The organism is Pseudomonas sp. P135, assembly GCF_020312125.1.
GTDB classification, from domain to species: domain Bacteria; phylum Pseudomonadota; class Gammaproteobacteria; order Pseudomonadales; family Pseudomonadaceae; genus Aquipseudomonas; species Aquipseudomonas fragariae.
In genome coordinates, this window is record NZ_JAGPYR010000004.1 from 225,354 (window position 1) to 282,669 (window position 57,316).

At 59.7% G+C, this 57,316-nt stretch carries 51 protein-coding genes (2 of these 51 only partly in view); 19 read left to right on the forward strand and 32 right to left on the reverse strand.

What is annotated here, in order from left to right; genetic code table 11:
* The 7 genes from algG to yaaA form a co-directional block, all read right to left on the reverse strand.
* Positions 1-368 carry the start of a mannuronan 5-epimerase AlgG gene (gene algG, locus KBY08_RS07970; RefSeq protein WP_024661230.1) on the reverse strand. The gene continues 1,243 nt to the left of window position 1, outside the view, so 368 of the gene's 1,611 nt are visible here — the first part of the coding sequence; it begins with the start codon at positions 366-368; the stop codon falls past the left edge of the window.
* A 26-nt stretch (positions 369-394) separates the two neighbouring features.
* The gene (locus KBY08_RS07975; protein ID WP_011266797.1) at positions 395-1,879 is read right to left on the reverse strand and encodes an alginate export family protein; all 1,485 of its coding nucleotides are present in this window, start codon (positions 1,877-1,879) and stop codon (positions 395-397) included.
* Positions 1,876-3,288 carry an alginate biosynthesis TPR repeat lipoprotein AlgK gene (algK, locus tag KBY08_RS07980; RefSeq protein WP_011266798.1) on the reverse strand — a complete coding sequence of 471 codons (1,413 nt, stop codon included), beginning with the start codon at positions 3,286-3,288 and terminating at the stop codon, positions 1,876-1,878. The genes KBY08_RS07975 and algK overlap by 4 nt, the downstream gene beginning before the upstream one ends.
* 2 nt (positions 3,289-3,290) lie before the next feature.
* Positions 3,291-4,463, reverse strand: coding sequence for an alginate biosynthesis protein Alg44 (locus KBY08_RS07985; protein ID WP_011266799.1), 1,173 nt, complete (start codon positions 4,461-4,463; stop codon positions 3,291-3,293).
* A 40-nt stretch (positions 4,464-4,503) separates the two neighbouring features.
* Positions 4,504-5,985 (reverse strand): mannuronan synthase, encoded by a 1,482-nt coding sequence (gene alg8, locus KBY08_RS07990; RefSeq protein ID WP_002552255.1) that lies wholly within the window; start codon positions 5,983-5,985, stop codon positions 4,504-4,506.
* A 100-nt stretch (positions 5,986-6,085) separates the two neighbouring features.
* On the reverse strand, positions 6,086-7,402 hold the full coding sequence (locus KBY08_RS07995; protein WP_054092520.1) for a nucleotide sugar dehydrogenase: 1,317 nt from the start codon (positions 7,400-7,402) through the stop codon (positions 6,086-6,088).
* A gap of 815 nt (positions 7,403-8,217) precedes the next feature.
* Positions 8,218-8,997 carry a peroxide stress protein YaaA gene (yaaA, locus tag KBY08_RS08000; protein ID WP_057458090.1) on the reverse strand — a complete coding sequence of 260 codons (780 nt, stop codon included), beginning with the start codon at positions 8,995-8,997 and terminating at the stop codon, positions 8,218-8,220.
* A 202-nt stretch (positions 8,998-9,199) separates the two neighbouring features.
* Here yaaA and KBY08_RS08005 point away from each other — a divergent pair, with 202 nt between their 5' ends.
* The 5 genes from KBY08_RS08005 (at position 9,200) to moaE (ending at position 13,436) form a co-directional block, all read left to right on the forward strand.
* The gene (locus tag KBY08_RS08005; RefSeq protein WP_058822489.1) at positions 9,200-10,378 is read left to right on the forward strand and encodes a polysaccharide deacetylase family protein; all 1,179 of its coding nucleotides are present in this window, start codon (positions 9,200-9,202) and stop codon (positions 10,376-10,378) included.
* A gap of 294 nt (positions 10,379-10,672) precedes the next feature.
* Complete coding sequence (locus KBY08_RS08010) at positions 10,673-12,067, forward strand: PhoH family protein (RefSeq protein ID WP_004406748.1); 1,395 nt, start codon at positions 10,673-10,675, stop codon at positions 12,065-12,067.
* A gap of 189 nt (positions 12,068-12,256) precedes the next feature.
* On the forward strand, positions 12,257-12,742 hold the full coding sequence (gene moaC / locus KBY08_RS08015; RefSeq protein ID WP_003341741.1) for a cyclic pyranopterin monophosphate synthase MoaC: 486 nt from the start codon (positions 12,257-12,259) through the stop codon (positions 12,740-12,742).
* Complete coding sequence (moaD, locus tag KBY08_RS08020; RefSeq protein ID WP_004406746.1) at positions 12,739-12,984, forward strand: molybdopterin converting factor subunit 1; 246 nt, start codon at positions 12,739-12,741, stop codon at positions 12,982-12,984. Before moaC ends, moaD begins: the two co-directional genes overlap by 4 nt.
* A 2-nt stretch (positions 12,985-12,986) precedes the next feature.
* A complete protein-coding gene (gene moaE, locus KBY08_RS08025) occupies positions 12,987-13,436 on the forward strand; it encodes a molybdopterin synthase catalytic subunit MoaE (RefSeq protein WP_032656267.1) in 450 nt (149 codons plus the stop codon).
* 3 nt (positions 13,437-13,439) lie between these two features.
* Here the strand turns inward: moaE and rhlB are convergent, their stop codons facing one another.
* Both rhlB and KBY08_RS08035 read right to left on the reverse strand, forming a co-directional pair.
* Positions 13,440-14,897: an ATP-dependent RNA helicase RhlB gene (rhlB, locus tag KBY08_RS08030; protein ID WP_161632431.1), complete on the reverse strand. Its 1,458-nt coding sequence runs from the start codon at positions 14,895-14,897 to the stop codon at positions 13,440-13,442.
* Positions 14,898-15,012: 115 nt separating this feature from the next.
* Complete coding sequence (locus KBY08_RS08035; protein ID WP_032656269.1) at positions 15,013-15,672, reverse strand: alpha/beta hydrolase; 660 nt, start codon at positions 15,670-15,672, stop codon at positions 15,013-15,015.
* A gap of 485 nt (positions 15,673-16,157) precedes the next feature.
* Here KBY08_RS08035 and KBY08_RS08040 point away from each other — a divergent pair, with 485 nt between their 5' ends.
* From KBY08_RS08040 to KBY08_RS08060, 5 genes are all read left to right on the forward strand, one after another.
* Positions 16,158-17,186 (forward strand): amino acid ABC transporter substrate-binding protein, encoded by a 1,029-nt coding sequence (locus KBY08_RS08040; RefSeq protein ID WP_024639989.1) that lies wholly within the window; start codon positions 16,158-16,160, stop codon positions 17,184-17,186.
* A gap of 70 nt (positions 17,187-17,256) precedes the next feature.
* The gene (locus KBY08_RS08045; RefSeq protein ID WP_011266807.1) at positions 17,257-18,438 is read left to right on the forward strand and encodes an amino acid ABC transporter permease; all 1,182 of its coding nucleotides are present in this window, start codon (positions 17,257-17,259) and stop codon (positions 18,436-18,438) included.
* A gap of 10 nt (positions 18,439-18,448) precedes the next feature.
* A complete protein-coding gene (locus KBY08_RS08050; RefSeq protein ID WP_011266808.1) occupies positions 18,449-19,546 on the forward strand; it encodes an amino acid ABC transporter permease in 1,098 nt (365 codons plus the stop codon).
* A gap of 10 nt (positions 19,547-19,556) precedes the next feature.
* Positions 19,557-20,321, forward strand: a complete 765-nt coding sequence (locus tag KBY08_RS08055) for an amino acid ABC transporter ATP-binding protein (protein WP_003408905.1) — start codon at positions 19,557-19,559, stop codon at positions 20,319-20,321.
* A gap of 167 nt (positions 20,322-20,488) precedes the next feature.
* Complete coding sequence (locus KBY08_RS08060; RefSeq protein ID WP_225651119.1) at positions 20,489-21,718, forward strand: CynX/NimT family MFS transporter; 1,230 nt, start codon at positions 20,489-20,491, stop codon at positions 21,716-21,718.
* A 42-nt stretch (positions 21,719-21,760) separates the two neighbouring features.
* Here KBY08_RS08060 and KBY08_RS08065 read toward each other — a convergent pair whose 3' ends face one another.
* Complete coding sequence (locus KBY08_RS08065; RefSeq protein ID WP_110393140.1) at positions 21,761-22,699, reverse strand: aromatic alcohol reductase; 939 nt, start codon at positions 22,697-22,699, stop codon at positions 21,761-21,763.
* A 48-nt stretch (positions 22,700-22,747) separates the two neighbouring features.
* Here KBY08_RS08065 and KBY08_RS08070 point away from each other — a divergent pair, with 48 nt between their 5' ends.
* From KBY08_RS08070 to KBY08_RS08085, 4 genes are all read left to right on the forward strand, one after another.
* On the forward strand, positions 22,748-23,191 hold the full coding sequence (locus KBY08_RS08070; RefSeq protein ID WP_011266811.1) for a winged helix-turn-helix transcriptional regulator: 444 nt from the start codon (positions 22,748-22,750) through the stop codon (positions 23,189-23,191).
* A gap of 88 nt (positions 23,192-23,279) precedes the next feature.
* Positions 23,280-23,771 carry a nuclear transport factor 2 family protein gene (locus KBY08_RS08075; RefSeq protein ID WP_024641549.1) on the forward strand — a complete coding sequence of 164 codons (492 nt, stop codon included), beginning with the start codon at positions 23,280-23,282 and terminating at the stop codon, positions 23,769-23,771.
* The gene (locus KBY08_RS08080; RefSeq protein ID WP_024641550.1) at positions 23,764-24,105 is read left to right on the forward strand and encodes a GIY-YIG nuclease family protein; all 342 of its coding nucleotides are present in this window, start codon (positions 23,764-23,766) and stop codon (positions 24,103-24,105) included. Before KBY08_RS08075 ends, KBY08_RS08080 begins: the two co-directional genes overlap by 8 nt.
* Positions 24,106-24,169: 64 nt before the next feature.
* Positions 24,170-25,102 carry a glutathione S-transferase family protein gene (locus KBY08_RS08085; RefSeq protein WP_024641551.1) on the forward strand — a complete coding sequence of 311 codons (933 nt, stop codon included), beginning with the start codon at positions 24,170-24,172 and terminating at the stop codon, positions 25,100-25,102.
* A gap of 61 nt (positions 25,103-25,163) precedes the next feature.
* Here KBY08_RS08085 and KBY08_RS08090 read toward each other — a convergent pair whose 3' ends face one another.
* Positions 25,164-25,514, reverse strand: coding sequence for a glutaredoxin family protein (locus KBY08_RS08090; RefSeq protein WP_004406715.1), 351 nt, complete (start codon positions 25,512-25,514; stop codon positions 25,164-25,166).
* Positions 25,515-25,519: 5 nt separating this feature from the next.
* Positions 25,520-26,521, reverse strand: coding sequence for a nucleoid-associated protein YejK (gene yejK, locus KBY08_RS08095; protein ID WP_004406712.1), 1,002 nt, complete (start codon positions 26,519-26,521; stop codon positions 25,520-25,522).
* A 393-nt stretch (positions 26,522-26,914) separates the two neighbouring features.
* Between yejK and KBY08_RS08100 the strand changes: the two genes are divergently transcribed.
* Complete coding sequence (locus KBY08_RS08100; RefSeq protein WP_004406710.1) at positions 26,915-27,196, forward strand: HU family DNA-binding protein; 282 nt, start codon at positions 26,915-26,917, stop codon at positions 27,194-27,196.
* Between the two features lie 541 nt (positions 27,197-27,737).
* On the opposite strand, the gene rlmF is transcribed toward KBY08_RS08100, so the two are convergent.
* A complete protein-coding gene (rlmF, locus tag KBY08_RS08105; protein ID WP_024660492.1) occupies positions 27,738-28,724 on the reverse strand; it encodes a 23S rRNA (adenine(1618)-N(6))-methyltransferase RlmF in 987 nt (328 codons plus the stop codon).
* A 156-nt stretch (positions 28,725-28,880) separates the two neighbouring features.
* The gene (locus tag KBY08_RS08110) at positions 28,881-31,727 is read right to left on the reverse strand and encodes a valine--tRNA ligase (protein WP_024660493.1); all 2,847 of its coding nucleotides are present in this window, start codon (positions 31,725-31,727) and stop codon (positions 28,881-28,883) included.
* Between the two features lie 187 nt (positions 31,728-31,914).
* On the opposite strand from KBY08_RS08110, the gene KBY08_RS08115 reads away from it, so the two are divergent.
* Positions 31,915-33,009, forward strand: coding sequence for an RHS repeat-associated core domain-containing protein (locus tag KBY08_RS08115; RefSeq protein WP_024660494.1), 1,095 nt, complete (start codon positions 31,915-31,917; stop codon positions 33,007-33,009).
* A gap of 43 nt (positions 33,010-33,052) precedes the next feature.
* Here KBY08_RS08115 and KBY08_RS08120 read toward each other — a convergent pair whose 3' ends face one another.
* The 3 genes from KBY08_RS08120 to KBY08_RS08130 are packed head-to-tail and all read right to left on the reverse strand — an operon-like array spanning position 33,053 to position 35,472.
* On the reverse strand, positions 33,053-33,487 hold the full coding sequence (locus KBY08_RS08120) for a hypothetical protein (protein WP_024660495.1): 435 nt from the start codon (positions 33,485-33,487) through the stop codon (positions 33,053-33,055).
* 7 nt (positions 33,488-33,494) lie between these two features.
* Positions 33,495-33,923: a DNA polymerase III subunit chi gene (locus KBY08_RS08125; protein ID WP_002552284.1), complete on the reverse strand. Its 429-nt coding sequence runs from the start codon at positions 33,921-33,923 to the stop codon at positions 33,495-33,497.
* Between the two features lie 58 nt (positions 33,924-33,981).
* Positions 33,982-35,472 (reverse strand): leucyl aminopeptidase, encoded by a 1,491-nt coding sequence (locus KBY08_RS08130; RefSeq protein ID WP_011266820.1) that lies wholly within the window; start codon positions 35,470-35,472, stop codon positions 33,982-33,984.
* A 319-nt stretch (positions 35,473-35,791) separates the two neighbouring features.
* Here KBY08_RS08130 and lptF point away from each other — a divergent pair, with 319 nt between their 5' ends.
* Entirely contained in the window at positions 35,792-36,919 is a 1,128-nt protein-coding gene (lptF, locus tag KBY08_RS08135; RefSeq protein WP_003316899.1) for an LPS export ABC transporter permease LptF, read from the forward strand.
* On the forward strand, positions 36,906-37,967 hold the full coding sequence (lptG, locus tag KBY08_RS08140) for an LPS export ABC transporter permease LptG (RefSeq protein WP_004406700.1): 1,062 nt from the start codon (positions 36,906-36,908) through the stop codon (positions 37,965-37,967). Before lptF ends, lptG begins: the two co-directional genes overlap by 14 nt.
* A gap of 128 nt (positions 37,968-38,095) precedes the next feature.
* Here the strand turns inward: lptG and KBY08_RS08145 are convergent, their stop codons facing one another.
* The 15 genes from KBY08_RS08145 to gap all read right to left on the reverse strand — a co-directional run bounded on the left by KBY08_RS08145 (position 38,096) and on the right by gap (position 56,804).
* A complete protein-coding gene (locus tag KBY08_RS08145) occupies positions 38,096-38,308 on the reverse strand; it encodes a cold-shock protein (protein WP_003365337.1) in 213 nt (70 codons plus the stop codon).
* 411 nt (positions 38,309-38,719) lie between these two features.
* The gene (gene gcvT, locus KBY08_RS08150; protein ID WP_024660496.1) at positions 38,720-39,844 is read right to left on the reverse strand and encodes a glycine cleavage system aminomethyltransferase GcvT; all 1,125 of its coding nucleotides are present in this window, start codon (positions 39,842-39,844) and stop codon (positions 38,720-38,722) included.
* Positions 39,845-39,925: 81 nt separating this feature from the next.
* Positions 39,926-42,790 carry an aminomethyl-transferring glycine dehydrogenase gene (gene gcvP / locus KBY08_RS08155; protein WP_024660497.1) on the reverse strand — a complete coding sequence of 955 codons (2,865 nt, stop codon included), beginning with the start codon at positions 42,788-42,790 and terminating at the stop codon, positions 39,926-39,928.
* A 10-nt stretch (positions 42,791-42,800) separates the two neighbouring features.
* Positions 42,801-43,184, reverse strand: a complete 384-nt coding sequence (gene gcvH, locus KBY08_RS08160; RefSeq protein ID WP_011266823.1) for a glycine cleavage system protein GcvH — start codon at positions 43,182-43,184, stop codon at positions 42,801-42,803.
* A gap of 325 nt (positions 43,185-43,509) precedes the next feature.
* Positions 43,510-45,627 (reverse strand): putative bifunctional diguanylate cyclase/phosphodiesterase, encoded by a 2,118-nt coding sequence (locus tag KBY08_RS08165; RefSeq protein ID WP_004406686.1) that lies wholly within the window; start codon positions 45,625-45,627, stop codon positions 43,510-43,512.
* 9 nt (positions 45,628-45,636) lie between these two features.
* A complete protein-coding gene (locus tag KBY08_RS08170; protein ID WP_004406684.1) occupies positions 45,637-46,026 on the reverse strand; it encodes a response regulator in 390 nt (129 codons plus the stop codon).
* Positions 46,011-47,741 (reverse strand): PAS domain-containing sensor histidine kinase, encoded by a 1,731-nt coding sequence (locus KBY08_RS08175; RefSeq protein ID WP_004406681.1) that lies wholly within the window; start codon positions 47,739-47,741, stop codon positions 46,011-46,013. Before KBY08_RS08175 ends, KBY08_RS08170 begins: the two co-directional genes overlap by 16 nt.
* A 170-nt stretch (positions 47,742-47,911) precedes the next feature.
* On the reverse strand, positions 47,912-49,420 hold the full coding sequence (locus tag KBY08_RS08180) for a sigma-54-dependent transcriptional regulator (RefSeq protein WP_004406678.1): 1,509 nt from the start codon (positions 49,418-49,420) through the stop codon (positions 47,912-47,914).
* Positions 49,421-49,735: 315 nt separating this feature from the next.
* Complete coding sequence (locus KBY08_RS08185) at positions 49,736-50,092, reverse strand: DUF5064 family protein (protein WP_002552307.1); 357 nt, start codon at positions 50,090-50,092, stop codon at positions 49,736-49,738.
* A 98-nt stretch (positions 50,093-50,190) separates the two neighbouring features.
* Positions 50,191-50,649 carry a YbaN family protein gene (locus tag KBY08_RS08190; RefSeq protein ID WP_004406667.1) on the reverse strand — a complete coding sequence of 153 codons (459 nt, stop codon included), beginning with the start codon at positions 50,647-50,649 and terminating at the stop codon, positions 50,191-50,193.
* Positions 50,646-51,260, reverse strand: a complete 615-nt coding sequence (locus tag KBY08_RS08195; protein WP_024660498.1) for a biliverdin-producing heme oxygenase — start codon at positions 51,258-51,260, stop codon at positions 50,646-50,648. Before KBY08_RS08195 ends, KBY08_RS08190 begins: the two co-directional genes overlap by 4 nt.
* Before the next feature lie 115 nt (positions 51,261-51,375).
* On the reverse strand, positions 51,376-53,955 hold the full coding sequence (locus KBY08_RS08200; protein ID WP_111522058.1) for a TonB-dependent receptor: 2,580 nt from the start codon (positions 53,953-53,955) through the stop codon (positions 51,376-51,378).
* Positions 53,956-54,076: 121 nt separating this feature from the next.
* Entirely contained in the window at positions 54,077-55,042 is a 966-nt protein-coding gene (locus tag KBY08_RS08205; protein ID WP_024640387.1) for a FecR family protein, read from the reverse strand.
* A 59-nt stretch (positions 55,043-55,101) separates the two neighbouring features.
* Entirely contained in the window at positions 55,102-55,620 is a 519-nt protein-coding gene (locus KBY08_RS08210; RefSeq protein ID WP_003415260.1) for an RNA polymerase sigma factor, read from the reverse strand.
* A gap of 182 nt (positions 55,621-55,802) precedes the next feature.
* Positions 55,803-56,804 (reverse strand): type I glyceraldehyde-3-phosphate dehydrogenase, encoded by a 1,002-nt coding sequence (gap, locus tag KBY08_RS08215; RefSeq protein WP_024643214.1) that lies wholly within the window; start codon positions 56,802-56,804, stop codon positions 55,803-55,805.
* 219 nt (positions 56,805-57,023) lie between these two features.
* On the opposite strand from gap, the gene edd reads away from it, so the two are divergent.
* Positions 57,024-57,316, forward strand: the 5' portion of a protein-coding gene (gene edd / locus KBY08_RS08220; protein WP_004406660.1) for a phosphogluconate dehydratase. The gene runs 1,534 nt beyond the window's last position; 293 of the gene's 1,827 nt are visible here — the first part of the coding sequence; the start codon lies at positions 57,024-57,026; its stop codon lies beyond the right edge, outside the window.

Genomic DNA, 57,316 nt, shown 5'->3' on the forward strand with positions numbered 1-57,316 from the left:
ACCCATTCGGCCATCTTGTTGTCACCGCCGATGAATTCCTTCAGGCCGGTTTCTTCCATCATCCGCGAAACAGTGACCTTGCCCGGCTTGTTGCGCACGATCTTTTTCAAGGCGGCTTCGGCGGTGTAGCCCTTGAGGTCGGGCAACACCGGCTTGGCCATTTCCAGCGGCGCGGTCGGCGGGCTGGTGATGGTGTAGGTCTTGGCCTGGTGCAATTCTTTGACCACCGCCTTCTGTGCGTCGGGTACGACAGGCGCGTTGGCCAGCGCCACACCGCTGGCCAGCAGCAGGGCGCTGGTCAGCAGTGCGCTTTCGAGCAGGGCGTGCGGCCAGTGCCGGCTGCGCCCGTTGCTTGTATGACTGTTCATCTCTGGCACTCCTTTGGCGGTTCGCATCAGAAGCGCCAGATGACGTCGACAACAGCGCGGTGCATGTAGCTGTCCACGTTGTTCTGATACGCGTCGCCTGGCTTGAAGACACCTGCGCGCAGGCGCACCAGTGCCGAAGGTTCATCGAACGACTGGCTCAGCGAAGCCGGCAACAGGCCTTGCTTGAAGTACTTGGTCACGACCAGGTCCATTTCCTGACCCAGGTCCTTGCTGCCGTCTTCCAGTGGCAGCGAGCTGAACGTACCGTCCTGGTTGTCGTTCACCGCGTTGATGCCCGAGCCGCCGATACCGGTGTTGCCGTCCACGCGACGGAACTTGTGGTAGATCAGCGATGCGTCGTATTCCTCGTTCATCTGCCACGAAGCGAACAGCGAGCCGGTTTCCACGTTGGCCATTTCGCCCTGGAAGGCCTCGCCGAAGCGATGGATGCGCGAACGCGTGCCGGTCCAGTTGGAGCGGTTACTTTCCAGACCGTTCTGGACGTAGTCCTTGCTGGCGCGCGAGTAGGCGGCGCCGACTTGCCATTGCGGGTCCAGGCGCAGGCGCAGGCCCAGGTCGGTGGCCCAGCCATTCATGTCACGGCTGTTCTTTTCGCCGGCGATGAACTGGTCGTTGGGAGCAGAGGTCACGCCGATTTCGTCGCGCGTTCCGTTCAGCCAGGTCAGGCTGCCCCAGTAGTTGAGCTGATTGGTGTTGCTGCGATAGTTGTAGGCATCGCTGTCAGCCTGCAGGCCGACCCAGGTCAGATCGCCATTGGACGTCTTGTCCAGATCATCCAGCACCTGGCCCTGCGACTTGAGTTTGCCGTCGTCAGCACTGTGGTGAGCGCGGATACCGGCCCAGTTGCCTGGTGTCCACTGATAGCTGACCGAGCCGAACAGGTGCTTGCGATCTTCATCGTCAGGTGCCAGTTCGGTCAGGTCGGTGCGGTATTCGCTGAAACGCTGGGCAGCACCCAGTTCAGCGCGCAACAGTGTGGTATCGAACGACCAGTTGATGGCCTCGATGTTGGTGTCGTGCCATTGACCGTCGTCATTGCGCAGACGCTGACGACCGATTTTCAGGATCTCGCCAGGGTAGGGCGTGAAACCGCTGTAGCCGATCCAGAACTCACGCAGTGCCGCGTAGGTTTTGTCGGCTTCGCGCTCGCTGGCGGTGCCACGCGAAGTCTGGGTGCCGCTGCCGTCGCTGTTGCTCTGCTCCAGCGGGTCGGTCTGAATGATGTCGGTGGCGGTGACCACCTGGCCCATCGCGTAACCGCTCCAGTCGCCGCGCTCGCCATAGACCCAGGGACGCAGGTCCAGGCCCACACCGTTGACGTCGCCGCCCGAACGGGTGCCCAGATCGCGATCATCCTCGGCCTGCGCCGTGGCTTTGATTTCGATACCGAAATTCTGCGGTTGTTCGGTCAGCGCTGCCAGCGTCGGGCAGGCCCACAACAGGGTGAAGCCAAGGCCCATGCCGGCGGCCATCAGGGGATTCAACTTCATAATGCTTCCTCACCGTCTTTTTCTTCTTGCAGGGCCTGCAATGCCATCGCGTTCTGAGTGGCGGTAGCGCCCCGGACTTTTTGCTCGCGTGCCAACAGGTCTTTGGCGGTGGCGAGCTTTTCAGGCGGCAGTTGTGTATTGAGGGCCTCGGCAAGCTCGGTCGCTTGCGGGGTCTGACTGGCCAGCGCCAGTTGCGCGAACACCCAGGCGTTGACCGGGTCGGGCATAGTGCCCTTGCCCTGCGAGAACAGCTGCGCAAGGGCGAAGTCGGCGCTGTTCTGGCCACCACGGGCGGCGGTCAGCAGCTCGTCCACGGCTTTTTGCGAGTAGACCTGGCCCAGGTAGCCGCGACGGTAGATCTGACCCAGGTAGTAATGGGCAGAGATTTCCGTTGCGGTGGCTTTCTTCAGGTGCTCCTCGGCCTTGACGGCATCGGGCGTGACCCATTTACCCTCGTAGTACAGGCGTCCGAGCAGCAGCTCGGCGCGTGGCTGATCCGCCGCGCGGCCGTTGTTCAGGTATTCCATCATCTTGTTGACGTCGCCCAGTTCGGGGAAGTCGTAAAGCAGTTTGGCCAGCGTGACCCATGAGATCGGGTAGCCCGGCGCAACGCTTTCCAGCAATTGCTGAGCGGTCTTTTCGTCCGGCGTACCGATGGTGGAGTCACCCAGTACGCGCGCCACGCTGTCCACTCGTTGGGCATTGACGCGGCCAGCGGCGTATTCGCTCTTGAGCTTTTCGATCAAGGCCGTGCGTTGCTCGGCCTGGCCGCGTGTCTGGTAGACAGTGGCCAGTTCGACGTAGCAGATATCCGTGGCCGACAGCGCCTGTTTGCAAATGCTCTCGACCTCGTCGAGGTGTTGAGCATAAGTGCCCTGGGTGCGATACAGCAGCACCTGAGCCAGACCTGCTTCCGGATAACCGGCGGCGCGCCACTCGCTGATCTTCTGCTGCGCATTCACTTCAGGGAAGGTGTGCGGGTACTGCAGATACAGCATGGCCAGCGGGATCAGCGTGCCGGATTCGCCATTGGCGAAGGCCTTCTTCAGCAGGCCTTCGGCTTCGCGGTGTTCGGCTTCTGTGGCATCGGGCTTGGCCGCCAGCAGACGGCCCAGGCGCGACTGCGCACGAGGCGACGTCTCTGCTGCAGCACGATAAGTGGCCTCGGCCTGCTTGAGCTGAGCGGGGTCGCGAGTCGCGACCTGAATATCGGCCAGGCCGACTTGCGCGTCGCTATAGCCCAGGTCCGCCAGCTGCCGATAGTTCTGCTCCGCCAATGCCGTGTCGCCGTTTTTCAGGGCTTCATTGGCAAGGCGTTGATCAGGCAGGCCGGCACAGCCGCTCAGGCCGAGCGCGACGGCGAGGCTCAATAGCGTGGGGGTCGACAGGCGTCGTAGTGGGCTGTTCATGGTTACAGACCCGCAGCCATGGCTTTATCGATCAGCCAGTTCACGGACGGGCCGCGATCGCTGACCACTTCGACAGGGCGACCGGCAAGCGAGCTGCTCAGGCTTTCGTCAGGCTTGATCTGCACGCGGATGTCGGTAGACAGGTCGGCGTCGCTCAGGTTGGTGCTGCTGACGATCTGGCCGGTGCGCAGTTTGTCTTCGCCAGCGATCTGGAAGCTGACACGTGTGCCTGGCTTGACGTCGTTGAACTGGCGATAGGTGAAGCGTGCTTCAACCGTGGCCGGCGCGTTGCGTGGCACCAGTTGGAAGATCACCTGACCCTTGGACGCGAACTGACCGTCGGCCACCAGTTGGCGAGCCACGACGCAATCGCACGGGCTGGTCATGGTGCCGCTCATCTGCTTGCCATACAGCTCTTCGATCTTGGCTGGCTGCAGGTCTTCACCGGTCAGGCTGCCCTTGAGCATTTCCAGCATGCTGGTGTTGAAGGACGCCAGTGGTGCGCCTTTGGCGGCTTCGCCGTTCGGGGCGACCAGGCTTTGCACGGTACCTTCACGCGGCATGGTCACGTCCATGCTTGGAATGGTGACCAGGCCGGCCGATGCATGGCTGACGAAGTACAGGCCATAGATTGTCTTGAAGATGAAGCCGAAAGCGGCCAGACCGACAATGAACACGCCCAGGCTGAACGTTACGGCGCGCAGGCGACCCATGGCGCTCATGCCGCCGTCCTTGCCCTTGACCTTGCGTGCCTTGGTGAAGTTGTCGCGCTGCAGCGTGGCCAGCACTTCGCCCAGGGTGACGACTTCGCCGGACAGGTGCGAGGTGATCAGGTGGCGCAGGGTTGCGATGTCCTGAGGTTCCAGGTTCTGGAACTGGCAACCGATGCGGTTGCTGGCGTTGTCGATCGAGCGCACTTGCAGATCGACGTCCATGGCCAGGCCAAGGTTGTCGATGATGAATTGCAGGCGTCCCTTGACGATCTGACCTTCGCTGAATTTCTGCCCGGATGGAGCAACGAAGCTCAGGCCACCGGCCGACAGGTCTTCGACACGTACCAGTGGCGCGTTGGGCTGATCATTCAGCAGGCGCAGCTTGGCAGGGATCTTGATCCGCGCGTGTTGGCGCTGGGCTTCGGATTCATGTACGACGTTCGCATTCACGGCTGTATTCATGGCTATTTTTCCTACTTAAGCGATTAATCCGTTGGCCCGGTCAAACCATCGTCAACAGCACAGCGACGAAGATGGTGCCAGCCGAGAAAGTCATGGTTCGGGACGACCACGTGTTGAACCAGCCCTGAAAGCTGGCCATGTCGCGGCTTAGTTTGGTGTCCTGGCGAGTCCAGGACTGGCGGTCCAGGCGGAAGAAGACATAGATCTTCATCAGCGCACCGACGATCTGGTTGTAATAGAGAATGATCGGGTAGGCAGGCCCGATCCTGTGTCCCGAGAGGGACAGCAGCAGGGTGAGGATCAGGCGGGTCATGCCGATCCACAGCAGATACATCAGCAGGAACGCGCCGCCATACTTGAAGCTGGCGATCAGGGCGACGGTCAGACCAAGAATGGAGGTCCACATCGACACACGCTGGTCAAACAGCACGATGCTGGTGAAGATCCCCAGGCGACGTACGCCCAGACCCAGTGCACGCGAGTTCTGACGCAGGTTGTTGCCGTACCAGCGATACATCAGCTTGCGGCTGGCCTTCAGGAAGCTCTTCTCGGGCGGGTGTTCCACGGTGTTGATCGCTGCGTCCGGCACGTAGAACGTGTCGTAACCCAGGCGCATCAGGCTGAACCAGCTGGACTTGTCGTCGCCGGTCAGGAAGCGGAAGGTGCCCAGACGCCAGTGATTGAGCGAGTCGCTTTCCACGTCGGCAATGAACTCGGGGTCGGTTACCACGGTTGCGCGGAACACCGACATTCGACCGGTCATGGTCAACACGCGTTTGGACAGGGCCATCGAGCACATGTTGATGTGACGCTGAGCGAAACGCAGCTTGTGCCACTCGCTCATGATGTAGCCGCCACGCACTTCACAGAACTCGTTGGTGGTCAGGCCGCCGACATTGTCGAACAACTGGAACCACGGTACGGTCTTGGCGACCACACCTTCGTTGAGCACGGTGTCACCGTCGATCACCGCAACCACAGCACGGCTGTCAGGCAAGTGACGCGAGATGGCACGGAAGCCATAGGCCAGGCCATCGCGCTTGCCGGTGCCCGGAATGCGTACGAAGTCCAGCTTGACGCGCTCCGGCGGATTGAACTTGGCCCACATGCTCTTGACCAGCAGCTCATCGGACATTTCCACCAGCGAGCAGACGATCGTCGTCGGCAGGCCGCAGTCGATGGCTTCGCGGATAACCGAGTTGTAAACCTGTGCGGTGGTCAGCGCGTCGATGCGGAAGCTGGTAACCATCAGAAATACATGGGACGGGTCTGCTGCGCTGCCCAGCTTGCGAACCTTGCGGCGCAAGTGCGGGTAAACGATGTACAGGAAAATCATCCCGCGCACGAAGTGCGTGATCCCCATCGAGTAGCGCCAGATACCAACGGCGCCAATCAGGAATATAAAGTTCTTCGACTGCGAGTCGAAGATACTGGTAGGCAATGCCGCGGCAAGGCCCATGAGTAAACTTAAATAGAACAGCCAACCTGCGGCCTGTAACAGGCCGTGCTTGAGCCTCTGCATAATCGTATCCCTAAGTCAGTTGCGAGCCTCAAGCCCCAGGCTGCAAGCACATTGCTTGAGCCTGTGGCCTGGAGCCTGGCGCTTGTGGCTTGCGGCTGATTTACCAGCAGATACCTTCGGCACGACCGTCTTCGCTGGTGGCGTTGGCCATGAAGCCCACCAGATCGATGACGCGCTTGCCTTCAGGGGTCTTGTTGGCGAGGGCGCGGAAACGCTCATCGCGGTTGCCGAGGATGATGACGTCGGAGTCATTGATGACTTGCTCGAAGTCCGAGTTCAGCAGCGAGGAAACGTGCGGAATCTTGGATTCGATGTAGTCCTTGTTGGCACCGTGAACGCGTGCATATTCAACGTTGCTGTCGAAGATGCTCAGTTCGAAGCCCTTGCCGATCAGCATTTCGGCCAGCTCTACCAGCGGGCTTTCACGCAGATCGTCAGTGCCGGCCTTGAAGCTCAGACCCAGCAGTGCAACCTTGCGGGTGTCGTAGCTGGCAACCATGTCGAACGCGTTCTGCACTTGCGAGGTGTTACTGCGCATCAGCGAGTTGAGCAGGGGGGCTTCAACGTCCAGGCTGCTGGCGCGGTAGGTCAGGGCGCGAACGTCTTTCGGCAGGCACGAGCCGCCGAATGCGAAGCCAGGGCGCATGTAGTACTGGGACAGGTTCAGCGCCTTGTCCTGGCAGACCACGTCCATCACTTCACGGCCATCGACGCCCACGGCCTTGGCAATGTTGCCGATTTCGTTGGCGAAAGTAACCTTGGTGGCGTGCCACACGTTGCAGGTGTACTTGATCATCTCGGCAACGGCGATGTCCTTGCGGATGATCGGTGCATCGAGTTCTTCGTACAGCGATTGCAGAACGTCGCCCGACGCTTTGTCGAACTCGCCGATGACGGTCATTGGCGGCAGGTCGTAGTCCTTGATCGCAGTACTTTCGCGCAGGAACTCAGGGTTGACGGCGACACCGAAGTCAACACCGGCTTTCTTGCCGGAGCAGTCTTCCAGAATCGGGATAACGACGTTGGCAACAGTGCCCGGCAGTACGGTACTGCGAACCACGATAGTGTGGCGGGTGGCTTTGTCACGCAGGACATAACCGATTTCGCGGCACACCGACTCAATGTAATCCAGTTCCAGATCGCCGTTCTTCTTGCTCGGCGTACCGACGCAGATCATCGACAGATCGGTGGCGCGAATGGCTTCGGCGAAGTCTGTAGTGCCGCGCAGTTTTCCGGTACTGATACCTTTCTGCAACAGCTCTTCCAGACCCGGTTCAACGATAGGTGATTTGCCGTTGTTGATCAGGTCGATCTTGGTGCTGGAAATATCCACACCCACTACTTCGTGACCGCGGGCAGACAGGCAACCGGCACAGACTGCACCGACATAACCCAAACCAAATATGCTGATACGCATCGTATTCTCCTCGATTTTTCACGCCATAGATTGGCTGGATATTAATTTTGGCCAGCAGATGTCACGCGCTATCCCTTACAGCTAACAACGCCGTAGAACTAACGCAGGCATATTTAATGAGTGAGTGCCCAAAACAAGTAAGGCGAACTCAAATGACACTAAGTGCAAGCGGCAAGTAACCTGTCCTTTCGGTCAGGGCCCTGCTCTCCTTGGATGCAGTAAACCACTCCTTGTTCGACGATTGACGGCGGACCTCTGTGAGACTGCCTCTGGCGCTAGCCAGGGCCGTCCTGTTCGAATCCTGCGCGTCGCACCGGGTCGGCGCTTCGCCTGTCTACAACATCAACTAGTGATGTGAGTTTAGTTCTGGTACCTGACGCCAGGGTCACGTGGACCTGGCTTCCTTGTCGGCAACTTCCCGTTTCCCAAGGCGACCTGTAAGTGATCTCTTACACGTCAGCCCAGAATTGTTACGGGATGTAGGAGCGTACGAATTCGCATTTAGTTCCTGGCCGCTCGTCCTGATTTGCGAATTTTGGTGTATCCGTTCTGTGACATACGCAGTATCGAGGTGATGGCTTTTTTCTTAAAAGCCTCGAATTATAAGGGGTTTGGAGGGGTGGCAGTTGAAGTGCCACTACTGCAAAAATCTGAAATGCCACTACTTAAAAAAGTGGAATTTTTTTTTGGAAAAAATCGCACGCCAGTTAAGAGTCGAAAACTTGACGTTTGTCTGGCGTCATGAAGTTGGCATTCGGTGTTGGATCGTAGGACAGGTCGTGTAACAGCGCTCCGTTACACGACGGTTACAGCCTCTAGTCTTCTGCGATGTTGCGCAAAAACACCAACTTGTCGGGGGTCGACTGTTCGCGGTTGTAACGGTAGCCCTGTACATCGAACGCTTGTAATGCTTCGGGATCGTTGATGCGCTCTTCTATAACGAAGCGGCTCATCATGCCGCGAGCCTTTTTCGCATAGAAGCTGATGATCTTGTACTGCCCGTTCTTGAAGTCCTTGAACTCGGTGTCGATGATTCGCGCCTTGAGCGACGAACGTTTGACGGCAGAGAAGTATTCGGTAGAGGCCAGGTTGAGCAGCAGGTCGTCGCCCTGGTCAGCCAGCGCCTCATTCAGCCATTCGCTGATTCGCGTGCCCCAGAAGGCGTAGAGGTCCTTGCCGCGAGCGTTGGCCAGTCGGGTGCCCATTTCCAGGCGGTAGGGCTGCATCAGGTCCAGCGGGCGCAACAGGCCGTACAGACCCGACAGCATGCGCAAGTGCCCCTGCGCGTAGTCGAGCTGCGCTTCGCTCAGCGTTTCCGCTTCCAGGCCCGTGTAGACATCACCCTTGAAGGCCAGCAGTGCCTGCTTGGCGTTGTCGAGGGTGAAGTCCGGGTTCCAGCTGCCAAAACGTGCCGCGTTCAATCCGGCCAGCTTGTCGGACAGATGCATCAGTTCGCTGATCTGCGCCGGCGTCAGTTCACGCAACTGGTCGATCAGCTCCTGGGAATGCTCCAGGTACTGCGGCTGAGTGAAGCGGCCGGTAGTCGGCGGTGTCTCGAAATCGAGGGTTTTTGCCGGGGAAATCACCATCAACATGAAGTCGTCTCCTTATATCGTCCGGGGATTCTAGGGGCTGACAGCCTGCGACTCCAGCTATGGTGGTGATAGAGGTCGCTCCGCTGGAGATGGCAGCAGGACCTGCAGCTTTGTATGCGCGCCGACATAAGAAGCCAGGCACATATCAGCTATAGTGGCGCGCTGGTCATGACGTTAATGGTTGATCGAGAGGGCATCGGGTTTGCGTATCGTTTTAGCAGTGTGTGCAGGTCTGTTCTGGCTTCAGGCGCAGGCGGCAGCGCCAGTCATTGCCACCATTGACCGCAGCGTCTGGCCTGAGCGGCTCGAGACGCCGGGGTTGTTCGACGTCGCATCGCGTGCGGAGATCCTCGCCTTTGCCCACGAGCTGTACCTCAGCGAAAAGCTCGACGAGGAAGGCCTCAAGCAGCGCCTCGGCCTGCGCTTCGTCAACGTGCCGTCGTTGAACGTGGTTCGTCATCGGCTGTGGCTGCGTTTACTGGAGAACTACCAGAACGCGCAAAAGAGCTGCGAGCAGGACGCCAATTTCTGTGTGCTGGTCGAGGACATGGACCAGTTGCGACAGCGCGCCGAGGAATATCAGGTATCCAACGATTCGTTCTATGCCAACTGGGCCAGACCCGGCGCCGCATTCCACCAGCGTTATCTGAACGAGCTGCTGTTCATGGCGGCCCTGTTTCCGCAGACCAGCAGCGAGATCGAGCGTTACAACTCCGATGAGATGAGTGGCGACGAGATGCCGGATCGCACGTTCATGCTCAACTTCGAAAGTGGCCCGAGCCCGGCCGACGGTGGCACCGACTGGCTGGCCGACTTCATGCGCCAGCAGAAAATGACCGCCACTTTCTTTGTGCTGGGCAAGAGCCTTCAGGAGCGTCTCGACAGCACGTCGGTTGCAGGTGTGCAGGCGCTGTATCGCCAGCAGTGTGTGGGCATTCAGGGCTGGGAGTACCGCTCGCACAGCCAGTGGCTGGACTGGCAGGACTCGGTGCGACGCAGCGCGGCACTGGTTCAGCAAGTGTTGCCGGACAACTTCGTGCCGCTGTTTCGCCCACCTTATGGCCATCGACGTGCCGACAGCGGCGACTTCTTCCGCACCGAGCATTTGCGCGTGTCATTGTGGAATATCGACGCTGAAGACGACACCGGACGGCTTTCTGCAGAGCAGGTGGGCGACCGTGTGCTGACCCTCATGCTGCTCTGGCGCAAAGGGACGGTGGTATTCCACGACGTGGCCAACAAGGCGCAGTCGGCGCTGCCATTGCTGCTGGCCAATACCGCGCAAAGCGAGTTGATCTGGGACGATTGCCGGAATATCTCTGAAGCGCCCGAGGAACAAGGGCTGCAGAGCAGTGAAGAGCCTGCGCCGGAAGCGGAGTGAAGGCAGATTCGGCGTGGGCGGACTTCCGACTTTAAACGTGCCGGGTACGTCCGCCAAGCTCTATTCGTCAGGCTGTGAAATAAACTTCAAAAAACTGTCAAAGAGCTTTTTTCTGTCATCCCTTTTGCTGTATTACGAATACAGACCGCCGAAACCTGCAACACAGGTGGCGTCTTCCAAGACCCACCTTGAGCGACATTTCTGCCCTGCCTGAAGGGGAGAATCCGGCGGCCTTTTCGTGGCGCAGTACTGTCGTGGTTCTGCGTCGCCCGGCTTCTACAAAGGTGAGCGAGTATGGATGACCACGGACGCACCCCTTCCACCAACCAGCCAATCCTTTACGTGCTCGATACCAACGTATTGATTCATGATCCAAACGCACTGCTGAACTTCGAAGAACACCACGTCGCCATCCCCATGACGGTTCTGGAGGAACTGGACAAACTCAAGGCCGGTAAACATTCGGTTGCTGCCGAATGCCGCCAGGCCATCCGCCTGATCGACAAGACCCTGGGCGAAGCTTCGCCGGAGGAAGTCGAGAAGGGCGTGCCCATCGACCGTGGTACAGGCGTGCTCAAGGGCTACCTGTCGATTTTGATGAGCAAACGCGAGGAACCCAACAGCCTGCTGCCCGAGCACCTGAACGACAACATCATCATCAACCAATTGATTGACCTGCACGCGCGCAACAAGGACTTGAGCGTCGTGCTGGTGACCAAAGACATCAACATGCGCCTCAAGGCGCGCGCTTGCGGCATTGCTGCCGAGGATTACAGCACCGACCAGCTGGTCGATGACGTTTCACTGTTGTCGCGTGGCTACCATGACATGAGCGGTTCGTTCTGGGACCGCGTCAGCAAGGTCGACACCCGTCAGGAGCGCGGCCGTACCTGGCACCGCGTGCAGCTCACTGAAATGCTGCCGGCGGTTCATATCAACGAGTTTATTGTCGATGAGCAGGGCTTCGTAGGCTGGATCAAGGGCGTCAAGAACGACGAACTGCTGATTCTCGACATGCACCAGGAGCCTTTGCTGCATCAGGAGGCCTGGGGGCTGAAGCCACGCGACATCTATCAGGGGCTGGCGCTGTTCGCGCTGCTCGACCCGGATATTCATCTGGTCAACCTGTCAGGCGCTGCTGGCTCGGGTAAAACCATTCTGGCCCTGGCCGCTGCCATCGAGCAGACCATGGTCACCAAGCGCTATCGGCGCATCATCGCCACCCGCAGCGTTCAGGGTCTGGATCAGGAAATCGGTTTCCTGCCCGGCACCGAGGCGGAGAAGATGGAGCCATGGCTTGGCGCGATCACCGATAACCTCGAAGCGTTGCACATGGATGACGAAAACACCCATGGCAGTGTCGACTACATCCTCAGCAAGGTGCCGTTGCAGTTCAAATCCCTCAACTACATTCGAGGTCGCAGCTTCCAGCAAAGCCTGATTCTGATCGATGAATGCCAGAACCTGACCCCGCACCAGATGAAAACCATCATCACCCGTGCCGGCGCCGGTTCCAAAGTGGTCTGCCTGGGCAACCTGGCGCAGATCGACACCCCTTACCTGTCGGCCACCAGTTCCGGGCTGACCTACCTGACGGAGCGCTTCAAGGACTTCCCGAACGGCGTGCACATCACCCTGCAAGGCGTGCCACGCTCGATACTGGCCGAATACGCGGAGAGTCATCTTTAGCTGAAAAGCAGCTTTAAGTGGCAAGCTGCAAGCTGCAAGTGGGGAACTACGGTGTAAGTGGGTCCCTCGCTTGTAGCTTGTAGCTTGTAGCTTGTAGCTTGTAGCTTGTAGCTTGTAGCTTGTAGCTTGCAGCTTGCAGCTTGCAGCTTGCAGCTGCCACACTTCTTGCTTCTGCCAAGGAGTAACGTTGTGCTCACTCATCTCGATTCCCAGGGTCGCGCCAATATGGTCGATGTCACGGATAAAGCCGTGACGTCCCGAGAGGCGGTGGCCGAAGCTTTCGTACGCATGCTGCCGACGACGCTGCAAATGATCGTCAGCGGTGGTCATCCCAAGGGTGACGTGTTTGCCGTCGCGCGTATCGCCGGCATTCAGGCGGCGAAGAAAACCAGCGATCTGATCCCGCTTTGCCATCCGTTGATGCTCACCAGCATCAAGGTGCACCTCGCCGCCGAGGGTGATGATGCCGTGCGCATTACCGCGAGCTGCAAACTGGCCGGGCAGACCGGTGTGGAAATGGAAGCCCTGACCGCCGCCAGCGTTGCTGCGCTGACCATTTACGATATGTGCAAGGCGGTAGACCGCGGCATGGTCATCGAGTCGGTCCGGCTGCTGGAAAAGCTGGGCGGCAAGAGCGGTCACTTCATTGCCGACCAGGCACAGGTTTCCTCATGAAGGTTCAGGTTCAGTATTTTGCCCGTTACCGTGAAGTCCTGGGCCTGGACAGCGAGTCCGTTGAAGGCGAGTTCGCCACGCTGGACGCATTGCGCCAGACGCTGCTGCAGCGCGGCGAGGTCTGGCAAGTGCTTGCCGAACAGAACCTGATGTGTGCTCGCAACCAGGAACTGTGCAAGCCGACCGAACCATTGGCCGATGGCGATGAAGTCGCGTTCTTTCCGCCCGTGACCGGAGGTTGATGATGAGCGTTCGTGTCCAGGCAGAGGCTTTCGACCCCGGCACTGAAGTCAACGCGCTGCATGCTGCGAATCTGGGCATCGGCGCGGTGGTCAGTTTTGTCGGCTATGTTCGGGACTTCAATGAAGGGCGTGAAGTGTCCGGCATGTTTCTCGAGCACTATCCGGGGATGACCGAAAAGGCACTGGCAAAAATCGTTACCGAGGCCGAACAGCGCTGGCCGTTGCTGCGCGTTGACGTACTGCATCGGGTTGGCGCGCTGGAGCCAGGCGAGCCGATCGTGTTCGTCGGCGTTGCCAGCGCGCACCGTCAGGCGGCGTTCGAAGCCTGTGATTTCGTCATGGACTACCTCAAGACCCGCGCGCCGTTCTGGAAGCGTGAAAACACGTCAGAAGGCACGCGCTGGGTCGAAGGTCGTCACAGCGATCACCAAGCGGCTGATCGCTGGAAGTAAGCATCAGGCGTTGCTGCGCACCACGGCCCTGAGCAGATGAGTCGGCGGCGTCTCGCAACTGATCTTGCGGCCCAGTTTTTCCTCGATGGCGGGCAACTGGTAAGAGTCATCCTCACCGGCAAAACTGATCGACACGCCATCGGCGCCGGCGCGACCGGTACGGCCGATGCGGTGCACGTAATCGTCCGGCACTTCGGGCAGGGTGAAGTTGATCACGTGACTGATGCCGTCGATGTGAATGCCGCGACCGGCCACATCGGTGGCGACCAGCACGCGGATCTTGCCTTCGCGGAAGCCTTCAAGGGTCTTGATGCGCTTGTGCTGAGGCACATCGCCTGACAGCTGCGCCGCGTTCACGCCATCGCGCACCAGGCGCTCTTCGATGCGTCGGACTTCGTCCTTGCGGTTGGCGAAGACCATGACCCGTTCCCAACCGTTGTCGGTCACCAGGTTGTAGAGCAGCTTGTACTTGTCGGCACCGGCGACGGCATAGATATGCTGTTCGACGTTGTCGCTGGCAACATTCAACGATTCGATCTCGACAATGGAAGGGTCCGTCGTCCACTGTTTGGCGAGGTTCATTACGTCTTCGGTGAAAGTCGCGGAGAACAGCAGGGTCTGGCGCTCACCCTTGTGCGGCGTCTGACGAATGATCTGGCGTACCTGCGGGATAAAGCCCATGTCCAGCATGCGATCGGCTTCGTCGAGGACCATCACTTCGACCATGTCCAGATGCACTTCGCCGCGCTGGTTGAAGTCCAGCAGGCGGCCTGGCGTGGCGACCAGGATGTCGCAGTGGCGTGCTTCGAGTTGTTTGAGCTGCTTGTCGAAGTCCATGCCACCGACGAAGGTCATGACGTTCAGGTTGGTGTACTTGGTCAGGTCGGCGGCGTCCTTGGCGATCTGCACCACCAGCTCGCGGGTCGGAGCGATGATCAGCGCGCGCGGTTCACCCATGTAGCGTTCTGCAGGCGGCGGCGTCTGGGTCAGTTGCTCGATGATCGAGATCAGAAACGCAGCAGTCTTGCCGGTGCCGGTCTGGGCGCGTCCGATCGCATCCTTGCCCTTGAGGGTGAAGCCCAGTACGCCCGCCTGGATCGGTGTGCAGTACGGGAAACCCAGGTCCTGAATCGCGTGCATCAGTTCAGGCGCGAGGTTGAAGTCATGGAAGCGGGTCTTGCCTTCCTGCGGCTCGACGACGAAATCCTCGAGTTTCCATTCCGGGACGGGCGGTTTGGCTACGCGTTCGCGGCGCGGGCGCTCGGCCCTCGGCTTGTCGGTGCGCGGCGCTCTGGCTTTGGAGGGCTCGCTGGTGGTGTCCAGAGCCTGAGTCTGGACAGCATGATCCGGTGTGTCGCCTGTGGCAGCGGGAGAGGCGGGAATAGAGGTTATCGGAGTAGGCGCAGGCTGCTCAGCCTCGCTCTTACCGAACATCTTTTTAAGTGCTTTGAGCACGGTCATCTCATCAATTGGTTAAGGAATGTACGCCGAGCAGTGTAAAGCAAGAACCGTGCTCGGCGTAGTGCCATCCATGGCGAGCTACAAAAGCGGTCCGTCGCAAGGGGTTCAGAGCGCTTCAGCGAAGCCTTTCAGCCAGCCAGACGCCGATGTCGCGAATTTCCTCCGGTAACACTTGATGCTCCATTGGGTATTCCTGCCATTCAACGGTTACACCCTGGGCGGTGAGATGGTCGTAGACGGCGCGGCCCATCGGATAAGGCACCACCGCGTCATGCTTGCCGTGCAGGCAGTAGGCCGGAATACGTTGCTGACTCGCTGACAGGGTCATCTCGTTGCTGAATGTAGGGGCATAAGTGGACAGCGCGATTACGCCGCCCAACGGGCCCTGCCAGCGACGGTAGCCGGCATGCAAGACCACCGCGCCACCCTGGGAAAAGCCGGCCAGGAAGATTCGTGCCGGGTCGATGCCGCTGTCGCGCTGCTGCTCGATCAGGTCCAGCACCTTCTGCGCCGAGGCTTCCATCTGATCATGGTCAATGGCCCTGGCCTCTGAACTCATGGACTTGATGTCATACCAGCTGGGTATTGCATAACCGCCATTGACGGTCACAGCACGTGTCGGTGCCTGAGGCAGTACGAAGCGGGTGGTGCGCAACGACTCCTGCAGCGCTTCGGCGACCGGCAGAAAATCATAGCGGTCGGCGCCCAATCCATGCAGCCAGATAACGCAGGCGTCGGCGGGGCTGGAAGGTTCAATGATCAAGGAATCGCTCATGACTGCTCCATTTGTGTGCGCGGGCTCTTTTTGAGCGCATTAATAAGGTGCGCAGGTAGATTAAAAATGAAAGAAGATGTCGCAAGGTTACAAGTTTTTGTCTTGACCTGTCGCTAATTCGACTTAGCCAGCATGCTGGTACGGGCTTTGCTACAGCAGCATTGGCGTCGAGTCGCTCACATCGTTCGGTAACACTATAAGGCTATTACTTATAGCGATCGAAAAGCAGCTCGGGAGTCCATGCGTCAGGATTCGCGGCACGATTCAACCTGTACCGCTCAGGTCCGGGAAAATCATGGGGTTTCAGTCCACGGGGCCGATTCTGAATCATGAAGACGAATGACGGGATGATCCTGCAGGCAATTCATGATTCAGGCCCAGCGTCGCATGACCCAAAAATAAGCCAGCACGGGTCATTAGCGCCTCACAAAGGTGCGACGCGACTGAAACACCTACACAACAAAGAGCAAACTGGAGGTTTTTGAATGAAGATGTTGAAATCCACCCTGGCTGTCGTCACTGCCTTGGCCGCATTTGGTGTGATCGGGGCTGCAAACGCCGGTACCACCCTTGACGCTATCAAGAAGAAAGGTTTTATCCAGTGCGGCGTCAGCGATGGCCTGCCAGGGTTTTCCGTTCCGGACTCTACCGGCAAGATCACCGGTATCGATGCTGACGTCTGCCGCGCAGTAGCCGCCGCAGTATTCGGCGACGCCACCAAGGTCAAGTTCAGCCAGTTGAACGCCAAGGAGCGCTTCACCGCACTGCAATCGGGCGAGATCGACATCCTTTCGCGTAACACCACCTGGACCAGCTCCCGCGACGCGGGCATGGGCCTGGTGTTCACCGGCGTGACTTACTACGACGGTATCGGCTTCCTGGTAAACAACAAGCTGGGCGTCAAGAGCGCCAAGGAACTGGACGGTGCAACCATCTGCATCCAGGCCGGTACCACTACCGAGCTGAACGTCTCCGACTACTTCCGCTCGAACGGCCTGAAATACACCCCGATCACCTTCGACACCTCCGACGAAAGCGCCAAGTCGCTGGAAGGCGGCCGTTGCGACGTGCTGACTTCCGACCAGTCGCAACTTTACGCGCAGCGCAGCAAGCTGGCCAAGCCGGACGATTACATCGTGCTGCCTGAAGTGATCTCCAAGGAGCCTCTGGGCCCTGTCGTGCGTAAAGGCGACGAAGACTGGTTCTCGATCGTGCGCTGGACCCTGTTCGCCATGCTCAATGCCGAGGAAGCCAAAATCACTTCCAAGAACGTTGAAGCTGAAGCCAAGTCGACCAAGAACCCTGACGTAGCCCGTATGCTCGGCGCAGACGGCACTTACGGCAAAGACCTGAAGCTCGAGAAAGACTGGGTCGTGCAGATCGTCAAGCAGGTCGGCAACTACGGCGAAGTGTTCGAACGCAACCTGGGCGAAGGCACCCCGCTGAAAATCAAGCGTGGCCAGAACGCTCTGTGGAATGCCGGTGGCATCCAGTACGCTCCACCTATTCGTTGATTGACCCGGCGCCCGACAGGCTTCCCAGCCTGTCGGGCGTTGTTCTGTTGGATTTTTCCTGGGGCATTTCATGGAAAAGCAAATCGTCGCACCCAAGCAAAAGCTCTCTCTGAGCGATCCGAAAGTGCGCGCGTGGTTATTTCAGATCATCACTGTCGTGGCGGTGATCGCGTTGGGCTGGTTCATTTTCGACAACACCCAGACCAACCTGCAACACCGTGGTATTACCTCGGGTTTCGGTTTTCTTGAGAACAGTGCCGGTTTCGGTATCGCTCAGCACCTGATCGACTACAGCGAAGCGGACAGCTATGCCCGTGTGTTCGTCATCGGCCTGCTGAATACCTTGCTGGTGTCGGTTATCGGTATCGTCCTGGCGACCTTGCTGGGCTTTGTCATTGGTGTCGCTCGCCTGTCTCCGAACTGGATGATCAGCAAGCTGGCCACCGTGTATGTCGAAGTCTTCCGCAACATTCCGCCATTGCTGCAGATCCTGTTCTGGTATACCGCCGTATTCCTCACGCTGCCTGGTCCGCGTCAGGCGCATGGCTATCTGGACATGTTCTTCGTCAGCAGCCGCGGGCTCAACATGCCCAGAGCATTGCCTGCCGAAGGCGCCTGGGCATTCCTGATCAGTCTGGTGGTTGCCGTGATCGCCATCGTGATGATGGTGCGCTGGGCCAACAAGCGCTTCGAAGCCACCGGCCAGCCGTTTCACAAGTTCTGGGTCGGCCTGGCGTTGTTGCTGGTTATCCCCGGTCTGAGCATGCTGATCTTCGGCAGCCCGGTGCATTGGGAGCTGCCGCAGCTGAAGGGCTTCAATTTCTCGGGCGGCTGGGTGCTGATCCCTGAACTGATCTCCCTGACCCTGGCACTGACTATCTATACGGCGGCGTTCATCGCTGAAATCGTGCGTTCCGGCATCAAGTCGGTCAGCCATGGCCAGACCGAAGCTGCTCGCTCATTGGGCCTGCGCCCTGGGCCGACGCTGCGCAAGGTGATCATCCCGCAGGCGCTGCGCGTGATCATTCCGCCGCTGACCAGTCAGTTCCTGAACCTGGCGAAGAACTCTTCGCTGGCAGCCGCCATCGGCTACCCGGAAATGGTTTCCCTGTTCGCCGGTACGGTGCTCAACCAGACCGGGCAGGCCATTGAAGTCATTGCCATCACCATGAGCGTGTACCTGGCGATCAGTATCAGCATTTCCCTGCTGATGAACTGGTACAACAAGCGCATTGCGCTGATCGAGCGGTGAGGAAAAGCGCATGACAACTCATACTTTCAAACCTGATATGCCACCACCGGGCAAAGTGTTCGGCCCGATGGCGTGGATGCGGCAGAACCTGTTCTCCAGCTGGATCAACACCCTGCTGACCCTGTTCTCCCTGTATCTGATTTATCTGGTCGTACCACCGATCATCAGTTGGGCCCTGCTGGACGCCAACTGGATCGGCACGACCAAGGCGGACTGCACCAAGGCGGGCGCCTGCTGGGTGTTCATCGAGCAGCGCTTCGGTCAGTTCATGTATGGCTACTTCCCCAATGAACTGCGCTGGAGGGTCGACCTGACCGCCATCCTGGCGATCGTCGGCGCTGCGCCGCTGTTCATCTCGAAGTTTCCGCGCAAGGCTGTCTACGGTATTGCCTTCCTGGTGATCTACCCGGTTGTCGCGTTCTACCTGCTGCATGGCGGCGCGTTCGGTCTGACCAACGTACCGACCAGCCAGTGGGGCGGTCTGATGCTGACCCTGGTGATCGCCACCGTGGGTATCGTCGGTGCCTTGCCGCTGGGTATCCTGCTGGCGCTCGGTCGTCGTTCCAACATGCCGGCCGTGCGTGTGGTATGCGTGACCTTCATCGAGTTCTGGCGCGGCGTGCCGCTGATCACCGTGCTGTTCATGTCGTCGGTGATGCTGCCGCTGTTCATGCCTGAGGGCATGAACTTCGACAAGCTGCTGCGTGCGCTGATCGGCGTCATCCTGTTCCAGTCCGCGTACATCGCTGAAGTGGTGCGTGGCGGCATGCAGGCCATTCCCAAGGGCCAGTACGAAGCAGCCTCGGCGATGGGCCTGGGTTACTGGCGCAGCATGGGTCTGGTGATCCTGCCGCAGGCGTTGAAGATGGTCATTCCCGGCATCGTCAACACCTTCATTGCCTTGTTCAAGGACACCAGTCTGGTGATCATTATCGGTCTGTTCGACCTGCTCAACAGCGTCAAGCAGGCTACCGCCGACCCGGCATGGCTGGGTATGGCCACTGAAGGCTACGTCTTCGCGGCCCTGGTGTTCTGGATCTTCTGTTTCGGTATGTCCCGCTATTCCATGCATTTGGAACGTAAGCTGGACACAGGCCACAAGCGTTAGGAGTTTTGTGATGAGTGAAGTTATCAATAAGCCTCTGGGCGCTGAAGGCATGATCCGCATGGAGGGCGTACACAAGTGGTACGGCCAGTTCCATGTACTCAAGGACATCAACCTGAATGTGCGCCAGGGTGAACGTATCGTGCTGTGCGGCCCGTCGGGCTCGGGCAAGTCGACCACCATTCGCTGCCTCAACCGTCTGGAAGAGCACCAGCAGGGTCGCATCATTGTCGATGGCACCGAACTGACCTCGGACCTCAAGCAGATCGAGACCATCCGCCGCGAAGTGGGCATGGTGTTTCAGCACTTCAACCTGTTCCCGCACCTGACCATCCTGCAGAACTGCACCTTGGCACCGATGTGGGTGCGCAAGATGCCGAAGAAGAAAGCCGAAGAAATCGCCATGCACTATCTGGAGCGTGTGCGGATTCCGGAGCAGGCCCACAAGTTTCCGGGTCAGCTTTCCGGTGGTCAGCAGCAGCGTGTGGCGATTGCCCGTGCCTTGTGCATGAAGCCGAAAATCATGCTGTTCGATGAACCGACGTCGGCCCTTGACCCGGAAATGGTCAAGGAAGTGCTCGACACCATGGTCGGTCTGGCTGAAGAAGGCATGACCATGCTGTGCGTGACCCACGAAATGGGCTTTGCCCGTACCGTGGCAAACCGGGTGATCTTCATGGACAAGGGCGAAATCGTCGAACAGGCCGCGCCGAACGACTTCTTCGATAACCCGCAGAGCGACCGTACCAAGCTGTTCCTCAGTCAGATCATCCACTGAGTGGACTTCTGCTGAACAAGGAAACCGGGCCCTGTGCCCGGTTTTTTTATGCCTGTCGTTGCTGTGTGGGTTGTATGCAATTGATCTGAACCTTGTATTCGCGATGATTCTCCAACAGGATACCGCCCCCCTGAAAAGGGTCGACATACTTGATGACCGAGAAACTGATGACTGCCAAGGCTCAACTCAGCCCCCAACCGACTGCCGATCAACCTCATTCTGCCTTGAAGCGCCCCTGGCTGTTGCTGCTGGGTCTGGTGCTGGTCGCCCTCAACCTGCGCCCGGCGTTGTCCAGCATTGCGCCGCTGCTTGAAACGGTGTCCGACAGCCTGGGCATGTCCGCTGCCGAGGCCGGACTGCTGACCACCTTGCCGGTTTTGTGCCTGGGCCTGTTCGCGCCGCTCGCACCGATCCTCGCCCGCCGGTTTGGCAGTGAGCGGGTGGTCATGGTGGTGCTTCTGACACTGGCTGCAGGCTTGGCAGTGCGCAGTCTGTTTGGTCAGGTCGGGCTGTTTGGCGGCAGCCTGCTGGCGGGTGCGAGCATCGGAATCATCGGCGTGTTGCTGCCGGGTATCGTCAAACGTGATTTTCCGCACAAGGCCGGAGCCATGACCGGTGTCTACACCATGGCCTTGTGCCTGGGCGCGGCCATTGCAGCCGGTTCGACGGTGCCGCTCAGTCAGTACGTGGGTGGCAGTTGGCAGATTGGCCTGGGTTTCTGGCTGGTTCCGGCACTGATTGCCGCCGCATTATGGTTTCCGCAGGCGCGTGAAGTGCATGGCACGCATCGCGATGTTTACCGGGTCCGCGGCTTGTTGCGTGACCCGCTGGCCTGGCAGGTCACGCTGTACATGGGCCTGCAATCGTCGCTGTCGTACATCGTCTTCGGCTGGTTGCCGTCGATCCTCATCGGTCGCGGCCTGACGCCCACCCAGGCCGGCCTGCTGTTGTCCGGCTCGATCATTGCGCAGGTCATCAGCGCGCTGGCGGTGCCTTATCTGGCCACACGCGGCAAGGATCAGCGTCTGGCGATCATGCTGGTCATGTCGCTGACCCTGATCGGTCTGTTCGGCTGCCTGTATGCGCCGCTTGGCGGGCTGTGGGGCTGGGCGATCCTGCTGGGGATCGGGCAGGGCGGCACGTTCAGTCTGGCGCTGGCCTTGATCGTCCTGCGCTCGCGCGACTCACATGTCGCCGCCAACCTGTCGAGCATGGCGCAAGGCGTCGGCTACACCATCGCCTCGACCGGCCCGTTTGCCGTGGGCGTGGTGCATGACATGACCGGCAGCTGGAGCGCGATTGGCTGGATTTTCGCGGTACTCGGGCTGGGCGCCATCATCGCGGGCATGGGCGCCGGCCGGGCGCTGCAGGTGCAGGTCAGTAGCGAGAAGGTTTGATGTTCGATGATTGATGATCGTGCGACCCGGGCTTGAGTTGCTTCAGGTCTGGGTCAGATTGGCCCGTGCCCATTGTTCGGCACGGGTGACGCTCAGCCCTGATTTCGCGTTGTAGGTACTGGCGACGTCCCATGCCACGCCTCGGCCCATGGCAAAGACTGCCCGGTATTTGCGCAGATTGTCATCCGGCATTTCCGTCAGATCAGCTTGCAACTGCGCAACACTCCATACGTGCCGCTCGATGTCGCGCCCCGTGACACGCTCCACAAGATCGGCCAGCCCGGCGTACGTCAATGTGTCGCCAGCGGTGTACACCACCTGATTCGCGATGCGCGGCTCGTGCATCACGATGGCAGCAGTCAGCCTGCCAATGTCCTCTGCGGTCGTGACTGTCACGGCAGTATCGAGGCTGCCCAGCGCATTGATCCGCCCGCCTTGCAGATCGACGACACCAAACGCGGGATCGAACAGGAAGCTTGTAAACATGCCGGTCGAAACGATCACCCATTCGGTGCGCTGCTGGGCGCGCAGCTTTTCTCGCACATCGAGTTGCTCATCGAACAGATCCTGAGGGCTGCCCCGGCCGATAAGGTCGTAGTCAACGCCGAACTGCCAGGGCAGGTAGCGTTTTATGCCGGCCTTGAGCGCCGCATCGGTCAGTTTGCGTTGAGTGCCCCGGCCAGCGGCAAACCCCGCACAGCTGATTACCGTGTCGTAGCGCGTCATGACAGTGGCAAGTTCGTCCACGCTGGCAACGGCCAGATCGGCTGTTTCGATGGCAATGTCCAGCGCGCGGATTTCTTCGATTTCCACACGCTTGGCAGGCGCCTGAGTGCTCAAGCTGCTCTGGCGTAGCAGCACGGCAATGCTCAAGCCATGTGCCCCTGCTTTCTCGACCAGCCCTCGCAACACCGCGAGCCCAAGCTCTCCTGCACCTATTACCAGAATGCGTTGTTTGACGTTTGCGTTATCGGCTTGCATGGTGATCCCTTTGGACAGCCTTTCAATTCAGGCGGGAGAGATGCTGGCATGCCTGTCGACATACAAAAAGTAGGCACATCGGTGATACCGGGCGGGCTGGACGCGCAGGAAGTGGTCAGACGCTCCGAAGCGGCCTGCGCTGCGCTCAGCGATGATGAGGATGGTCTCAAGCGTGACATTCTCGGCCACGCCGGTAATCGCTGGTCATTGGGCGTGGTCCATGCCCTTGGCGTCAGCAGCCCTTTGCGCCACGCCCAATTGCGCCGAAAACTGCACGGTGTCACCCAGCGCATGCTCACTCATACCTTGCGCCAGCTCGAACAGGACGGGTTGATCACCCGCCACGACTACCGCGAGAAGCCGCTCAGGGTGGAATATTCGTTGACCGACCTGGGCATGGGGCTGCTGGTACAGATGATTCCGCTGTGGACTTGGGTGATTGAAAATTCGGAGGCGTTCAGTGCGGCGCGAAATCGTTATCTGGACAGGTAAACGTGATGGCTGATGCGCCATCAACCCCTCGCCATTTTCTTCGGCGCCGCTTATCGTGCACGAATAATTCGCCAAGGGATGTGCACGCATGAACTACGAAGAACAAAGTCAGGCCAACAGCGCACTGATCACCCGGTTTTATGAGGCGTTTGCGCAGCTGGATGCCGAGGCGATGAGTGCCTGCTATACCGATGACGTGTTGTTCAGCGACCCTGCCTTTGGTGAATTGCGCGGTGCTCAGGTCGGTGACATGTGGCGCATGCTGACTTCCCGGGCAAAGAATTTTTCGGTGGTCTTCGATCAGGTGCGAGCCGATGACCAGACTGGCAGTGCGCACTGGGTGGCGACGTACCTGTTCAGTCAGACCGGGCGCACGGTGGTCAACGATATTCAGGCCCGTTTCGTGTTTCGTGATGGCAAGATCTGCGAGCATCGCGATTATTTCGATATGTGGCGCTGGTCGCGCCAGGCCCTGGGTTTGAAGGGCCTGCTGCTTGGCTGGACGCCTTTGGTGCGCAACGCCGTCAGGGCTCAGGCGCTCAAGGGCCTGAAGACCTTTTCAGAGAGCCGCCGTGCCTGAGGTCGCCTGCACCGCGAGTGCGTCGACTGCCGAACAGGCGGTCGGCAAACCCTGGTTTGTCTATCTGGTGCGCGCTGCCAACGGCTCGCTGTACTGTGGCATCAGTGATGATCCGCAGCGGCGGTTCGCTGCGCACCAGAGTGGCAAGGGCGCGCGCTTTTTCTCTTCGAGTCCGGCGATGGCGCTGGTCTACGTTGAACAATGGCCCAGCAAGGGCGAGGCGTTGCGCCATGAGCGGCTGATCAAGAAGCTCAAAAAAAGCGCCAAAGAGGCGTTGGCTGCCAGCTACGTAACGTCACCGATCCATGCGCGTGATGGTGTCCCATCAGTTTGAGGTCGTGGGCGGGCAGGGTGCTGCGGGTTAAGCTGTATTTTTCCCACGTGCACAGAGGCTGAACATGTCCGAGTTGATCCTTCACCACTACCCCACGTCGCTGTTCGCCGAAAAAGCCCGTCTGATGCTGGGTTTCAAAGGCCTCACATGGCGTTCGGTGACTATCCCTTCGATCATGCCCAAGCCTGACCTGACTGCATTGACCGGCGGTTATCGCAGAACCCCGGTATTGCAGGCCGGAGCGGACATCTACTGTGATACGGCACTGATGGCGCGGCGTCTGGAGCAGGAAAAAGCTTCGCCAGCGTTTTACCCGAAAGGTCAGGAGTTCACGGTTGCCGGCCTGGCCGCCTGGGCCGATTCGGTGCTGTTCATGCATGCCGTGAGTCTGGTGTTTCAGCCTGAATCAATGGCTGTGCGCTTCGCCAAGGTGCCGCCAGACGCCGCCAAGGCCTTCGTCGCCGACCGTTCGACGCTGTTCAACGGCGGCACTGCGTCGCGCCCGCCTGTGGAGCAGGTCAAACACCAATGGCCGACCCTGATGTCGCGCCTGGAGCTGCAACTCTCGCATGGCGGCGATTTCCTGTTCGGCGTACCGTCGATTGCCGATTTCTCGGTCGCTCATACATTGTGGTTTCTCAAGCAGACGCCGGTCACTGCCCCCTTTGTCGATGAGTATCCGAGTGTCAGGGCCTGGCTTGATCGTGTGCTGGGTTTTGGTCATGGCACGTTCAGCGACCTGAGCTCGGCAGATGCCATCGAAATCGCCAGAAACGCCACGCCTGCGCCATTGTCCGATGGAACTCTCGTCGATCCAAATGGCTTCAAGGCAGGTGAAAAGGTTGCGGTTTCTGCGGTCGACTATGGCGTCGAAGCGGTTGAGGGCGAGCTGGTATTTAACGGCCGCGAAGAGCTCATCCTGCGCCGCGAGGACGAGCGTGCCGGTGTCGTGCACGTACACTTCCCGAGAATGGGCTATCGGATCGAGAAGCGCTGAGGTTCAACGATGCTCTGCGTCGCAAAGAGGACGCGGAGCGTTGGCACGCTAGCCAGGCGGGTTACTTCAACGCCGCCAATATCTGATCCGGGTCAAACCCCCGGATCAGTGTGCCGTTGACGTCGATCAGCGGGATGCCTCTGCCACCCAGCGCTTCATAGGCCTTGCGGCCTTCTTCCGACTTCTCGATGTCGAACTCCTGATACGCAATCCCCTTGCTGTCCAGAAAACGCCGGGTCTGCTTGCAGTAGCCGCACCAGTCAGTGGCGTACATCACCACTTTCGCCTGGCTGTAGCTCTGTGCGACGTCTGCCGGGGGCGGGTTGACAAAGTGCTCGATCCTGCCCCAGTTCTGGTAAATCACGACCACCAGCATGATCAGGGCAAACTTCTTGAGGGTACGCAGCAGCATCTCGGTTACCGTCGCTTCAACTGGTCGGTCAGTTGCGTCGGCAGCCCTTTGATGATCAGGGTACCGGCGCTTTCGTCGTATTCGATCTTGTCGCCCAGCAGGTGGGCTTCAAAACTGATCGACAGGCCCTCGGCGCGGCCGGTGAAGCGGCGGAACTGGTTGAGGGTGCGCTTATCCGCCGGTATTTCCGGGGACAGGCCGTAATCCTTGTTGCGAATGTGATCGTAGAAGGCACGCGGACGCTCTTCGTCGATCAGCTCTGACAGTTCCTCCAGGCCCATCGGTTCGCCCATCTTGCTCTGACTGCTGGCGTAGTCGACCAGAGTCTTGGTCTTCTCGCGGGCCGATTCTTCCGGCAGGTCTTCGCTTTCGACGAAATCGCTGAACGCCTTGAGCAGCGTGCGGGTTTCGCCGGGGCCATCCACGCCTTCCTGGCAACCGATGAAGTCGCGGAAGTACTCGGAAACCTTCTTGCCGTTCTTGCCCTTGATGAACGAAATGTATTGCTTGGACTGCTTGTTGTTCTGCCACTCGGAAATATTGATTCGGGCGGCGAGGTGCAACTGACCAAGGTCCAGGTGCCGGGACGGGGTCACGTCCAGTTCGGCATTCACTGCCACGCCTTCGCTGTGGTGCAGCAGGGCGATGGCCAGGTAGTCGGTCATGCCTTGCTGATAATGGGCGAACAGCACGTGGCCACCCACTGACAGATTGGATTCTTCCATGAGCTTTTGCAGATGCTCGACTGCCACCCGGGAGAACGCCGTGAAGTCGCTGCCGCCGTCGATGTATTCCTTCAGCCAGCCACTGAATGGATGTGCGCCGGACTCGGGATGGAACAGGCCCCATGCCTTGCCCTGTTTGGCGTTATAGCTTTCGTTGAGGTCGGCCAGCATGTTCTCGATGGCCTGGGACTCAGCGAGTTCGGAGTCGCGTGCATGGAGAACAGCGGGCGTACCGTCGGGTTTCTTCTCGATCAGGTGGACGATGCAGTGACGGATCGGCATGGGCTTCTCGGCTGAAAAAGGTGAAGAGCGTGCAGCTCGTTGCAAGATGCCCAGTGTAACGCACGCATGCGCCTGATGGCCCCGGACGGGCTGGTTTTCGCCAGCAGCGAGTGTTTGCTGGGTATTTTTTGTGCAATTAACATTAAAACCTGACCAAAAGGATAGGTAGAGGCGGATATTTGCCCGGCTCTGTGCTAGTTTTGCGCGGTCTTGCGCACTTAGCGCGTCAAGCGTGCAGTTAGCGCACACGTAGGTCGAACCATTACCCGGTTTCAGTATCTACACTTTCGCGATTAATCGTGGCTGCTAGCGGGTGGCCAGGTTCGTTGCCTGGCCACGGGCCGACGTTGCGCTCTGCAATCCAAATGAATTTGATAGGGAAGGAACACCACCATGGCTCTTACTAAAGACCAATTGATCGCCGATATCGCTGAATCTATCGAAGCGCCAAAAACCACCGCGCGTAATGCTCTTGAGCAATTGGGCCAAATTGTTGCCGACCAATTGGAAAACGGCGTGGAAATCACTTTGCCAGGTATCGGCAAACTGAAAGTTGCAGAGCGTCCAGCTCGCACTGGCCGCAACCCTTCGACTGGCGCTGCCATCGAAATCGCTGCCAAGAAAGTTATCAAGTTCGTACCAGCCAAAGTGCTGACCGACTCGATCAACAAGTAAGCAACCGCTTGCTGTGAAAAAGCCGTGCACCGGTTAACCGGGCACGGCTTTTTTGTGGGCGCCTGATTGGACACCTCCCGCAAAGTCGGACGCAGAGCGTCCAGAACGGTCCTCCAGACGCCTATCGTTCCTCACGCTCCAGCGTGGGAATGCCTTGCGTGACGCTCTGCGTCACAGATCTGTGCCGCACTGCATACTCAAGAGAGGACGCAGAGCGTCCAGAACGGCATGCCGACGCGGAGCGTCGCACGATAGTCGAGATTACGGCCTGCCGGCGCGGCGTCGCACGATAGTCGAGATTATCGTTCCTCACGCTCCAGCGTGGGAATGCCTTGCGTGACGCTCTGCGTCACAGATCTGTGCCGCACTGCATACTCAAGAGAGGACGCAGAGCGTCCAGAGCGGCATGCCGACGCGGAGCGTCGCACGATAGTCGATGTTAAGGCATGTCGCTGCGGAGTCGCACGATAGTCGAGATTACGGCCTGCCGACGCGGCGTCGCACGATAGTCGAGATTAGGCGCGTGTTCACGATAGTCGAGTCAGCCTGGTGCGCGCTGTGCCTTGTCGAGGAAGGTCCAGGCCACAAAACGACTTTGCTTCTGGCCCTGGCCCATTTCCACGACCTTCACTTCCAGCGCGCCGGCTTTTTTCAGGGCGCTGTGGATCGGCGGCAGGTTGGAGGCCTTGGACACCAGTGTGCTGAACCACGCCACCTGGTTCGGCAGCAAGGCGCTTTCCTGGATCAACTGCGTTATGAAGCCGATCTCGCCGCCGTCGCACCACAACTCCTGCGACTGTCCACCGAAATTGAGCACCGGCAGCTTGCGCTTGGGATCAGCCTTGCCCAGCGCCCGCCACTTGCGCTGGCTGCCACGCTGCGCTTCTTCCAGCGAGGCATGGAAGGGCGGGTTGCAGAGGCTGACGTGGAAGCGTTCGCTGCTGTCGAGCAGCCCGAGCAGGATCTGCCTGCGATTGGCCTGCTGGCGCACGCTGATGGCCTTGCTGAGGCCGTTGGCCTTCACAATCGTGGTGGCTGCGGCGATGGCGGTGCTGTCGATGTCCGAACCCACGAACTGCCAGCCATAGTCGCTATGCCCCAACAACGGGTAGATGCAATTGGCGCCAGTGCCGATGTCCAGCGCCTTGATGGAGGCGCCGCGTGGTATCACGCCTTCATTGTCTTCGGCCAGCAGGTCGGCGAGGAAGTGCAGGTAGTCCGCACGCCCGGGAATTGGCGGGCACAGGTAATCGGCCGGAATGTCCCAATGGGCGATGCCATAGAACGCCTTGAGCAGCGCGCGATTGAACACCCGTACCGCCTGCGGATTGGCGAAGTCGATGCTTTCCTTGCCGTAAGGATTGAGGATCACGAACGCTGCCAGTTCGGGGCTGGATTTGATCAGCTTCGCAAAGTCGTACTGGCCCTGATGCCGATTGCGCGGGTGCAAGGTGGCCTTTTCACGCGGCGCAGCAGGTTTGGCTGGCCGCTGAGGCTTCTTGCGCGGTGGTTTGCGGGTATCGGTCATGGATTCGATGTCAGCCGTGAGGTTGAGTTGCCTGGCTTATTCGCGAGCAAGCGCAGCGTCGCCTTTGGCGTAGTACGCGTTGCTCGCGAATAAGTCAGTACAGACGTTCAGATAACAAAAAGCCAGCCCATGATCGGGCTGGCTTTTCTGGCCACCTTACAGGCTGGCGATGCGTGCGTGTTGCTCGGCCAGCTTGCCCAGTGCCTGTTCGGCTTCGGTCAGCTTGGCGCGTTCCTTGGCGATGACTTCAGGCGGCGCCTTGTCGACGAAGGCGGCGTTGGACAGCTTGCCGCCGACGCGTTGCACTTCGCCTTGCAGGCGCTGGATTTCCTTGTCCAGGCGCGCCAGCTCGGCCCCTTTGTCGATCAACCCGGCCATCGGCACCAGCACTTCCATGTCACCGACCAGGGCGGTGGCGGACAGCGGTGCTTCTGCGCCTTCGGTCAGTACGGTCATGGATTCGAGCTTGGCGAGCTTCTTGAGCAGGTAATCGTTTTCGCTCAAACGACGCTGATCTTCGGCGCTGACGTTCTTGAGGAACAGTTGCAGCGGCTTGCCCGGACCGATGTTCATCTCGCCACGGATGTTACGCACGGCGAGCATCAGGCCCTTGAGCCATTCGATGTCGTCTTCGGCCGCCTGATCGATGCGTGCTTCATTGGCCACCGGCCAGGGTTGCAGCATGATGGTCTTGCCTTGCGCACCGGCCAGCGGCGCGAGGCGCTGCCAGATTTCTTCGGTGATGAACGGCATGAACGGGTGCGCAAGACGCAACGCCACTTCCAGAACGCGAACCAGTGTGCGGCGTGTGCCGCGCTGACGCTCGACCGGCGCTGTCTCGTCCCACAGTACCGGCTTGGACAGTTCCAGATACCAGTCGCAATACTGGTTCCAGATGAACTCGTACAACGCCTGGGCGGCGAGGTCGAAGCGGAACTGATCCAGCTGGCGGGTCACTTCGGCTTCGGTGCGCTGCAACTGCGAGATGATCCAGCGATCAGCCAGCGACAGTTCGACCGCTTCGCCGTTCTGGCCGCAGTCTTCGCCCTTGTCCAGTACGTAGCGCGCCGCGTTCCAGATCTTGTTGCAGAAGTTGCGGTAGCCTTCGACGCGGCCCATGTCGAACTTGATGTCGCGACCGGTGGATGCCAGCGAGCAGAAGGTAAAGCGCAGGGCATCGGTGCCGTAGCTGGCGATGCCGTCGGCGAATTCCTGACGGGTCTGCTTCTCGATCTTCTTCGCCAGTTGCGGCTGCATCAGGCCACTGGTGCGTTTTTCTACCAGCGTTTCGAGGTCGATACCGTCGACGATGTCCAGCGGGTCAAGCACGTTGCCCTTGGACTTGGACATCTTCTGGCCCTGGCCATCGCGCACCAGACCATGCACATAGACGGTCTTGAACGGGACTTGCGGCGTGCCGTCCTCGTTCTTCACCAAGTGCATGGTGAGCATGATCATCCGGGCGACCCAGAAGAAAATGATGTCGAAGCCGGTGACCAGCACGTCGGTGGAGTGGAAGGTTTCCAGTGCCTTGGTCTTTTCCGGCCAGCCGAGCGTGGAGAAGGTCCACAGGCCCGAGCTGAACCAGGTGTCCAGCACGTCGTTGTCCTGCTGCAGCGCGACTTCAGGCCCAAGGTTGTTCTTGGCACGGACTTCGGCTTCGTCGCGGCCGACGTAAACCTTGCCGGATTCGTCGTACCACGCCGGAATCCGGTGGCCCCACCAGAGCTGACGGCTGATGCACCAGTCCTGGATGTCGCGCATCCACGAGAAGTACATGTTTTCGTATTGCTTGGGCACGAACGCGATGCGGCCGTCTTCGACAGCGGCAATCGCAGGCTCGGCCAGCGGCTTGGTGGAGACGTACCACTGATCGGTCAGCCACGGCTCGATGATGGTGCCGGAACGGTCGCCTTTCGGCACTTTCAGGGCGTGATCATCAACGCTGACCAGCAACCCGGCGGCGTCGAACGCGGCAACGATCTGTTTGCGCGCTTCGAAGCGATCCAGCCCGGCATAGGCTGCAGGCAGGCTGCCGTCGACGCTTTCGTTCAATGTGCCATCAAGGTTGAACACCTGAGCGGCGGGCAATACGTTGGCATTCTTGTCGAAGATGTTCAGCAGCGGCAGGTTGTGGCGCTTGCCGACTTCATAGTCGTTGAAATCGTGGGCCGGGGTGATTTTCACGCAGCCGGTGCCGAACTCGGGATCGCAGTAATCATCCGCGATGATCGGGATAAGGCGGCCTACCAGAGGCAATTCGACGAACTTGCCGATCAGCGCCTTGTAGCGCTCGTCCTGCGGGTTCACCGCAACGGCGGCATCACCGAGCATGGTTTCCGGGCGCGTGGTGGCCACGATCAGGTAATCCAGACCTTCGGCGGTCTTTGCGCCGTCAGCCAGTGGATAACGCAGGTTCCACAGATGACCCTTCTCGTCGTGGTTCTCCACTTCGAGGTCGGAAATGGCGGTGTGCAGCTTGGTGTCCCAGTTGACCAGGCGCTTGCCACGGTAGATCAGGCCGTCTTCATGCAGACGCACGAAAGCTTCCTTCACCGCTTCGGACAGGCCGTCGTCCATGGTGAAGCGCTCGCGGCTCCAGTCGACGGACGAGCCCAGGCGGCGGATCTGGCGGCTGATGTTGCCGCCGGACTCGGCTTTCCATTCCCAGATCTTGTCCAGAAACTTCTCGCGGCCAAGTTCATGACGGCTTACGCCTTGTGCTTCGAGACGACGCTCGACCAGCATCTGCGTGGCGATACCCGCATGGTCGGTGCCCGGTTGCCACAGCGTATTGCGGCCCTGCATGCGACGGAAACGGATCAGTGCATCCATGATCGCGTTATTGAAACCGTGGCCCATGTGCAGGCTGCCGGTGACGTTCGGCGGCGGAATCATGATGGTGTACGAGTCACCCGCGCCTTGCGGAGCGAAGTAGTTCTCGGACTCCCAGGTCTGGTACCAGGAAGTTTCGATGGCGTGCGGCTGGTAAGTCTTGTCCATGCGCGGCGGGAACCTGTGGCATTGATTCGGAAACCGGTAAGTATAGACCTGACGGCCAGCGACAAGCCACAGGAGCAGCTGTGAGCTTCAAGCTGCAAGCTGCAAGCTGGTAGTTCTGTCAGTAGGCGGCGTGTCTTCCAGACGGCATGATCGGTATTCAGACTTTACTTGCAGGGCGGACGCTGCCATGGACGATACGCCTGAAGGCAGACGCGTGCTGTGTCGATATCGCTATTACGCGCTGGACCGGGTTGCGGTTGTCGATCCCGATGCACAGGAAGCAGTGTCGCGGTTCTATCAAAAGAAACGTTTGACGGTCGAGATACAGGGTGCAATGCGCCGTCGTGTGTTTCACGGTGAAGACCGTTTGCTGGCGGAATATCAGGCTGACGGCGCTGCCGAGCAAGTGGACCTGCTGGGCACCGACAGGCAAAGCAGTGTGCTGCATGCCCTGAGTTCAGAGGGGCGGCAGCCGCTGGCTTATAGCCCTTACGGACATCGCGCGCAGGGCGGCCCGTTTTCCGGCTTCAACGGCGAGCGCGCGGACCCTGTGACCGGGCATTACCTGCTGGGTAACGGCTACCGCGCGTTCAACCCGGTGCTGATGCGTTTCAACCGACCAGACTCGCTGAGTCCATTTGGGCGGGGAGGCCTGAATGCGTATGCCTACTGTCAGGGCGATCCGGTTAATCGGAGTGATCCGGGTGGGCACGTCGGGGTCCACATACTCTTTCTCGACAAGTTACCGGACCTGGCGCTTGGCAGAATATTCAGGCACTTGTCTTTCAAGGATATGGCCGCAGTGAGTGGAGCGTCTGATACGTTGAATGAGAGAGGAGCCGGGCTGATAGCCTTGCAGTTAAATAAGCGTTTTGTAGACGCCAGTGACCCAGGCGTACTGTCGAACCTTCGCAGCGCTATAAAAAGCGAAACGGGTGTTTTGCCCAGTGTATTCAAGAGTGAAGACTTCAAAACACGATTTGATGAGGTCGTGGCGAACGCCAGCCAAAAAATGAGTGATCGAATCAAGGAGGCCAAGCATGCCGAGCAATCATTCTCTGATAAATTCACGGGTAAACCCAATACCAGTTACGACGATTTCAAGAAAGCATTGGTTAGTAAGCGCAAGGAGCACGAAGGGTCTCTCGAAATGCTGCTAAATATTAATAGAGATGTGGCTAGACGCACGACGCTCATGGGAGCCTGGTACACCCAAATTGGTCTCAAGGGGAAAATGGAGCGGCGCGTAGCAGATATCCGCTCCCTATTGAATACTCCCTGACAGCGTCTCTATGTGCGTGTATTCCGGACTCCTGATCACACGCTCACTTCTGCTGCTGCGCCAATAACCGCTCCAGCCTTGCCTCCAGCCGGCGTTTGATTTCGTTTTCGATATGCGGGGCGAAGTCGTCGATGACGTCCTGCATGATCAATCGCGCGGCTGCGCGCAACTCGTTGTCCAGGTGCAGCAGTGCATCAGGGTTGGGCAGCGCTTGCGGCTGGGCTGCCTGCTGCGCCTGCGGGGCGGGTGCTGTGTGCGCATCAGGTGTCAGCGTCGGGATGTCGTCTTCGTCGAAGTCCTGTTGATACGCCGCGTCGGGGCGAGCGCCGACAACATCGAACAACAGGGGAATCTGACCTTCGGGACGAGCTGTGTCGTTCGACTGGGGGGAATGTGCGGGGTCATCGCCGAGCAGTTGGCGGATCGACTCGAGGTCGTTCAGCAAGTGCGCGGATTCAGCTTTTTTTGAAGTATCCATCGTGTCCTCAAAGGCGCTGCAGTCGGTGATCTTGCGGAGGATAGCCCTGTTCGCGGTAGGAACGGAAACTCTCGCGTGCGGCAAGACGTATGGCCGGGTCTTCGACAACGACTTCGGCCACGCGGGCGAAACGTTTGAAGAAGGCCGGAATGCTCAGGTCGAGATTGACCAGCAGGTCGCTGTGTTCGCCCGAGTCGTCGCCCAGACCCAGTACCACGGCCGCATCGTGATCGCTCTCGGCGTCGCCATGGGGCAGGAACACTTCGCCTCTGAAACGCCAGAGCCGGGCATCGAGGTCCTCACGCTGCGCAGCATCGCTGCAATGCAGATAGACCTTGTGACCCAGGCGCCAGGCCTTTTCCGTCAGCTTGCAGGCAAAATCCAGGCGGGCCGCAGGATCGGCGCTGGGCAGGATGTAGAAGTCGACTTGAGTCATGTGGGTTCCAGAACCGGAGGCGTATCGACTGTGCAGCCGATACGCCAGGGTCTCTTTCTTATACGCCGGCGCGGTCGAGCAGGTATTGGGTCAGCAGTGGAACCGGACGCCCGGTGGCGCCTTTTTCCTTGCCGCCGCTCAGCCATGCGGTGCCGGCGATGTCTAGGTGAGCCCAGTGGTAGGCCTTGGTGAAGCGCGACAGGAAGCAGGCCGCGGTGATGGTGCCGCCTTTCGGGCCACCGATGTTGGCGATGTCGGCGAACGGGCTGTCGAGCTGCTCCTGGTACTCATCGAACAACGGCAGCTGCCAGGCACGGTCATCGGCCTGTTTGCCCGCGTCGAGCAACTGATTGATCAGCGCGTCGTTATTGCCCAGCAGGCCGGAGGTATGGCCACCCAGTGCAACGACGCAGGCGCCGGTCAGGGTTGCGATATCGATCACCGCCTGCGGCTTGAAACGCTCGGCGTAGGTCAGTGCATCGCACAGCACCAGACGGCCTTCGGCGTCGGTGTTGAGGATTTCGACGGTCTGGCCGCTCATGGTCGTGACGATGTCGCCTGGACGTGTCGCAGTGCCGCTCGGCATGTTTTCGGCACAGGCCAGAATGCACACCAGATTGATCGGCAGCTTCAATTCGAGCACCGCACGCAGGGTGCCGAACACGCTGGCTGCGCCGCACATGTCGAACTTCATCTCGTCCATGCCCGAAGCAGGCTTGATGCTGATACCGCCGGTATCGAAGGTGATGCCTTTACCGACCAGCACGAACGGCTGGTCGCCTTTTTTGCCACCCTGGTAGTTCATGACGATGAGGCGCGGCGGCTGGGCGCTGCCCTGTGCTACCGCGAGGAACGAACCCATGCCCAGATCGGCCAGTTTCTTCTCGTCGTGGACTTCCACTTTCAGGTTCTTGTGTGCCTTGCCCAGTGCCTTGGCTTCTTCGCCCAGGTAGGTCGGGTGGCAGATGTTCGGCGGCAGATTACCCAGGTCGCGGGTCAGCGCCATGCCAGTGGCGATTGCCTGAGCGTGAGTCGAAGCGCGTTCGACGTCGGCCGCCTTGACCTTGTCGGTCAACAGGGTGATTTTCTTCAGGGCACGAACTTCGGCTTTCTGGGTCTTGAAGCGGTCGAAGACGTATTCGCCGTCGGCCAGGGCTTCGACCAGCAGGCGAGCCATGCCATAGGTGTCGCGGTTTTTCACCGACAGGTCATCGAGCGCAATCGCTGCATCGGTGCCGCCCAGGCCCTTGAGGCAGGTGAGCGCTGCGCCGACGATCTTTTTCAACTGACGGTCCGACAGCTCGTCTTCCTTGCCGGTGCCGACCAGCAGAACGCGCTCGGCCTTGATGTTGGGCAGATTGTGCAACAGCAGGCTCTGGCCGACCTTGCCGGCCAGATCGCCGCGCTTGAGGATCAGCGAAACGGCTCCGCCGCTGAGAATATCCACAGTTCTGGCAGCACCGGCCAGTACACGGCTTTCACCGACGGTGACCACCAGAGTTGCGGTTTTCAAGGTTTCTGGGCTTACGCTTTTAACAACCAATTCCATGTGGGGTCCCCGAATAGACGATGAGAGTCGCAATATGAATGTCGTACGCAGCATGGCCCGAGTGTTTTCAGGGGCGATGCCTGCGCTAAGCCTTGCAGTTTGACCCCGCTGCACGACTGCTGACAACCCCGCAGAGCTGCCTGTCTGGCGTCTATGTGCGAACTATCCCCGGTGCGCAGTGACAGAAACACACAATCACAGGATAATGCCGCATATTTTTTGAGGCCCACGCTTTTTGTCGGCGTGAAGCTCTGGTTGCCGTGGCTCACAAATTTTCCCTGTTTGGCTGCCTGAGCCTGACAACTCTGGAGTGTCTGGTTTGATTGTCTTCCGTTATCTGTCCCGAGAAGTGCTGCTTACCTTGAGTGCGGTCAGCGCCGTACTGCTGGTGTTCATCATGAGCGGGCGCTTCATCAAGTACCTGGCGCAGGCCGCGTCCGGTGCGCTCGATCCTGGCGTACTGTTCCTGATCATGGGCTTCCGCCTGCCGGGCTTTCTGCAGGTCATCCTGCCGCTGGGCCTGTTCCTCGGCATCCTCATGGCGTACGGACGCCTGTATCTGGAAAGCGAGATGACCGTGCTGGCCGCAACCGGCATGAGTCAGCAGCGCCTGCTGGCTATCACCATGGGGCCGGCCACGCTGGTGGGTCTGCTGGTCGCCTGGCTGAGCTTCAGCCTGGCTCCGCAGGGTGCGACGCAATTTTCGTTGCTGATCAATCAGCAGGACGCCATGACCGAGTTCGACACGCTGGTGCCGGGCCGTTTTCAGGCGCTGCGTGACGGTACGCGTATCACCTACACCAAGGAGCTGTCGGAAGACCGCTCGCAACTGGCCGGCGTGTTCATCTCGGAAAAGCGCATGTCCAGCGACAAGAGCAAGGACAACGGCATCACCGTGCTGGTCGCGGAGAAGGGCCACCAGGAGGTACGGCCCAATGGCAGTCGCTTCCTGATCCTCGAGAACGGCTATCGCTATGACGGCAATCCGGGGGCTGCCGACTACCGCGTGATCAAGTACGACACCTACGGGGCGATGCTGCCCAAGCCGGAAATCAGTGAGGAAATCACCGACCGTGAAGCCATTCCGACCAGCGAGCTGATCGGCAACCCGGCACCGCGTTCCGTGGCCGAGCTGCAGTGGCGTATTTCGCTGCCGCTGTCGGTGTTCATCGTGACCTTGATGGCCATCCCGCTGTCACGGGTCAATCCGCGTCAAGGCCGTTACCTGAAACTGCTGCCGGCGATCCTTCTGTATATGTCTTACCTGGCCATTCTGATTTCGGTGCGCAGTTCGCTGGAGAAAGGCAAGCTGCCGCTCAGCCTGGGGATGTGGTGGGTGCATGCCATCTACCTGTCCATCGGACTGCTGTTGTTCTATTGGGAGCCTCTGCGCCTGAAGATGGCGAGTCGTCGCAGCGTCACGGAGGTGACTCGTGGTCAAGCTTGATCGATACATTGGCAAAAGCGTCCTGCTGGCGATTCTCGCGGTTCTGGGCATCATTCTGGGGCTGGTCTCGCTGTTCGCGTTCATCGACGAGATGGGCGATATCAGCGACACCTACACACTGGCGGATGCGCTCAGCTACGTCATGCTGACGGCGCCACGTCGCGTCTACGACACCTTGCCGATGGCCGCCCTGATCGGTTGCCTGATCGGTCTGGGTACGCTGGCCAGCAGCAGTGAGCTGACCATCATGCGTGCGGCGGGCGTGTCCATCGGGCGCATCGTCTGGGCGGTCATGAAGCCCATGCTGGTGCTGATGATCGCAGGCGTGCTGGTCGGCGAGTACGTGGCTCCCTATGCCGAGAACCAGGCTCAGGCCGCGCGCTCGCTGGCCCAGGGCTCAGGTGATGCGCAGAGCGCCCGCCATGGTCTGTGGCACCGCCAGGGTGACGAGTTCATCCATATCAACACGGTACAGCCCAATGGCCTGATGCTCGGTGTGACACGTTATCGTTTCGATGACCAGCGCCACATGCAGACCTCCAGCTTTGCCAAAGAAGCCAACTTCAAGACCGATTACTGGGAATTGAAGGACGTCACCACCACGCACTTCAATGACGGCCGCACCGAGGTCATCAACACCCCGGTCGAGCGTTGGGACGTGGCGTTGAGCCCGCAACTGCTGAGCACGGTAATCATGCCGCCCGAGTCGCTGTCCATCAGCGGCCTCTGGAGCTACGCGCATTACCTGGCTGATCAGGGTTTGAGCAATGGCCGCTACTGGCTGGCGTTCTGGACCAAGGTCCTGCAACCGGCGGTGACCGTCGCGCTGGTGTTGATGGCGATCTCGTTCATCTTCGGCCCGCTGCGCTCGGTTACCCTGGGGCAGCGCGTATTTACGGGTGTAGTGGTGGGCTTTACCTTCCGCATCATTCAGGACCTGCTCGGTCCATCGAGCCTGCTGTTCGGTTTCCCGCCGTTGCTGGCGGTGCTGCTGCCAGCTGCCGCCTGTGCGCTGGCCGGAGTACTTCTGTTACGCCGGGCCGGGTAATGCATCAGCCGGACTGAAAAAGCCGACCCCCGGGTCGGCTTTTTCATGGGCGCTTGCTAATCCCGCATGCAAAAAAGCCTCTGGCATCGCTGCCAGAGGCTTTCTTGTAAATGCGTGGTGCGTCGTTCTCAGCCTTCGGCTTGAACTTCGTCAGCCTGCATGCCTTTCTGGCCCTGAACTGCAACGAAGGTAACTTTCTGGCCTTCTTTCAGGCTCTTGAAGCCGTTACCCTGAATAGCGCGGAAGTGTACGAACAGATCCGGCCCGCTCTCAGGAGTGATAAAACCAAAACCTTTTTCGTCGTTGAACCACTTGACGGTACCGCTCTGACGTTCAGCCATTTTCTTATTTCCTTGACGCTTGACTTGAATTGGTTACAGCCTCTTTCGCATGAAAGAGCACTGGGGCTGGTTGCAGGAAGTAAGAAACGTAGAACGGGTTGTAGCAAACCTAGAGCTACTGCCCAGGTCCAGATTCGGCGACCCATGCAAACACAGTCCGGAAACTCTACGCCAACTCTCGTTGCAAATACAACCCCCTTGCCTGGCTCCCTGTTTTCGGGGCTTTGGCCTTATACCTGCAGTGTTTGCATGGTGTGCACGGTGTTTGATCCGTCATAACATTTTGCACTTTATAGGTGCATTTTTTGCATATATGACAGGCTGTTCACGCGGCTGAAATACTCACGAAACACTGCAGGGGAACAGTGCCCCAGCAACACCGAAGTGTTGCTGTTTTTTTGACGCCGCTATTTAACCGCGGAAGTAACGTTGCGCAACGAAAGGCATTTTTGCAACGAGCATGGGGACTTTCTTGCCGCGCACCATTGCCCACACCGGTGTATTCAGCGCCGTGTAATCGTTATGCAGATAACCCATGGCCAGTGGGCCAGCCAGCGAAGGGCCAAAGCCGCCGCTGCATACCGTGCCGATGACCGCGCCCTGTTCATCGACGATCTCGGTACCTTCGCGCACGGGCGTGCGCTCCTGCGGAAGCAGGCCGACTCGCTTCTTGCTGACACCGCTCTGTTGCTGGGCAAAGATGCGCTCGGCTCCCGGGAAGCCGCCTGCACGCGCACCGTCGGCGCGACGCACTTTGGAAATCGCCCATAGCAGACTGGCCTCGATCGGCGAGGTCTGCGTGTCCATGTCATGGCCGTACAGGCACAGACCGGCTTCCAGCCGCAGCGAATCACGTGCACCCAGACCGATCGGGGCCACTTCCGGCTCATCCAGCAGGCGACGTGCCAGGGCTTCAGCCTGTTCGGCAGGCACCGAAATTTCATAGCCGTCTTCGCCGGTATAGCCCGAGCGACTGACATAGCATTTGACGCCCAGCAGCGTGACGCTGTTGAACTGCATGAAGGTCATTTTGGCGACTTCCGGGGCGAGGCGTGCCAGTACGGTTACAGCGGCAGGCCCTTGCAGCGCGAGCAGGGCGCGTTCTTCAAACAGTGGTTCGATTTTGCAATGCCCGGCCAGGTGCCTGCACAAGTGCGCCAGGTCCTGATCCTTGCAGGCCGCATTGACCACCAGCATCAACTGGTCGTTACCGAGATTGGCAACCATCAGGTCATCGAGAATGCCGCCGTTCTCGTCGGTGAACATCGCGTAACGCTGCATGCCGACCGGCAGGTCAATGATGTCTACCGGCACCAGGGCTTCCAGCGCCTTGGCGGCGTCTGCACCGGTGAGGCGAATCTGGCCCATGTGCGAGACATCGAACAGACCGGCCTGAGCGCGGGTGTGCAGGTGCTCTTTCATTACGCCCGCCGGGTATTGAACAGGCATGTCGTAACCGGCGAAGGGCACCATCTTCGCGCCGAGTTCGCGGTGCAGGGCGTGCAGGGGAGTGGTCAGCAGTGATTCTGTGGACATGTTCGATTCCTTGTTGAGCGGGTCATACCGGTGGCACTGCCTGTGCGTGCAGCGCAATCAGGCAGTGCCAGGCAGCGGCTGTCACGCTTCCTGATAGTTCTCGATGGACGGGCAGGCGCAGACCAGGTTGCGGTCGCCGAAGACGTTGTCGACACGACCGACCGGAGGCCAGTACTTGTTCTCGATCAGTGAATCGACCGGGTACACCGCCTGTTCGCGGCTGTAAGGATGGCTCCACTGGCCGACGATTTCGGCAGCGGTGTGCGGCGCGTTTTTCAGCGGGTTGTCATCCTTGTCCAGGGTGCCGTTTTCAACTGCGCGGATTTCTTCGCGGATCTTGATCATGGCATCGCAGAAGCGGTCCAGTTCTTCTCGGGATTCACTCTCGGTCGGCTCGATCATCAGTGTTCCGGCGACCGGGAACGACATGGTCGGGGCATGGAAGCCGAAGTCGATCAGGCGCTTGGCCACGTCGTCGACGCTGATGCCGCTGCTGTCCTTGATCGGGCGCAGGTCGAGAATGCACTCGTGCGCGACCAGGCCGTTGCTGCCGGTGTAGAGCACCGGGTAATGCTCCTCCAGACGGCGCGAGATGTAGTTGGCGTTGAGAATCGCCAGTTGCGAAGCGCGCTTGAGGCCTTCACCGCCCATCATGCGGATGTACATCCAGGTAATGGGCAGAATGCTGGCGCTGCCGAACGGTGCCGCGCAGACCGCGCCTTCCTTGCGCTCCATGCGGGCATGACCGGGCATGAACGGGGCGAGATGGGATTTCACGCCGATCGGGCCAACGCCCGGGCCGCCACCGCCGTGGGGGATGCAGAAAGTCTTGTGCAGGTTGAGGTGCGACACGTCGCCGCCGAACTTGCCCGGTGCGCACAGGCCAACCATGGCGTTCATGTTTGCGCCATCAATGTACACCTGGCCACCGTTGTCATGAACGATGCCGCAGATTTCGCGAATGCCTTCTTCGAACACGCCGTGGGTCGACGGGTAGGTGATCATGATCGCCGCAAGCTGGTCGCGATGCTGAACGGCCTTGGCGCGCAGGTCTTCGATGTCGACGTTGCCACGTGCATCACAGGCGGTCACCACGACGCGCATACCGGCCATGTTGGCGGTCGCCGGGTTGGTGCCGTGCGCCGAGGAAGGGATCAGGCAGATGTCGCGATGTTCGTCGCCACGGCTCTGGTGATAGGCGCGGATCGCCAGCAGTCCGGCGTATTCGCCCTGCGAGCCGGCGTTCGGTTGCAGCGAGATCGCGTCGTAACCGGTGGCCGCACAGAGCATGGCCTCCAGCTCATCGGTCAGTTGCTGGTAGCCGGCGCTTTGCTCGGCCGGAGCAAACGGGTGCAGGTTGCCGAATTCGGCCCAGGTCACCGGGATCATTTCGCTGGCGGCGTTAAGCTTCATGGTGCACGAGCCCAGCGGAATCATGGTGCGATCCAGCGCCAGGTCCTTGTCGGCCAGCTTGCGCAGGTAGCGCATCAGCTCGGTTTCCGAGTGATAGCGGTTGAACACCGGATGACTGAGGATCGCTGACTGACGCAACAGCCCGGCCGGCAGGCGCGACTGCACGCTGTCTGCCAGCGCGGCGAAGTCCGGCAGGCTCTGGCCGTCGCTGGCGAAGATTGCCCACAGCGTTTCGACGGCCGACTGCGAGGTGGTCTCGTCCAGTGACAGACCCAGACGCTGGTCATCGATTTCGCGCAGGTTGATGTGCCTGGCGCGTGCGGCGGCATGCAGTGCAGCGGTTCTGTCGCCGGTGTGCAGGGTCAGGCTGTCGAAGAAAAATGCCTGCTCGGCCTTCAGGCCCAGCGCGCTCAGGCCTTCGGCAAGAATCGCGGTCAGCTGGTGAACGCGATTGGCGATCTGTGTCAGGCCGCGCGGACCATGGTAGACGGCGTACATGCTGGCGATGTTGGCCAGTAGCACCTGTGCGGTGCAGATGTTGCTTGTGGCCTTTTCGCGACGAATATGCTGTTCGCGGGTCTGCATGGCCAGGCGCAAGGCCTGCTTGCCGTGACGGTCCACCGACACGCCGACCAGACGGCCCGGCATGTCACGCTTGAACGCGTCGCGGGTCGAGAAGTAGGCCGCATGCGGGCCACCGAAGCCCAGTGGCACACCGAAGCGTTGCGCGCTACCGATTGCTACGTCAGCGCCGAATTCGCCTGGCGGGGTCAGCAGGGTGAGGGCCAGCAGGTCGGCAGCCACGGCAACCAGTGCGTTGCCCGCATGGAAGCGCTCGACCAGCTCGCGGTAATCGAACACGTCGCCATTGCTGGCCGGGTATTGCAGCAGCGCGCCGAAGTAATCGCTGACATCGCCCAGCTCGTGCTCATCGGCCACGACCACGGTAATGCCCAACGGCTCGGCGCGAGTACGCAACACATCCAGGGTTTGCGGGTGGCAGTGGCTGGACGCGAAAAACTGCTGGCTGGCCTTGTTTTTGCTCAAGCGTTTGCAAAAGGTCATTGCCTCGGCGGCGGCGGTGGCTTCGTCGAGCAGAGAGGCGTTGGCAATCGGCAGGCCGGTGAGGTCGCTGATCAGTGTCTGGAAATTGAGCAATGACTCCAGGCGGCCCTGGGAAATCTCTGGCTGATAGGGGGTGTAAGCGGTGTACCAGGCCGGGTTTTCCAACAGGTTGCGCAGAATCGGTGCTGGCGTGTGGGTGTTGTAGTAACCCTGGCCGATGTAGGTCTTGAACAGCTGATTCTTGCTGGCGATGGCCTTGATGGACGCCAGTGCATCGGCTTCGCTCTGCCCGGCAGGCAGGTTCAGAACGCTGGTGCCCTTGATGCTTTCCGGGATAACGCTTTCGCTCAGCGCTTCGATGGAATCGAAACCCAGTGTTTGCAGCATGGCCAGCTCGTCAGCCGCGCGCGGGCCAATGTGACGGGCAATGAATTCGTTGGCAGTGGTCAGTTCGATACGGTCAGTCATGGCGTGCTCCTCAGGCTTCGGCGTTGGCTTTGATCAGGCGGTCGTAGGCGTCCTGATCCAGCAGGCCGTGAATGGCGTTGGCGTCTTGTGGAACGAAGCGAAAGAACCAGCCCGCACCGAGGGCATCTTCATTGACCAGCTCCGGCGTGGCATCGAGGGCGGAATTGACCTCGACGACGTCACCGTCCAGCGGCATGTTGATGCTGCTGGCGGCCTTCACCGATTCCACCACCGACACTTCAGCGTGTTGAGTGTAGGCCTGTAATTCCGGGAGCTGCACGAAGACCACATCGCCCAGCGATTCCTGTGCGTAGGGCGTAATGCCGACCGTCACGCTGCCGTCGGTTTCGGCACGCAGCCATTCATGGTCAACGGTGAATCGCAAATCGCTCATACAAACTCCTCGGAGAACAGGGCTCGCGCAGCACGCGAACAATATGAGCCATGACCTAGCAATTTAGCGGCCATGTTTTATTTTCCTTTTTAAATCAATGGTTTGTATGTTCTTTGGCTACGCTTGTCGATATCGGGTGTAGCGAAAACGCTACGGTCGTCAGGTATTTGAAAATACCTGACTGATCAAGGCCTTGATGCATGGGGAGTGAGCTGTTTTGGAGCGAAATCGTTACGGTGGAGCGTTTTCGTTACGATCGGGCCGGCATGATTGCACCCGGCTACCAATGGCTATCACCCGGAACCCGTCGCTAGCGCGTCGGCAGTTACCCGACGCGGCTTGCCGGTGAGCACAAAAACGTCTCGAGCTCTTCAAGCGGTAATGGCTTGCTGATCAGATAGCCCTGAATTTGATCGCAATGGTTTTCGCGCAGGAACGCCAGTTGCTCTGGGGTTTCAACCCCTTCGGCGATCACCTGCAGGTCGAGGCTGTGAGCCAGCTCGATGATGGCTCTGGCGATGGCCGCGTCCTGTGGGTTGCTGGTCACCTCGCGAATGAATGCGATGTCGATTTTCAGCTTGTCGATAGGAAAGCGGCGCAGGTACGCCAGGCTTGAATAGCCGGTGCCGAAGTCGTCGATGGAAATACTCACGCGGTTGGCTCGCAGTGCTCCCAGGGTGGCGATGGTGTGTGCGGTATTTTCCATCAACGAACTTTCTGTCAGCTCGACCTCAAGCCACTGCGGCGCAACATTGTGTTTTTCGAGGGCCTGACGGATGTCGGCAACCAGGCTGCTGCTGGAAATCTGTTGCCCGGAGATGTTGACCGCGACCTGAAACGAGCCCAATCCGGAGCGTTGCCAGCGCGCAATCTGGGCGCAGACGCTGTCGACCACCCAGTTGCCGACTTCACCGATCAGGCCGAGGCTTTCCAGTACGGGGACAAATACGGCAGGCGAAACGCCTGGATGACCAGGGCGTGGCCAGCGCAACAGCGCCTCAAGTCCGCAGATACGGTCGTTGTTCAGGTCCAGCTTGGGTTGGTAGACGATTTCGAATGCCTGGTTGCGCACCGCTTCGCGCAGCGCGGCCTCAAGGTCCAGACGGGCCGAAACGTCGGCGTTCATCTGCGGCGTATAGAACCGGTAGTTGTCCGGGCCGATCTTTCGAGCGCTGTTCATGGCGGTGTAGGCATGTCTGATCAGCTCGCGCGAGTCTTCGCCATCCTCCGGGTACAGGGCAATGCCGATGCTGGCGGTCATGACCAGGCTCTGGCCTTCTATGCGGAAGGGCGCTCGCAATGCGTTGCGGATGCGTTCGAGCGTTTGCCGGGTATCCGCCTGGCCGGGACGAAGCATCAGAATCAGGGCGAACTGATCGCCGTCCACGCGGCCGAGGGTGTCGCTGGCATTCAGGCAGTTCGACAGTCGGCGGCTGACTTCCAGCAGCACCTCATCGCCCAGCACATGCCCCCAGGTTTCGTTGATGTTCTTGAAACCGTCGATATTGACTGTCAATGCCGCCAGCTTCCAGCGACTGATGGCCGCCTGGGTCATGCCCATTTGCAGGCTGGTAAAAAACAGATCCCGGTTGGGCAGGCCGGTCAGCGTGTCGTAGTGGGCCATGGTCAGCAGGCGCTGGTCGCTTTCCTTGCGCCGGGTGATGTCGCGCACGATGCCGACGATGACCCAGTCCTCGCCGGTTCGGTAGGCCTGGCGATGGATTTCGACCTCGACATCCCGGCCGCTCTTGTCGCGAATCTGGGTTTCCAGCGGTTCGCTGGGGCCTTTGCCGGCGATGATCTGGTCATACACGACCTCAAGCTGCTCCATGGACGTCTCGCCCAGTTCCGCAGGTGTCTTGTGCGACAGCTCCTCGGCGGTGTAGCCCAGCAACTGGCAGGCCCGGCGGTTGAATTCGATCAGGCTCATGGTGTTGCGGTTGATCAGGAAGATCGCGTCTTCGGAGGCGTCCATTACCGTGCGAAAACGCTCGAGATCGATGGTGCGCTGCTGCAACTGATCTTCGAGGATCAGGCTGTGGCTCTTCAGGTAGTCGCCGAACGCCTTGAGACGCAGCAGGTTACGCACGCGCAGCCACAGTTCGGCGCTGTCCACAGGCTTGTTGAGGTATTCCTCGGCCCCCGCTTCCAGCCCTGAAAGACGGGAACTCTGGTCGTCGAGTGCCGAGAGCATGATGATCGGTATATTGGCGGTGCCCTTTTCGGCCTTGAGCTGGCTGGCGACTTCATAGCCGTCCATGCCCGGCATCATGATGTCCAGCAGAATCAGGTCGGGTGCCTGTCGTTTGATCATGGCCAGCGCCAGCTCGCCTGATTCCGCCGTCAGTGTCCGGTAACCCTGGTTCTGCAAGAGAACCTCCAGCAGGTCCCGGACATGGACGTCGTCATCGATAATCAGGATGGTCGCGGCGCTCTGGGTCATATCGAATGCTCAGGTAATGGGCTGTTGAGGCAGATTTTTTTCCAGCAGTGTGTCGATGACCCGGTACAGCTCCTTGTAGCGCAACGGCTTGATGACATAAGCGTTGCAGCCCGCCAGGCGGATCTTCTCCTTGTCTTCCTTCATGGCCATCGCGGTCAGTGCGACCACCGGGATCGCGGCGGTGCCGGCGTCTTTCTTCAACAGCGCTGTGGCGGTCAGGCCGTCCATTTCCGGCAGATGGATGTCCATCAGGATCAGGTCGGGCTGACGCTCGCGAGCCAGTTTCAGGCCGGTTTCGGCATCGACGGCCGACAGCACAGTGTGCCCGGCGCTGGTCAGCAATAGTTCTGCCAGACGCATGTTCGCCGCATTGTCTTCAATGATCAGGATCTGGGCCATCGCGCCTCCGCTGATTCAGGTGAGCGGATGGGCAGCCAGACCACGAAGCGTGCGCCGAGGTCCTTCACGCTGGCGACCGCGACGCAGCCGCCGTGAAGTTCGGTCAGTTGCTTGACCATCGCAAGACCCAGTCCGGTGCCTTCGAATTTGCGTGCCAGGCCGCTGTCGATCTGGCTGAACGCCTTGAACAGCTTGTTCATGTCGCTTTGGGCGATGCCGATTCCGGTGTCGCTGACACTCAGTTCCAGAAACTGCTCACAGTCACCGGATGGAAGCGCAAACCCGTAGGTCGGCCAGTCACCGTCGATAAGACCTGCCTGGGAAGCCGGCACCAGACGCACCGCCAGCGTCACCCAGCCACCGGGCTCGCTGAATTTCACGGCGTTGGCCAGCAGGTTGTAGACGATCTGCTTGGTCTTGCGTCGATCGAGCTCAAGCTCACCGAATTCGGCCTCTGTTTCCAGTTTCAGCTGAATGTGTTGCAGGGCGGCTTGCTCACGCACGATCAGCAGGCTGTTGCTCAGCAGTTCGTCCAGATCGACCGACTCGAGCTCCAGCGTCATCATGCCGGCCTCGACCTTGGACAGGTCGAGGATGTCATTGATCAGCGACAGCAGGTGCTGGCCGCTGTTGAAGATATCGCCTATGTAGCGTCGCTGGGCATCGGTCATGTCGCCGACCATGCCGTCCCTGAGTGCCTCGGAGAAACCGATCACGGCGTTGAGCGGGGTGCGCAACTCGTGCGACATGGTGGCAAGAAACTCGGACTTCATGTGGCTGGCGTGTTCCAGCTCGATATTCTTTTCTTCCAGCGTTCGCTCGAAACGCTTGCGCTCGGTCACGTCGCGGGCCGCGGCGAAGACACCCTTTAGCTTGCGGTCACGGTCATGAAAGGTCGCGGCGTTGTAGGACACCACGGTTTCAGTGCCGTCGTAGGCGCGCACGGTGAGTTCGTAGTCACTGACCTTGTGCTCGCTGAGCACGCGCTTGATGGCGGCATCGGCACTCGCCGGGTCGGTGAAGAAGTTCTTGCAGGGCGCGCCGATCAATTCGTCGCGGGTGCGCCCGGTCAGCGCCATCATCTGCTTGTTGACGTCGGAAATGATGCCTTGCGGGTCGGTCATCATCAGCGCATCGATGTTCGACTCGATCAGTGAGCGGGTATAGAACTGTTGGTCCCGCAAGCGCTGATCGAGCAAGGCCTGAGCTTCTTCCTCCTGCTTGCGCGCGGTGTTGTCGGTGCCGATCAGCAGATAACCGATGATGGTTTCGGCGCTGTCGCGCAGTGACGTGACCGAGACCATGGCCGACAGGCGGCTGCCATCCTTGCGGATGTAGGTCAGTTCGTAGATGTCTTCGATGCCGCGCGAAGCCTTGAATACCAGGGCTTCGAAGCCCGGCGTGATGGGCGTGTTGAGTTCATGGCTGAGGGCCGCCGCGCGGATGATGAGCTCGGCGGGGTCGGAGATGTCCGCAGGTGTGATCTTGTCGACCACGTCCTCGGAGTGATAGCCGAGCATCCGTTCGGCGCCGACATTGAATATCTGGATAACGCCGTGCTCATCGGTTGCGATGCTGGAGAAGTAGGCGCTGTTGAAAATTGCGTCCTGCAGCGCGCCGGTCTTGAGAAGGATTTTCTGACGGCGAGATTCGACGATTTTTTCAGCGCGAGACTGAGCGTCGACAAGCGGGCGGTCCACTGGCGAGGTTGGCATATGACTTCCCGGTACTACCTGACCTTTTTGCCATTACGGCCGTAATCACACTACGGACATCCATTCAAATGGATGATAAGAGGTTCATGGACGATACCAGATCGTTATCGGCAAACTAGTTATTAAATGAATCCTTTCGGAATATATTTTCGATGAGCGACTTCAATCGACTAACGCTTGCCAGGAATTCCATATTTTCGCAGGCGATGAGCGATGGCGGTGTGCGAAGTATGCAGGCGATTGGCCAGTTGGCGGGTGGAAGGGTAATCCGCGTAAAGCTTTTCCAGCAGATTCCGCTCGAAGGCTTCGACGGCATTTTCGAGGCTGTCGATCGGGCTGTCGTTCTGACGCGCCACTGCGGTGCCGGCGATATCCAGGTCGCCTATATCCACTTGAGTGTGTTCGCAGATGGCAGCTGCGCGAAAAATCACATTCTGTAATTGCCGCACATTGCCTGGCCAGCGGTTGCCGAGCAGTGCAGGGTAGGTGCCGGGTGCAAGCCTGCAGACCGGGCGCTGAATCTGTGCGCATGCCTGCTCCATGAAGTATCGGGCCAGCAGCAGAATGTCCTGACCGCGCTCGCGCAACGGTGGAACCTCAAGATTGAGGACATTAAGGCGGTAGAACAGGTCTTCACGGAAGGTGCCTTCGCTGACCATCTTTTCCAGATCGCGGTGGGTGGCGCTGAGAATGCGCACATTGACCCGTACTTCGCGATCGCCACCGACGCGCCGGAAGCTGCCATCGTTGAGAAAACGCAGCAGTTTGGCCTGCAGATAGGGTGACATTTCGCCGATTTCATCGAGAAATACGCTGCCCTGGTTGGCCAGCTCCATCAATCCCGGTTTGCCGCCACGCTGTGCCCCGGTAAACGCTCCCGGGGCGTAGCCGAACAGTTCGCTTTCGGCGAGGTTCTCCGGCAACGCCGCGCAGTTGAGGGCCAGAAACGGTTCGCCGTGGCGTGCGCTGCTGGCGTGACAGGCCCGGGCGACCAACTCTTTGCCGGTGCCGGTTTCGCCCTGAATCAGCAGCGGTGCGTCCAGCGCCGCCACCCGTTGCGCGCGTGCCTTGAGAGTGCGGATGGCGGCCGAGTCGCCGAGCAGAGCGTCGAAACCTTCGGCGTGATCATGGTGCAATGCCGACAGGCGTTCGCCGATTCGGCTGGGCAGGTACAGGGTAATCAGCGCGCCGGCCTCGGTGATCGGCGTGGCATCCAGCAGCAGTGCTTCACCATTGAGGGTGATCTCGCGCAGCGGCAGGCGAAAGCCGTTTTCCAGCAACGCGACGTGCAGACTGGGGTCGCTGAACAGCTCACCGATCGATTCGCCCGCCGGCTCCCTGCCGATCAGTGCAATGAGTGCCGGGTTGGCCAGCAGCACGTGCCCGGCGCTGTCCAGTGCCAGCACCGGATCGGTCATGGCGGCGAGCAACGCGTCCAGCTGCAAGTGGCGACGCTGACCCGGAAGGATGTCGACCACGGTGATCGCTTCCACACCACGGACCCGAAACAGCGCGTCCTTGAGCTCTTCGAGCATTTGATGGCTGAGCGTCGGCGCATCGATGTACACGTTGGGCGGTACCATCTCCACCGCGTCCAGATTCAGATTGCGTCCACCCAGAATCGCCAGCACTTCCTGGGTGATACCGACGCGGTCGATGAAGCTGACATGGATGCGCATGAGGCGTTGACGGTTCGCGAATGAGAAGGCGGCAAGTATGCCTTGTGGCGGCAGGTTTGGTGAAATCCGCTGGTGTCCTTGCAGACACCTGTCACTCTTCACGCTCCTGCAGGCACCTATCGTTCCTCACGGCCCAGTGGAATGCCCTTCGTGACGCTCTGCGTCATGGATTTATGCCATGCCGCCTATTCAGGAGAGGACGCAGAGCGTCCAGAACGGCATACCCACGCGGAGCATGGGCACGATGGTGTTTTCCGATGCCTGATTCCTCCAGCTACTGCCCGCTGGTGTTCTCCAGGCCTCGGCTGCGCTGGCTTACTCCAGATGCTCCGGTTTAACCGGGTCGCCTGACTTGGCGTGGAGTTTGTCGCGAATGTCCGCGAACATTCGGTCATAGTCCTTGTGCTGGGCGATGGGCAGTGCGGCCGAGTTGGGCAAGCCGTGCCTTATCGCGATGCGACTCGCGTCATGGGCGAAGTTGAAGGCAAGGTCACGGGGCAACTGGAATTGCTCCTCGAACGGCTTGCCGTTGATTTCGCCCTGCATGGTGAAGTGCATGGACGTGCCTTGCTTGGGATCTTCCTCCACGTTGTAGCGCAAGTGGATGTCATAGCTGATATCCGACGGTTGAAGCGCCACGTGGGTGAGGTGCAGATGGCCTGGCTCGTACATGAAGTGACTCCATCAAGGGGTGAGTGTGCTCAGTCTGACACTGACCGAGACAGGACGGTTCAGCCTTGCGCAGGGTGCCACGCGCATCATGCCTGCGCTCAACGCTCTATCTTGTCCGGCTCCGGCCTCGACCAGATCCATAGATTGCCCAGCGCCATCCCCGTGAGTGCCAGGTACAGCCACCAGGCATGGCCGATCAGGCTCAGCATCACCACGGCACAGACAAGCATGCTGATGGTAGCGCTGATCTTGGCCTTTCGCGCGACCAGTCGGCCGTTACGCCAGTTGTACAGTATCGGTCCGAACACCCGGTGATTTTCCAGCCAGGCGTTCAGTCGCGGCGAACTGCGTGTTGCCGCCCAGGCGGCCAGCAGAATGAACTCGGTGGTTGGCAGGCCGGGAACGAAGATCGCAACGATGCCTATGCCCAGCGCGGTGTAGGCGAGGATGCCGTATAAAAGGCGTGAAAGTCTTGAGCCGGGTGGTTTGTACGTCATGGTCTCTACAGGCAGGTTCGGGGAGCCCGGCCAGCTTAACAGCACCGGGCGCTTTTTCATGCCTGTGCCATGTCTGCAACGGGAGCATCGGCGTAGGCGTACTGCAGCAACACGTTGAAACGCTCGAATGCGGCGATGGCGCCGCGATCGAGTTCTGCTTCCTGTTCGGCAGTCAGTGGCAGTTCATCAAGCGTTCGGACAAAGGCTTTCCAGCCTGCAGCCCGGCCTCCGGCAGGCTCGCCCAGGTGCCGCGCGCCGAAGCTGTCGCTCAGGTTCAGGGCCTGGGCACGTTTGATCAGGAATGCTGCACCGAGCTTGGAGCCCTCGGAGACGAACAGCCAGCCGAGCGCTTCAGCGCTGCTCGGCTTTTGTACCGCGCCCGCCACCGGCAGGGGAAGGTCCATGTTCAGGTCGGCAAGGTCTGCTCTGGCCTGTTCGGCCCGGCAGCGGGCCGGCAGGTCGCTGATGATCGTTTGAAGCGCGGGGTCGCTGTACAGGGGTTGCAGCTCTTTCTGGAACAGGTACTGGGCAACCACGAAGCGCGAATAGCTGGCCAGGGTGTCAAACGGCGCATGTGCCTTGACCGCCTTGTCGAGCTGTTCATGCGGCGCGTGGGTGATCTGGCTCAGGCGTTGCGAACGCAGGGTCGGTCGGTTCTGATCAAGGGGCATCGTAGTCTTCCTTGCTGAAAAAGGGCTTGTTGAATAGACGAACAGTCAGGCCCGAAAGCGTAAAAAAAGCCTGCCGCTCGATCATCCAGCGGCGGGCTTTCAGAGACGTTCGGGCTCAGATGTCCCACACCACGTTGACGCTGAAATTGCGTCCCGGCTGGGTCAGGCGATCGAGGTTGGCGGGTGCGGTTACGCCGGCTTCTCCCACGCCGTCGTAGCCGCGCACATCGTCCCAGCGCCAGTATTTTTTATCGGTCAGGTTGTACAGGCCTGCGTTGACGGTCACGTCATCACTGACCTTGTAGTAGCCGGTCAGGTCCAGAATGCCGAAGCCCGGTGTCCTGAACTGGCTGGAGGTGCCGTCCGGCGTGTGGAAGTTGCTGTCATCCACGCGGTTCTTGCGCTTGACCAGAGTCCAGCTCAACAGACCGCCGTAGTGATCGCGGTCATAACCGAGCCCCATGACACCGGTCAGCGGGTTGACGCTGTTGAGCGGCTCGCCCGTGTCGTCGTTGCGGCCGTGCAGATAGGCGACCGAGGCCTGGCTGTAGAGACCGTTCGGCGCACCCAGGCTGTCGAGGTTCAGACGGCCTTTGAGTTCGGCGCCTTTGAGGGTGGCGTGGCGTATGTTGTTGGACTGGAAGGTGAGTTCGCTGTAGCCGGGAGTGATGGCGTCTTCGTTGATGAAGTCGCGGTACTTGTTGTAGAACACCGCGATGTCGAACGAGCCGGACTCGAAGCGACCGCGCAGCCCGGTTTCGTAACTTTTACTCGTTTCGGGCTTCAGGTTCGGATTGGGTTCGACCACGTACCCGGCGGTCGGGTTTGCGAAGCGTCCGTACAGTGACTTGGCTGAAGGCGTGCGGAAGCCCTCGGCATACTGGCCGTACCACGTGTAGGCATCGCTGAGTGCGTACGTCACGCCCAGCTTGGGTGACAGGCGATGCCAGGTTCGCGTTTCATCGTTCGCTTGGTCTGGGTCGGTCAGGCTGACCGATCTGAGGAATTGCGAGGTGAATGTCGGATCGAGCCGGGTATGGTCGTAGCGCACGCCGGGCAGGAAGGTCCAGTCATTCCAGCTGATCTGGTCCTGCGCAAACAACGCGTAGCTGGTGATGGTCGGGTCGGGGAAATCACTCGTTGCGGCCAGTCGGTCACTCGGGCTGTCTGCACCGACAGCGCGGCAGGAGCCGAAGACTCGCGCACAAGTGCCGCTGCCGCTGCGCAATCCGGTCACTTTCTGGCGCTTGATCGTTGTGCCGTAGGTCAGCACGTGGTCGGTGCTGGCAACGGAGAATGCCTTGTCCAGCTGGGCATCGAACACCCACTGCTTTTCCTGATACTGCGTGTCGCGTTCACGAATGACATCGCGGGAGAACGGAAAGTAACGTTCCCGGGTGCTCTGATCGGTTTTCGCGATCTGATAGTTCAAGCTCCACTTGACGTTGTCGACCAGCAGGTTGTCGAGGGCGAAGCTGTTTTCGATCCCAAAGCGCTCGCGGGTGATGGTGTCGTTACCTTCGCGCGCCTGATACATCCCCAGACCGCTGCCGTTGGCGAATGGCCCGCCGACTGCGCTTTTCAGATTGCTGTCGCGGTCGTCCTTGTACTTTTCATAGGCCAGCGCCAGACGCGAACCGTCGCCGTAATTCCAGCCCAGTTTGCCCAGCACATTGGTACTGCGCGCATCCTCAGGGTTGGCTTGCGTGCGGCTCAATCCGCTACCGCCGGTGCTGCCATAGGATTCGGTTTCATGGCCATTGCGCTGGCTGAGGTGCAGCAAGCCGTCGAACTCGCCCTGACGGCCTGCGACGGTGGCCGAGTTGAGCCAGCTTTGGTCTGCCGAGCTGTAGCCGGTTTTCAGCCGCGCGCCGACATTCCTGCCGGGCTTGATGATGTCGTCCGGGTCCAGTGTGTAGTAGCTGACCACACCACCAATGGCGCTGCTGCCGTACAGGGCCGAAGCGGGACCGCGGAGGATTTCCACGCGCTTGACGATCTCCGGGTCCACATAGTTGCGGTGAGTCTGTGCATAGGGACCGGTGAAAAAGCTGTCGGGCACCTCGACGCCGTCGACCTGGGTCAGGATCCGGTTGCCGTCGATGCCGCGAATGTTATAGCCGGTCGTGCCCGCACGCTGGCCTGCGCCACCCACCGAGACCCCCGGCTCGTAACGCATCAGGTCGCGGAGCGTGTTGACGTTGTCGCGGTCCAGTTCCTCACGGGAATGTACGCTGACAGTGCTCGGCACCGTGGCGACATCCTGGGCCTGGCGTGTGGCGCTGACAGTGATCTGATCCAGCGCCATGACGCCAGCGGTGGGGGCGCGTTTTTCCAGCACGACGCTGTTGTTGCCCAGATTGCGGTAGCTCAGCAAGCTTCCGGAAAGCATGCTGTCCAGCGCCTGGGCAGCGCTCAGTTCCCCGCTGGCCCCAGGGGAGATGACGTTTTGGGCCAGGCCCGCCGACATGCCTACCTGCCAGCCGGTCACGCGGCTGAACTCGTTCAGCGCCGATACCAGGGGTTGCTGACTGATCGAGAAGGGGTAGGTGGCCGCCGGGCGGGTCGCATGAGTACTTTCACTGGCAGCACTGGCGTTTGTCAGCTGCAGACTGGCGCCCAGTACCGCAATCGTCAGCAGAGAAAGCGTAAGCCTTGCGCGTTGTCGGGCGACAGGCGTGAACGTGGATGACATCGGTAGCGCTCCCTGGGGTGTTGCTCGTCATAGTGTTTACAAGCTGTTTCACAATGAGAATCAGTTGCATTGGCTATGACTAGACGAACGGCCAGTCGCTATCGAGTAAAAAAACTTTTCTTCAGTTGAGAATCACCAGCGCGGGCATTTCGTGAATGCTTGCCGACGTGATCTGCGCCAGCGAACGCACCACGTCGAGCGGGTTGTCCAGGCGGTAGTTGCCGGTTACGGCAACACGGTCCAGTTGCGCATTGGTGCTGACGATCCAGCCTGGATAGTAACGGCGCAGCTCAGCCAGTACGTCGCCCAGCGGGGAGTTGTCGAAGATCAGTCGGCCCTGCACCCAGGCCAGGTCCCGGGCCGGGTCAAGCTTTTCACGCTGCCCAAACCCGTCAGGCCCCACGCGAACGCTGTCTCCAGCGCCCAGACTGAGGCTGGAGTCGCCATGGCTGGCGTGCACGTCGACAGCGCCGCGTTGCACGTGTACCTGCGCGACGCCGTTCAGGTAGCGCACCGAAAACGCGGTGCTGTTGGCGCTCATGCGCACCGGGCCTGCTTCGATTTCCAAGGGCAGCCCGGGCCTGGGCGTGACATCGAAGAAGGCTTCACCCTGGTACAAGCGGGCAGAGCGCTGTTTTTCTCCGACCTGACTGGAGAAAGCCGAATCAGTATTGAGCAGCACCTTCGAGCCGTCCGCCAGTTCCAGGCGCTGGCGTTCACCGACGACCGTCAGATGATCGGCCTGCAGGCGCAAGGGCAGATTGCTGAAGCTGAACAACCCCAACAGCAGCACCGCAGCAGTGGCCAGAGGTTTCCAGTGGGAACGGGCACGCTGCCATGCCGAGCGCTTGCGCGGTGGTGCGATATTTTCGGCTGCGCACCGAACCGGCTGCGAGCTCCAGAGCGTCCGGGCCTTCTCGAATGCGCGAGCGTGGTCGGGATCGGCATTCAGCCATTCCTGAAAACGCGCCTGATGCGCATCGTCTGCGCCTTCCAGCTCGATCAGCCAGGTCAGGGCCTGATCCATTGCAGCGTTGCTCAACACGTCCTGCGCGATCGCGTGCGGACGTTCTGTTTTCGGGGCCACGGTGTTCCTCGGCAATCCTGAAACTGTATCGATATGAGTGTGGCAGCGTGCGGCAGGGTTCAGGGCGGGTCAAGCCTGGAAAGGACGCCTATGCAGATCGCCATGATCAGTTTCAATTCTTTTTGTACGGTACTGGCAGAGACCTGCAACTGCTCGGCAATTTCCAGATAGCTGCGGCCATCGAGGCGGCTGAGGGTAAAGATTTTCTGCTGGCGCGGGCTCAGCGTGCTCAGACTGGCGCTCAGGTTCTCCAGCAGGCGCTTGGCGTGTGCAGCATCTTCGGGCGAGCCCAGCTGGGCCACGACATTTTCGAGCCGTGCAGGCGACACGTCTTCGAGCATGGTGCGGCCGTGGATGCGCCGCGCACGCAAATGATCCAGCGCCAGGTTGCGAGCGGTCTGGAAAACGAAGGGTTCAAGATGAGCGACCGGGTGTTCGGTCAATGCACGGCTGACGCGCAGCCAGGTTTCCTGAAGCAGGTCTTCAGCAGCGCTTTGATTGCCAACCATGCGTTGCAGAGTACGTAACAGGACCGGGCGCTGGGCCAGAAACACGTTGTTGAAGTCTGAGTGCGACACGAAGGAGCCCGACCGGAGATTCGAGCAAATGATAATGCTTCTCATCTTCTGGGCGGGTCAAGCCTGGATCTGTAAATATTTGTCCGCCAGAGGCGCGCTCAAGACCGCGCGAGGACGCCCGAAGCCGCATGCCCACGCAGTGCATGGGCATGAGAGCAGGCGCTTGTCTGGACGTCTGTCCTTTACTGCGCGTTATGCAGTGCCAGGCAGTTGTCGAGCATGCGATTGGAAAACGCCCATTCGTTGTCGTACCACGACAGTACCTTGAGCAGCTTGCCGCTGACCTTGGTGTGGTTGGCGTCGAAGATCGACGACAGCGGGTTGTGGTTGAAGTCGTGGGAGACCAGCGGCAATGAGTTGTAACCGAGCACTTTGGAGTGCTGACTGGCTTCTTTCATCAGCGCGTTGACTTCATCGGCGGTGGTTTCGCGCTTCAGGGTCACGGTCAGGTCGACCAGCGAAACGTTGATGACCGGTACGCGCACAGCCATGCCGGTGAGTTTGCCTGCCAGCTCCGGCAGTACCAGACCTACCGCTTCGGCAGCGCCGGTCTTGCTCGGGATCATCGACTGCGTGGCCGAGCGGGCGCGGTACGGATCGGTGTGATAGACATCGATCAGGTTCTGGTCGTTGGTGTAGGCATGAATGGTGGTCATCAGACCGTTTTCGATACCCAGCTCGCGATGCAGCACTTGAGCGACCGGTGCCAGGCAGTTGGTGGTGCACGAGGCGCTGGAGATGATCTGGTGCGACTGGCGCAGCGTGTCGTGGTTGACACCATAGACGATGGTGGCATCGGCTCCGCTGGCTGGCGCGGAGATAATCACCTTGCGGGCGCCGGCGGTGAGGTGCGCGGCGGCCTTGTCACGGCTGGTGAACAGACCGGTGCATTCGAACACCACGTCGATGTCCTGCGCTTTCCAAGGCAGCTCGGCCGGATTGCGAATGGCACTGACCGAAATACGGTCACCATTGACGGTCAGGCTGTCCTTGTCGCACTCGACCGTGCCGCTGAAAGGGCCGTGTACGGTGTCGAAGCGCAGCAGGTGTGCGTTCATTTCGCTGTCGCCAAGATCGTTGATGGCGACGACCTGCAGGTCCTGACGGTAGCCTTGGGTATACAGTGCGCGTAGGACGTTGCGGCCGATTCGGCCAAAACCGTTGATTGCGATACGAAGAGTCATACAGCCGTCCTTCTGAATTTGTTGTTGGAATTACAAGATTATTCTCATAGAAATAGAAAACAAGCCTTTTTAGTGGCAATATTTTGTTTTATCTACAACTACAAGCCTGAAAGGCCCTCCCAGTTGATCGAGATCAGGGTTTTGCTCCCTGACAGTCACTGCTCGAAAACCGGAGCCGTCTTTACGGGTGACCTTAGACGTTAGCCTGGAGTTCATCACATGCATCCCCGCGTCCTTGAAGTAACCGAGCGTCTCATCGCCCGCAGTCGCGATACCCGTCAGCGCTACCTTCAATTGATTCGCGGCGCAGCGAGCGATGGCCCGATGCGCGGCAAGCTCCAATGCGCCAACTTTGCCCATGGCGTCGCCGCCTGCGGACCGGAAGACAAGCAAAGTCTGCGTCTGATGAACGCCGCCAACGTGGCCATCGTCTCTTCCTACAACGAGATGCTCTCGGCGCATCAGCCCTACGAACACTTTCCAGCCCAGATCAAACAGGCTTTACGTGACAT

Bases quoted from the DNA above. Each gene is read 5' to 3' on its own strand.
- KBY08_RS07975 (WP_011266797.1), bottom strand. From the start codon at position 1,879: ATGAAGTTGAATCCCCTGATGGCCGCCGGCATGGGCCTTGGCTTCACC.
- algK (WP_011266798.1), bottom strand. From the start codon at position 3,288: ATGAACAGCCCACTACGACGCCTGTCGACCCCCACGCTATTGAGCCTC.
- KBY08_RS07985 (WP_011266799.1), bottom strand. From the start codon at position 4,463: ATGAATACAGCCGTGAATGCGAACGTCGTACATGAATCCGAAGCCCAG.
- alg8 (WP_002552255.1), bottom strand. From the start codon at position 5,985: ATGCAGAGGCTCAAGCACGGCCTGTTACAGGCCGCAGGTTGGCTGTTC.
- KBY08_RS07995 (WP_054092520.1), bottom strand. From the start codon at position 7,402: ATGCGTATCAGCATATTTGGTTTGGGTTATGTCGGTGCAGTCTGTGCC.
- yaaA (WP_057458090.1), bottom strand. From the start codon at position 8,997: ATGTTGATGGTGATTTCCCCGGCAAAAACCCTCGATTTCGAGACACCG.
- KBY08_RS08010 (WP_004406748.1), top strand. From the start codon at position 10,673: ATGGATGACCACGGACGCACCCCTTCCACCAACCAGCCAATCCTTTAC.
- moaD (WP_004406746.1), top strand. From the start codon at position 12,739: ATGAAGGTTCAGGTTCAGTATTTTGCCCGTTACCGTGAAGTCCTGGGC.
- moaE (WP_032656267.1), top strand. From the start codon at position 12,987: ATGAGCGTTCGTGTCCAGGCAGAGGCTTTCGACCCCGGCACTGAAGTC.
- rhlB (WP_161632431.1), bottom strand. From the start codon at position 14,897: ATGACCGTGCTCAAAGCACTTAAAAAGATGTTCGGTAAGAGCGAGGCT.
- KBY08_RS08035 (WP_032656269.1), bottom strand. From the start codon at position 15,672: ATGAGCGATTCCTTGATCATTGAACCTTCCAGCCCCGCCGACGCCTGC.
- KBY08_RS08040 (WP_024639989.1), top strand. From the start codon at position 16,158: ATGAAGATGTTGAAATCCACCCTGGCTGTCGTCACTGCCTTGGCCGCA.
- KBY08_RS08045 (WP_011266807.1), top strand. From the start codon at position 17,257: ATGGAAAAGCAAATCGTCGCACCCAAGCAAAAGCTCTCTCTGAGCGAT.
- KBY08_RS08050 (WP_011266808.1), top strand. From the start codon at position 18,449: ATGACAACTCATACTTTCAAACCTGATATGCCACCACCGGGCAAAGTG.
- KBY08_RS08055 (WP_003408905.1), top strand. From the start codon at position 19,557: ATGAGTGAAGTTATCAATAAGCCTCTGGGCGCTGAAGGCATGATCCGC.
- KBY08_RS08060 (WP_225651119.1), top strand. From the start codon at position 20,489: ATGACTGCCAAGGCTCAACTCAGCCCCCAACCGACTGCCGATCAACCT.
- KBY08_RS08065 (WP_110393140.1), bottom strand. From the start codon at position 22,699: ATGCAAGCCGATAACGCAAACGTCAAACAACGCATTCTGGTAATAGGT.
- KBY08_RS08070 (WP_011266811.1), top strand. From the start codon at position 22,748: ATGCCTGTCGACATACAAAAAGTAGGCACATCGGTGATACCGGGCGGG.
- KBY08_RS08075 (WP_024641549.1), top strand. From the start codon at position 23,280: ATGAACTACGAAGAACAAAGTCAGGCCAACAGCGCACTGATCACCCGG.
- KBY08_RS08085 (WP_024641551.1), top strand. From the start codon at position 24,170: ATGTCCGAGTTGATCCTTCACCACTACCCCACGTCGCTGTTCGCCGAA.
- KBY08_RS08090 (WP_004406715.1), bottom strand. From the start codon at position 25,514: ATGCTGCTGCGTACCCTCAAGAAGTTTGCCCTGATCATGCTGGTGGTC.
- yejK (WP_004406712.1), bottom strand. From the start codon at position 26,521: ATGCCGATCCGTCACTGCATCGTCCACCTGATCGAGAAGAAACCCGAC.
- KBY08_RS08100 (WP_004406710.1), top strand. From the start codon at position 26,915: ATGGCTCTTACTAAAGACCAATTGATCGCCGATATCGCTGAATCTATC.
- rlmF (WP_024660492.1), bottom strand. From the start codon at position 28,724: ATGACCGATACCCGCAAACCACCGCGCAAGAAGCCTCAGCGGCCAGCC.
- KBY08_RS08110 (WP_024660493.1), bottom strand. From the start codon at position 31,727: ATGGACAAGACTTACCAGCCGCACGCCATCGAAACTTCCTGGTACCAG.
- KBY08_RS08115 (WP_024660494.1), top strand. From the start codon at position 31,915: ATGGACGATACGCCTGAAGGCAGACGCGTGCTGTGTCGATATCGCTAT.
- KBY08_RS08120 (WP_024660495.1), bottom strand. From the start codon at position 33,487: ATGGATACTTCAAAAAAAGCTGAATCCGCGCACTTGCTGAACGACCTC.
- KBY08_RS08125 (WP_002552284.1), bottom strand. From the start codon at position 33,923: ATGACTCAAGTCGACTTCTACATCCTGCCCAGCGCCGATCCTGCGGCC.
- KBY08_RS08130 (WP_011266820.1), bottom strand. From the start codon at position 35,472: ATGGAATTGGTTGTTAAAAGCGTAAGCCCAGAAACCTTGAAAACCGCA.
- KBY08_RS08145 (WP_003365337.1), bottom strand. From the start codon at position 38,308: ATGGCTGAACGTCAGAGCGGTACCGTCAAGTGGTTCAACGACGAAAAA.
- gcvT (WP_024660496.1), bottom strand. From the start codon at position 39,844: ATGTCCACAGAATCACTGCTGACCACTCCCCTGCACGCCCTGCACCGC.
- gcvP (WP_024660497.1), bottom strand. From the start codon at position 42,790: ATGACTGACCGTATCGAACTGACCACTGCCAACGAATTCATTGCCCGT.
- gcvH (WP_011266823.1), bottom strand. From the start codon at position 43,184: ATGAGCGATTTGCGATTCACCGTTGACCATGAATGGCTGCGTGCCGAA.
- KBY08_RS08165 (WP_004406686.1), bottom strand. From the start codon at position 45,627: ATGACCCAGAGCGCCGCGACCATCCTGATTATCGATGACGACGTCCAT.
- KBY08_RS08170 (WP_004406684.1), bottom strand. From the start codon at position 46,026: ATGGCCCAGATCCTGATCATTGAAGACAATGCGGCGAACATGCGTCTG.
- KBY08_RS08175 (WP_004406681.1), bottom strand. From the start codon at position 47,741: ATGCCAACCTCGCCAGTGGACCGCCCGCTTGTCGACGCTCAGTCTCGC.
- KBY08_RS08180 (WP_004406678.1), bottom strand. From the start codon at position 49,420: ATGCGCATCCATGTCAGCTTCATCGACCGCGTCGGTATCACCCAGGAA.
- KBY08_RS08185 (WP_002552307.1), bottom strand. From the start codon at position 50,092: ATGTACGAGCCAGGCCATCTGCACCTCACCCACGTGGCGCTTCAACCG.
- KBY08_RS08190 (WP_004406667.1), bottom strand. From the start codon at position 50,649: ATGAAAAAGCGCCCGGTGCTGTTAAGCTGGCCGGGCTCCCCGAACCTG.
- KBY08_RS08195 (WP_024660498.1), bottom strand. From the start codon at position 51,260: ATGCCCCTTGATCAGAACCGACCGACCCTGCGTTCGCAACGCCTGAGC.
- KBY08_RS08200 (WP_111522058.1), bottom strand. From the start codon at position 53,955: ATGTCATCCACGTTCACGCCTGTCGCCCGACAACGCGCAAGGCTTACG.
- gap (WP_024643214.1), bottom strand. From the start codon at position 56,804: ATGACTCTTCGTATCGCAATCAACGGTTTTGGCCGAATCGGCCGCAAC.